Annotated in this window: 49 protein-coding genes and 1 pseudogene (2 of these 50 running past the window's edge); 21 read left to right on the plus strand and 29 right to left on the minus strand. The window is 62.8% G+C overall.

Annotation, left to right across the window (positions count from 1 at the left end):
- Positions 1-355, minus strand: the 5' portion of a protein-coding gene (gene bioB / locus OGL93_RS04620; protein ID WP_263261206.1) for a biotin synthase BioB. The gene continues 704 nt to the left of window position 1, outside the view; only the first 355 of its 1,059 coding nucleotides appear in the window; its start codon is at positions 353-355; its stop codon lies off the left edge, out of view.
- A 249-nt stretch (positions 356-604) separates the two neighbouring features.
- Here bioB and OGL93_RS04625 point away from each other — a divergent pair, with 249 nt between their 5' ends.
- From OGL93_RS04625 to rarD, 5 genes are all read left to right on the plus strand, one after another.
- On the plus strand, positions 605-1,177 hold the full coding sequence (locus OGL93_RS04625) for a ComF family protein (RefSeq protein WP_263261207.1): 573 nt from the start codon (positions 605-607) through the stop codon (positions 1,175-1,177).
- A gap of 52 nt (positions 1,178-1,229) precedes the next feature.
- Entirely contained in the window at positions 1,230-1,994 is a 765-nt protein-coding gene (locus tag OGL93_RS04630; RefSeq protein ID WP_263261208.1) for a TOBE domain-containing protein, read from the plus strand.
- Between the two features lie 91 nt (positions 1,995-2,085).
- A complete protein-coding gene (locus OGL93_RS04635) occupies positions 2,086-3,990 on the plus strand; it encodes a PhoX family phosphatase (protein WP_263261209.1) in 1,905 nt (634 codons plus the stop codon).
- 50 nt (positions 3,991-4,040) lie between these two features.
- Positions 4,041-5,015 (plus strand): serine/threonine protein kinase, encoded by a 975-nt coding sequence (locus tag OGL93_RS04640; protein ID WP_263261210.1) that lies wholly within the window; start codon positions 4,041-4,043, stop codon positions 5,013-5,015.
- Between the two features lie 41 nt (positions 5,016-5,056).
- Positions 5,057-5,944, plus strand: a complete 888-nt coding sequence (rarD, locus tag OGL93_RS04645) for an EamA family transporter RarD (protein WP_263261211.1) — start codon at positions 5,057-5,059, stop codon at positions 5,942-5,944.
- 216 nt (positions 5,945-6,160) lie between these two features.
- On the opposite strand, the gene OGL93_RS04650 is transcribed toward rarD, so the two are convergent.
- Complete coding sequence (locus OGL93_RS04650; protein WP_263261212.1) at positions 6,161-6,679, minus strand: ACT domain-containing protein; 519 nt, start codon at positions 6,677-6,679, stop codon at positions 6,161-6,163.
- A gap of 277 nt (positions 6,680-6,956) precedes the next feature.
- On the opposite strand from OGL93_RS04650, the gene OGL93_RS04655 reads away from it, so the two are divergent.
- Positions 6,957-9,143, plus strand: coding sequence for a malate synthase G (locus OGL93_RS04655; RefSeq protein WP_263261213.1), 2,187 nt, complete (start codon positions 6,957-6,959; stop codon positions 9,141-9,143).
- 137 nt (positions 9,144-9,280) lie between these two features.
- Here the strand turns inward: OGL93_RS04655 and OGL93_RS04660 are convergent, their stop codons facing one another.
- The 3 genes from OGL93_RS04660 to OGL93_RS04670 all read right to left on the minus strand — a co-directional run bounded on the left by OGL93_RS04660 (position 9,281) and on the right by OGL93_RS04670 (position 12,112).
- Entirely contained in the window at positions 9,281-10,621 is a 1,341-nt protein-coding gene (locus OGL93_RS04660) for an OprD family porin (RefSeq protein ID WP_263261214.1), read from the minus strand.
- Positions 10,622-10,927: 306 nt separating this feature from the next.
- Positions 10,928-11,374 (minus strand): response regulator, encoded by a 447-nt coding sequence (locus tag OGL93_RS04665; RefSeq protein ID WP_263261215.1) that lies wholly within the window; start codon positions 11,372-11,374, stop codon positions 10,928-10,930.
- Positions 11,375-11,608: 234 nt separating this feature from the next.
- Positions 11,609-12,112, minus strand: coding sequence for an ATP-dependent zinc protease (locus OGL93_RS04670; protein ID WP_263261216.1), 504 nt, complete (start codon positions 12,110-12,112; stop codon positions 11,609-11,611).
- Between the two features lie 193 nt (positions 12,113-12,305).
- Here OGL93_RS04670 and OGL93_RS04675 point away from each other — a divergent pair, with 193 nt between their 5' ends.
- Complete coding sequence (locus tag OGL93_RS04675) at positions 12,306-13,193, plus strand: acyltransferase (protein ID WP_263261217.1); 888 nt, start codon at positions 12,306-12,308, stop codon at positions 13,191-13,193.
- Positions 13,194-13,202: 9 nt separating this feature from the next.
- On the opposite strand, the gene OGL93_RS04680 is transcribed toward OGL93_RS04675, so the two are convergent.
- Both OGL93_RS04680 and OGL93_RS04685 read right to left on the minus strand, forming a co-directional pair.
- Complete coding sequence (locus OGL93_RS04680; protein ID WP_263261492.1) at positions 13,203-13,763, minus strand: DUF2780 domain-containing protein; 561 nt, start codon at positions 13,761-13,763, stop codon at positions 13,203-13,205.
- A 102-nt stretch (positions 13,764-13,865) separates the two neighbouring features.
- The gene (locus OGL93_RS04685) at positions 13,866-16,292 is read right to left on the minus strand and encodes a glucose/quinate/shikimate family membrane-bound PQQ-dependent dehydrogenase (protein WP_263261218.1); all 2,427 of its coding nucleotides are present in this window, start codon (positions 16,290-16,292) and stop codon (positions 13,866-13,868) included.
- Between the two features lie 349 nt (positions 16,293-16,641).
- Between OGL93_RS04685 and OGL93_RS04690 the strand changes: the two are divergent.
- Together OGL93_RS04690 and OGL93_RS04695 are read left to right on the plus strand one after the other, a co-directional pair.
- Positions 16,642-16,944 (plus strand): annotated as a pseudogene (locus tag OGL93_RS04690) (RHS repeat-associated core domain-containing protein); the annotation flags it as partial.
- Positions 16,945-17,604: 660 nt separating this feature from the next.
- Positions 17,605-18,483: an RHS repeat-associated core domain-containing protein gene (locus OGL93_RS04695; protein ID WP_263261219.1), complete on the plus strand. Its 879-nt coding sequence runs from the start codon at positions 17,605-17,607 to the stop codon at positions 18,481-18,483.
- Positions 18,484-18,614: 131 nt separating this feature from the next.
- On the opposite strand, the gene fdhA is transcribed toward OGL93_RS04695, so the two are convergent.
- The 8 genes from fdhA to OGL93_RS04735 all read right to left on the minus strand — a co-directional run bounded on the left by fdhA (position 18,615) and on the right by OGL93_RS04735 (position 28,853).
- Complete coding sequence (gene fdhA / locus OGL93_RS04700; protein WP_263261220.1) at positions 18,615-19,814, minus strand: formaldehyde dehydrogenase, glutathione-independent; 1,200 nt, start codon at positions 19,812-19,814, stop codon at positions 18,615-18,617.
- A gap of 118 nt (positions 19,815-19,932) precedes the next feature.
- Positions 19,933-20,790, minus strand: coding sequence for a formyltetrahydrofolate deformylase (gene purU, locus OGL93_RS04705; RefSeq protein WP_263261221.1), 858 nt, complete (start codon positions 20,788-20,790; stop codon positions 19,933-19,935).
- A 196-nt stretch (positions 20,791-20,986) separates the two neighbouring features.
- Positions 20,987-21,619, minus strand: coding sequence for a sarcosine oxidase subunit gamma family protein (soxG, locus tag OGL93_RS04710; protein WP_263261222.1), 633 nt, complete (start codon positions 21,617-21,619; stop codon positions 20,987-20,989).
- 27 nt (positions 21,620-21,646) lie between these two features.
- Entirely contained in the window at positions 21,647-24,664 is a 3,018-nt protein-coding gene (locus OGL93_RS04715; RefSeq protein WP_263261223.1) for a sarcosine oxidase subunit alpha, read from the minus strand.
- Positions 24,661-24,990 carry a sarcosine oxidase subunit delta gene (locus OGL93_RS04720; RefSeq protein WP_263261224.1) on the minus strand — a complete coding sequence of 110 codons (330 nt, stop codon included), beginning with the start codon at positions 24,988-24,990 and terminating at the stop codon, positions 24,661-24,663. The genes OGL93_RS04715 and OGL93_RS04720 overlap by 4 nt, the downstream gene beginning before the upstream one ends.
- A gap of 14 nt (positions 24,991-25,004) precedes the next feature.
- The gene (locus OGL93_RS04725; protein ID WP_263261225.1) at positions 25,005-26,255 is read right to left on the minus strand and encodes a sarcosine oxidase subunit beta family protein; all 1,251 of its coding nucleotides are present in this window, start codon (positions 26,253-26,255) and stop codon (positions 25,005-25,007) included.
- A 15-nt stretch (positions 26,256-26,270) separates the two neighbouring features.
- On the minus strand, positions 26,271-27,524 hold the full coding sequence (gene glyA / locus OGL93_RS04730) for a serine hydroxymethyltransferase (protein WP_263261226.1): 1,254 nt from the start codon (positions 27,522-27,524) through the stop codon (positions 26,271-26,273).
- Between the two features lie 129 nt (positions 27,525-27,653).
- Positions 27,654-28,853: an MFS transporter gene (locus tag OGL93_RS04735; protein ID WP_263261227.1), complete on the minus strand. Its 1,200-nt coding sequence runs from the start codon at positions 28,851-28,853 to the stop codon at positions 27,654-27,656.
- A gap of 708 nt (positions 28,854-29,561) precedes the next feature.
- On the opposite strand from OGL93_RS04735, the gene OGL93_RS04740 reads away from it, so the two are divergent.
- Positions 29,562-30,599, plus strand: a complete 1,038-nt coding sequence (locus OGL93_RS04740) for a low specificity L-threonine aldolase (protein ID WP_263261228.1) — start codon at positions 29,562-29,564, stop codon at positions 30,597-30,599.
- 69 nt (positions 30,600-30,668) lie between these two features.
- Here OGL93_RS04740 and OGL93_RS04745 read toward each other — a convergent pair whose 3' ends face one another.
- The 4 genes from OGL93_RS04745 to gbcB form a co-directional block, all read right to left on the minus strand.
- Positions 30,669-32,603 (minus strand): methyl-accepting chemotaxis protein, encoded by a 1,935-nt coding sequence (locus OGL93_RS04745; RefSeq protein ID WP_263261229.1) that lies wholly within the window; start codon positions 32,601-32,603, stop codon positions 30,669-30,671.
- Positions 32,604-32,776: 173 nt separating this feature from the next.
- Positions 32,777-33,079, minus strand: a complete 303-nt coding sequence (locus OGL93_RS04750) for a cell division protein ZapA (RefSeq protein WP_263261230.1) — start codon at positions 33,077-33,079, stop codon at positions 32,777-32,779.
- Positions 33,076-33,306: a hypothetical protein gene (locus OGL93_RS04755; protein ID WP_263261231.1), complete on the minus strand. Its 231-nt coding sequence runs from the start codon at positions 33,304-33,306 to the stop codon at positions 33,076-33,078. Before OGL93_RS04755 ends, OGL93_RS04750 begins: the two co-directional genes overlap by 4 nt.
- 333 nt (positions 33,307-33,639) lie before the next feature.
- Positions 33,640-34,740 carry a glycine-betaine demethylase subunit GbcB gene (gene gbcB, locus OGL93_RS04760; RefSeq protein WP_263261232.1) on the minus strand — a complete coding sequence of 367 codons (1,101 nt, stop codon included), beginning with the start codon at positions 34,738-34,740 and terminating at the stop codon, positions 33,640-33,642.
- A 302-nt stretch (positions 34,741-35,042) separates the two neighbouring features.
- On the opposite strand from gbcB, the gene gbcA reads away from it, so the two are divergent.
- Entirely contained in the window at positions 35,043-36,338 is a 1,296-nt protein-coding gene (gbcA, locus tag OGL93_RS04765) for a glycine-betaine demethylase subunit GbcA (protein ID WP_263261233.1), read from the plus strand.
- Positions 36,339-36,357: 19 nt separating this feature from the next.
- Here the strand turns inward: gbcA and OGL93_RS04770 are convergent, their stop codons facing one another.
- The 7 genes from OGL93_RS04770 to OGL93_RS04800 form a co-directional block, all read right to left on the minus strand.
- Positions 36,358-37,062 (minus strand): RHS repeat-associated core domain-containing protein, encoded by a 705-nt coding sequence (locus OGL93_RS04770; RefSeq protein WP_263261234.1) that lies wholly within the window; start codon positions 37,060-37,062, stop codon positions 36,358-36,360.
- A gap of 122 nt (positions 37,063-37,184) precedes the next feature.
- Entirely contained in the window at positions 37,185-37,955 is a 771-nt protein-coding gene (locus OGL93_RS04775) for an electron transfer flavoprotein subunit beta (RefSeq protein ID WP_263261235.1), read from the minus strand.
- 9 nt (positions 37,956-37,964) lie between these two features.
- Positions 37,965-39,188 (minus strand): electron transfer flavoprotein subunit alpha/FixB family protein, encoded by a 1,224-nt coding sequence (locus tag OGL93_RS04780; RefSeq protein WP_263261236.1) that lies wholly within the window; start codon positions 39,186-39,188, stop codon positions 37,965-37,967.
- Entirely contained in the window at positions 39,185-41,155 is a 1,971-nt protein-coding gene (gene dgcB / locus OGL93_RS04785; protein WP_263261237.1) for a dimethylglycine demethylation protein DgcB, read from the minus strand. Before dgcB ends, OGL93_RS04780 begins: the two co-directional genes overlap by 4 nt.
- 572 nt (positions 41,156-41,727) lie before the next feature.
- A complete protein-coding gene (gene dgcA, locus OGL93_RS04790; protein WP_263261238.1) occupies positions 41,728-43,788 on the minus strand; it encodes a dimethylglycine demethylation protein DgcA in 2,061 nt (686 codons plus the stop codon).
- A 16-nt stretch (positions 43,789-43,804) separates the two neighbouring features.
- Entirely contained in the window at positions 43,805-44,335 is a 531-nt protein-coding gene (locus OGL93_RS04795) for a DUF5943 domain-containing protein (protein WP_263261239.1), read from the minus strand.
- A gap of 84 nt (positions 44,336-44,419) precedes the next feature.
- Entirely contained in the window at positions 44,420-45,409 is a 990-nt protein-coding gene (locus OGL93_RS04800; RefSeq protein ID WP_263261240.1) for a dipeptidase, read from the minus strand.
- Between the two features lie 242 nt (positions 45,410-45,651).
- Between OGL93_RS04800 and OGL93_RS04805 the strand changes: the two genes are divergently transcribed.
- The 3 genes from OGL93_RS04805 to OGL93_RS04815 all read left to right on the plus strand — a co-directional run bounded on the left by OGL93_RS04805 (position 45,652) and on the right by OGL93_RS04815 (position 47,632).
- Entirely contained in the window at positions 45,652-46,080 is a 429-nt protein-coding gene (locus tag OGL93_RS04805; protein WP_263261241.1) for a lysozyme inhibitor LprI family protein, read from the plus strand.
- Between the two features lie 153 nt (positions 46,081-46,233).
- Positions 46,234-46,995 carry a hypothetical protein gene (locus OGL93_RS04810; protein ID WP_263261242.1) on the plus strand — a complete coding sequence of 254 codons (762 nt, stop codon included), beginning with the start codon at positions 46,234-46,236 and terminating at the stop codon, positions 46,993-46,995.
- A gap of 85 nt (positions 46,996-47,080) precedes the next feature.
- Positions 47,081-47,632, plus strand: coding sequence for a hypothetical protein (locus OGL93_RS04815; RefSeq protein WP_263261243.1), 552 nt, complete (start codon positions 47,081-47,083; stop codon positions 47,630-47,632).
- Between the two features lie 6 nt (positions 47,633-47,638).
- Here OGL93_RS04815 and OGL93_RS04820 read toward each other — a convergent pair whose 3' ends face one another.
- The gene (locus OGL93_RS04820) at positions 47,639-48,580 is read right to left on the minus strand and encodes a GlxA family transcriptional regulator (protein WP_263261244.1); all 942 of its coding nucleotides are present in this window, start codon (positions 48,578-48,580) and stop codon (positions 47,639-47,641) included.
- A 163-nt stretch (positions 48,581-48,743) separates the two neighbouring features.
- Between OGL93_RS04820 and choX the strand changes: the two genes are divergently transcribed.
- The 5 genes from choX to OGL93_RS04845 all read left to right on the plus strand — a co-directional run bounded on the left by choX (position 48,744) and on the right by OGL93_RS04845 (position 52,448).
- Positions 48,744-49,682: a choline ABC transporter substrate-binding protein gene (gene choX, locus OGL93_RS04825; protein WP_263261245.1), complete on the plus strand. Its 939-nt coding sequence runs from the start codon at positions 48,744-48,746 to the stop codon at positions 49,680-49,682.
- Between the two features lie 60 nt (positions 49,683-49,742).
- Positions 49,743-50,630, plus strand: a complete 888-nt coding sequence (locus OGL93_RS04830) for a 3-keto-5-aminohexanoate cleavage protein (protein WP_263261246.1) — start codon at positions 49,743-49,745, stop codon at positions 50,628-50,630.
- A 10-nt stretch (positions 50,631-50,640) separates the two neighbouring features.
- Positions 50,641-51,606, plus strand: a complete 966-nt coding sequence (locus OGL93_RS04835; protein ID WP_263261247.1) for an L-carnitine dehydrogenase — start codon at positions 50,641-50,643, stop codon at positions 51,604-51,606.
- Positions 51,602-52,069 (plus strand): thioesterase family protein, encoded by a 468-nt coding sequence (locus OGL93_RS04840; protein ID WP_263261493.1) that lies wholly within the window; start codon positions 51,602-51,604, stop codon positions 52,067-52,069. Before OGL93_RS04835 ends, OGL93_RS04840 begins: the two co-directional genes overlap by 5 nt.
- Positions 52,070-52,193: 124 nt before the next feature.
- A complete protein-coding gene (locus OGL93_RS04845; protein WP_263261494.1) occupies positions 52,194-52,448 on the plus strand; it encodes a hypothetical protein in 255 nt (84 codons plus the stop codon).
- Positions 52,449-52,579: 131 nt separating this feature from the next.
- On the opposite strand, the gene OGL93_RS04850 is transcribed toward OGL93_RS04845, so the two are convergent.
- Positions 52,580-53,683: a GlxA family transcriptional regulator gene (locus OGL93_RS04850; protein ID WP_263261248.1), complete on the minus strand. Its 1,104-nt coding sequence runs from the start codon at positions 53,681-53,683 to the stop codon at positions 52,580-52,582.
- 385 nt (positions 53,684-54,068) lie between these two features.
- Entirely contained in the window at positions 54,069-55,445 is a 1,377-nt protein-coding gene (locus OGL93_RS04855) for an L-serine ammonia-lyase (protein WP_263261249.1), read from the minus strand.
- Between the two features lie 394 nt (positions 55,446-55,839).
- On the opposite strand from OGL93_RS04855, the gene OGL93_RS04860 reads away from it, so the two are divergent.
- Entirely contained in the window at positions 55,840-56,787 is a 948-nt protein-coding gene (locus OGL93_RS04860; protein ID WP_263261250.1) for a choline ABC transporter substrate-binding protein, read from the plus strand.
- 67 nt (positions 56,788-56,854) lie between these two features.
- Positions 56,855-57,386: the 5' portion of a choline ABC transporter permease subunit gene (gene choW, locus OGL93_RS04865; RefSeq protein WP_263261251.1), read on the plus strand. It continues 314 nt past the right edge of the window; 532 of the gene's 846 nt are visible here — the first part of the coding sequence; it begins with the start codon at positions 56,855-56,857; the stop codon falls past the right edge of the window.

Consider the following 57,386-nt stretch of genomic DNA (forward strand, 5'->3'; position numbering starts at 1 on the left):
CATAGGGCATGTCTTTGGCGGACGGATGTTTCCAGGCCGCGCCCATGCAGAAGCGGGTGGAGCCAATGGCTTTGGCACGGGCGGCCTCTTCGATCACCTTTTGCACTTCAAGCAGCTTTTCTTTCTCAAGCCCCGTGTTGTAGTGGCCCGACTGCGGGCAGTACTTGCAGTCCTCGGGGCAGGCACCGGTTTTGATCGAGAGCAGCGTGGACACCTGCACCTGGTTAGGGTCGAAGTGCGCACGGTGGACGCTCATGGCCTGGAACAAGAGGTCGTTGAAGGGCTGGGTGAACAGGGCCTTGACTTCGGCCAGGGTCCAGTCATGACGCAGCGGGCTCTGTAGGCTGGCGCTCATCGGGGGTTCCTTGTTCTATGCTGAGGCAGCCAGGGCGAACGCCCCGGCAATTCACGGTATGAAACAAATGGTCAAGGAAGGCCTATGCGCTGTCAACCATTACGCGACCTCGTGGTCGACATATGCTCAAAATTTAACCAACGCTGCTATTTTTGCGCCGGCCTCGGCGATAACCCCTACCCTTTGTGCAGCGGCTGTGAGGCGGACCTGCCCTGGGCCACCACAACCTGTACACGGTGCGCCCTGCCGTTGGCCTTCGACGGCCCGTTATGCTCGGGCTGCCAAAACTCGCCGCCGCCCTTCGAGCAGACAGAGGCGCCCTGGGCGTATGACTTCCCGCTGGACGCAGCGATCAAGCGCTTCAAACACCGTGGCGACAGGCCCATGGGGCGGTTGCTGGGGGACCGGTTGGGCGCCTGGCTCCTCCACCGCTTCAACGAGGGCCTGCCCCGCCCGCAGCGTATGCTGCCGGTTCCATTGGCGGCACAACGGCTGCGGGTACGTGGCTTCAACCAATCGCAGCTGCTGGCCGAGCGGTTATCCAAAAGCTTCGGTATCACCGTCGCTGACCATGCCGTTGTGCGCATCCGCGATACCCCTTCGCAGCAGCATCTGGACTTGCCCGCGCGCCAACGGAACCTGCGCGGCGCCTTTGGCCTGGCACCCAACGCGAGCGTGCGGGGCCTACACCTGGCGCTGGTGGATGACGTGATGACCACAGGCGCGACGGCGCACGCCATTGCCACACTGTTGCGCCAGGCGGGCGCCCGCCGGGTCGATGTATATTGCCTGGCGCGCACACCGGGCCCGCCGCGGCCTTGACGGGTCGCCAGCAGCGGCGCAAGGTCATGGCTTTGCCCACGTACCGCCGCTCATGCCGCTACCTGCCACCCTCTCCCACTACCTAACTCATCGCCCGCAGCGCATTGCCCTGCTCCAGCATATTGCCGAGCAGGGTTCGATCACCCGCGCGGCCAAGGCCGCGGGGTTGAGCTACAAGGGCGCCTGGGATGCCATCGACGAGCTGAACAACCTCACCGCGCGACCGCTGGTGGAGCGCAGCGTAGGTGGCCGTGGTGGCGGCGGCGCGCGGCTCAGCGCCGAAGGCGAGCGAGTGCTGCGCCTTTACCAGCGGCTGCAAGCGCTGCATACACAGGTGCTCGAAGCCGCCGAAGACAGCGCCGACCTGGACCTGCTCGGCCGCTTGATGCTGCATACCAGCGCGCGCAATCAACTGGCGGGCACGGTGGCCCGGATCGAACGCCAGGGCACCCATGACCACATCTATCTGGACCTAGGCAGCGGCCTGGCGCTGTGCGCTGCTATCACTCCTGAGAGCACCCGGCGCCTGTTATTGGCGCCCGGGGCGACCGTGGTGGCGCTGATGAAAGCCGGCTGGCTGAGCGTTGACCCTGAAGGCAGCCCGGTGGCCGAGCCGGCCAATGCCTTGCCCGCGCAGGTGGAAGCCGTAGACATGGCAACCCCGGGGCCTAGCGAAGTACGCCTGAGCCTGCGGAACGGGCAAAGGCTTTGCGCACTTGTGGATAACTCACGCCTGGCAACGCTTGCCCTACAGCCAGGGCAGGCCGCGATCGTGTGCTTCGATCCAGGCTCGGTGTTGCTAGGTCGGCCCCTGTAACAACGCGAGAGCGTTCCAGCGCGTTCAAAGGTAACAAAAACTTCATGGAGGCTCTTTAACGTGGCTGGCTGAACCGCAGGGAGCCCAGACCATGGAAAACGACCAAAACCACGATCAGCCTACTGACCTCGAACGCTATGCCGGCCTTAGCCGGCGCCGCTTTATCGCCGCTGGTGCCCTGTGTGGCGCCGCCATGTTCCTCGGCGGCGGCATGCTTACCCGCAGCGCCCTTGCCCAAGCCGTGCAAGCCACCAGTACCGGGCTGTTGGGCTTCGATTCGATCCCAGCCGCCACCACCGACACCGTCACACTGCCGCCAGGTTATAAGGCCCAAGTGCTGATCAGCTGGGGCCAGCCGCTGCATGCCGATAGCCCTGCATTCGACCCTAGCGGGCAGGCCGATGCCGACACACACCAACGCCAGTTCGGCGACAACAACGACGGCATGAGCTTCTTCCCCTTCCCGGGCAACCCGGACCGGGCCCTGATGGCGATCAACAACGAATACACCAATTACCGGTACCTGTTCGAACACGGCGGCATGCCCGTCTCCCAGGCCGAAGTGCACAAGGCGCTGGCTAACGAAGGCGTATCGGTGATTGAGGTGCGCCGCCAAGACGGCCAGTGGCGGTTCGTTCAAGGGTCCTCCTACAACCGCCGCATCCACGGCAACAGCCCGCTGCGCTTCAGCGGCCCGGCAGCCGGGAACGCCCTGCTCAAAACTGCAGCCGACCCCAGTGGGCTGCACGTGCTGGGCACGTTCCAGAACTGCGCCAACGGCAAGACGCCGTGGGGCACCTACCTTACCTGCGAAGAAAACTTCACCGACTGCTTCGGTTGCAGTGCCCAGGAGCAGCCGCTCGACGCCGCGCAAAAGCGCTACGGCCTGACCCCGGCCAGCAAAGACATTGGCTGGCACCCTCATGACGAACGCTTCGACGTGACCCGTAACCCCAACGAGCTGAACCGCCATGGCTGGGTGGTCGAAATCGACCCGTTCGACCCACAGTCGGTGCCGGTCAAGCGCACGGCGTTGGGCCGCTTCAAGCATGAGAACGCTGCGGTCAGCCAAACCCGGGACGGCCGTGCGGTGGTCTACATGGGCGACGACGAACGCGGTGAGTTCATTTACAAATTCATCAGCCGTGACCGGATCGACCCGGCCAACCCCAAGGCCAACCGTGACTTGCTCGACCACGGCACCCTGTATGTGGCTCGCTTCGACGCAGGCGACGGCAACCCCGACCACCCCAGGGGCACCGGCGAGTGGGTAGCGCTGGCCCACGGCGAACCGGGATTGACTACCGCTGATGGTTTCGCCAGCCAGGCCGAGGTGCTAGTGCACGCGCGCCTGGCCGCGACTGCACTCAAGGCCACGCGTATGGACCGGCCCGAATGGATAGTGGTTAGCCCGCTGGACGGCCGGGTGTATTGCACCCTCACTAATAACAGCAAGCGCGGTGACGACGGCCAGCCGGTGGGCGGGCCGAACCCCCGGGAAAAGAACGTTTATGGCCAGGTGCTGCGCTGGAACGAACACGCCGACGACCATGGCGCCATGGCGTTCGAATGGGACCTGTTCCTGATCGCCGGCAACCCCGCCAGCCACCCTGAAGGCGCCAAGCGCGGGTCGCCCAACATCACCGCGCAGAACATGTTCAACAGCCCCGACGGGCTCGGCTTCGACGCTGCCGGCCGGCTGTGGATACTGACCGATGGCGACATGAGCAACGCCGGCGACTTCGCCGGCATGGGCAACAACCAGATGCTGGCGGCCAACCCAGCCACCGGCGAGATCCGCCGGTTCATGGTCGGCCCGGTGGGCTGTGAAGTAACCGGTATCGCCTTCGCGCCGGACTACTGCACGCTCTTCGTGGGCATCCAGCACCCGGGCGAAACCGGTGGCTCGACCTTCCCCGAGCACTTGCCGGGCGGCAAGCCACGCTCGTCGGTGATGGCCATCACCCGCGAGGACGGCGGATTGATAGGCGCCTGAGCCGGCGCGTCTGCGCTACCATGTGAAGCCAGGCGCACCCAGGAGCTTGCATGTCCCACCCGTTCGATACACTCACCCCAGATCGGGTACTCGATGCCATCGAAAGCATCGGGTACCTCAGCGACGCCCGCGTGCTGGCCCTCAACAGCTACGAAAACCGGGTGTACCAGGTGGGCATCGAAGACGCCGAGCCGCTGATCGCCAAGTTCTATCGCCCGGGCCGCTGGAGCGATGCCGCGATCCTTGAAGAACACGCCTTTACCGCCGAGCTGGCCGAATGCGAGGTGCCGGTGGTAGCCCCGTTGGTGCGCGATGGCGTGAGCCTGTTCGAGCACCAGGGTTTCCGCTTCGCCTTGTTCCCCCGCCGCGGAGGCCGCGCGCCGGAGCCAGGCAACCTCGACCAGCTGTACCGGCTCGGGCAATTGCTCGGCCGCCTGCATGCGGTCGGTGCCAGCCGGCCCTTCCATGCCCGCGAGGCGCTGACGGTGGATAACTTCGGCAGCGCTTCCCTGGCGACTCTGCTCGATGGCGGCTTCATTCCCGGCAGCCTGCTGCCAGCGTATTCGTCAGTCGCCCGCCACCTGCTGGAAAAAGTCGAGGCCGCGTTCGCCAATACCCGCTTCAACGCCATCCGCCTGCACGGCGACTGCCACCCCGGCAACATGATGTGCCGAGACGAGGTCTTCCACCTGGTGGACCTCGATGACTGCCGCAGCGGCCCCGCCGTGCAGGACCTGTGGATGATGCTGGCGGGCGATCGCCAGGAGAAGCTCGCGCAGTTGGCCGAGCTGATGGATGGCTACAACGAGTTCCACGAATTCAACCCCCGCGAACTGAGCCTGATCGAACCCCTGCGAGCGCTCCGCCTGTTGCACTACAGCGCCTGGCTGGCACGCCGCTGGGATGATCCGGCTTTCCCTCGCAGCTTCCCCTGGTTCGGTAACGAACGCTATTGGGGCGACCAAGTACTGGCCCTGCGCGAACAACTGGCGGCTCTGAATGAAGAGCCGCTGCGGCTGTATTGACCGCACGCACCTTTTGCACCAACCCTTTGCAAGGACATCGCATGCAAACCGCTAACCCGCGGCGCGGGTATGTACTGGGCTTGACCGCCTACGTTATCTGGGGCCTGTTCCCGATCTACTTCAAAATGCTGCACAGCGTGCCGGCCATGGAGATCATCGTCCAGCGCGTGGTGTGGTCAGCGGTGTTCGCGGCCATCACCATTATGCTCTGGAAACACCCGGGGTGGTGGCGCGACCTTGTGGATAACCCCAAGCGGTTCCTGATCCTCATGTGCAGCGGCGCGCTGATCGCGGGTAACTGGCTGGTCTACGTGTGGGCGGTGAACAACGGGCGCATGCTCGAAGCCAGCCTGGGCTATTACATCAACCCCCTGGTGAACGTGTTGCTGGGGATGTTGCTGCTTGGCGAACGGTTGCGGCGCCTGCAATGGCTAGCGGTCGCCCTCGCAGCCATCGGGGTGATGCAGCAGCTGTGGCTAGTGGGCAGCTTGCCCTGGGTTTCCCTGGCACTGGCGTTGAGCTTTGCCTTCTATGGGCTGATCCGCAAACAGGCGCCTGTTCCAGCATTGCCTGGCCTACTGGTGGAAACCTGGCTGCTTTTACCCTTGGCGCTTGGTTGGCTGCTGTTCCACGGCGATGCCGCCACCGCGCAGCCTGCATTCTGGGCAACGCCGGTAGGGCTGCTGCTGGTGGCCGCCGGGCCGGTTACCCTGGTGCCCCTGCTGTGCTTCACGGCCGCCGCGCGCAATCTACCTTATGCCACCCTGGGCTTCTTGCAGTACGTGGCGCCTACGCTGGTGCTGATCCTGGCCGTCACCTTTTACGATGAACAACTGAGCGCCGCCAACCTCACGGCTTTCGGGTTTATCTGGCTCGCCTTGGCGGTTTATAGCCTGGATGTATGGCAGGTACTGCGTCGCAGTCGCTGATCATTTATTGACCACAAGCCTGTAAGCCACGTGCCCCGTGGTTTACAGGCATGTCTCCCAAGGTTATCCACAAGCTGGTCCACGGTGGGTGTGCACAAGCTGCTGAATTTGTTCATTTTTTAAGCAACATGCTGAAGGCCACACCGCTATTGGCCTGTAGCACTAACCCCCCAGCTTATCCACAGGCCCGTGCAAGTTTTCCATGAATAACCTGGGTCAAGGTTCGGGACGTAGCTCCAGGTCTACCATCAGCTCATCCGCCATGGACTCAAGCGTCTCTTGCAGGGCCTCGAGCGATAGCGCTTCGGGGACAGCCAGCTGCGCTTCGGCACGGAACAGCAGCTCGCTGAACATTGGCGCTGGCGATACATCTGTGGATAACCGCTCGACGTTCACGCCCTTTCCAGCCAAAAGGCGGGACAGATCACGCACGATGCCCGGGCGGTCGTTCGCGGTAAGCGTAAGGGTGACCAGCTTCCAGGCTTCCCCTTGAGGCACGGTGCTTTGCTCGACCAGCACGCGAATGCCCTGCTCGCCCAGCCGTTCCAGCGCGCGAACCAGGGCAGGCCGGTGTGCCGCCGGCACCTCCACGCGCAAAATGCCAGCGAACTGCCCGGCCATTCGCGCCATCCGGCTCTCGAGCCAATTGCCATGGTGCTCGGCCACGCAGTTGGCGATGCGTTCCACCTGGCCGGCCTTGTCATGGGCCAATACCGTCAAAACCAGTTGTTCCACGGTGCTTCTCCCCAATCGATGAACCCGTAGTATAGGCAGGCAACGGTGCATCGGTAGCCGGGCGTATGCTGACCGTTCGGACAACAACCTTCAGCCGATACGCCCGCGCGGGTTATGCTGCGTGGCCGGTACGGGGATGCCCCTGCCAGAGCCTGGGCCGTGACCGTTCAGTCTCATTTTCCCTATGGGAACGGCTCATGTAGTATTCCGCGACGAGCACTACATACCACGAACCTCGTCCCAACAACGCCACGCAACGCGCAGAGTGAGGCAAGCAATGACCGATTACGTCAAGGTAGGTGACCTGCAGGTTGCCAAGGTACTGCGAGACTTCGTCAACGATGAAGCCATCCCAGGTAGCGGCATCACCGCCGAGGCGTTCTGGGCCGGGGCCGATCGGCTGATTCACGCGCTGGCGGGGAAAAACCGGGCCTTGCTGGCTCGCCGCGATGAGCTCCAGGCCACCCTCGATGGATGGCACCGTGAACGTCAGGGCCAGCCCCACGATCCGGCCGCCTACAAAGCCTTCCTCAAGCAGATCGGTTACCTGCTCGACGAGCCAGCGGACTTCCATGCGACCACTGCCAACGTAGACGAAGAAATCGCGCGCCTGGCCGGCCCGCAGTTGGTAGTGCCGGTGATGAATGCCCGCTTCGCGCTGAACGCCTCCAACGCCCGCTGGGGCTCGCTATACGATGCTCTCTACGGCACAGACGCGATCAGCGAGGCCCAGGGTGCCGAAAAAGGCAGCGGCTACAACCCGGCACGCGGCGCCAAGGTGATCGCTTTCGCCAAGGCCTTCTTGGACCAGGCAGCCCCCTTGGCGGCGGGCTCCCACGCTGACGCCAGCGCTTATGCGATCAAGGACGGCGCCCTGGCCGTGACGCTTGCAAGCGGTGAGCAGGTAGCTCTGGCAACGCCTGGTCAATTCGCGGGTTTCCAAGGCGAAGCCCAGGCGCCGACGGGGATCCTGCTCAAGCACAACCACCTGCACTTTGAAATCCAGATCGACGCGCACAGTGCCATCGGCCAGACCGACGCCGCAGGTGTCAAAGACGTGCTGGTCGAATCTGCCTTGACCACCATCATGGACTGCGAAGACTCGGTCGCCGCCGTGGACGCTGACGACAAGGTGGTGGTGTACCGCAATTGGCTCGGCCTGATGAAGGGCGACCTGGCTGAACAGGTGAGCAAGCAGGGCAAGGTGTTCACCCGCACCATGAACGCGGATCGCGTGTATACCGCAGCGCAAGGCGGTGAGCTGAGCCTGCACGGCCGCTCGCTGCTGTTCGTGCGCAACGTGGGCCACCTGATGACCATCGACGCGGTGCTGGATCAACACGGCAACGAGGTGCCGGAAGGCATTCTCGACGCACTGTTCACCAGCCTGGCGGCGCTGCACGACCTCAAGGGCAACAGCGCCCGTCGCAACAGCCGCACCGGCTCGGTGTATATCGTCAAGCCCAAGATGCACGGCCCGGACGAGGTCGCCTTCGCCAACGAGCTGTTCGGCCAGGTCGAACAAGTGCTGGGCTTGCCGGCCAATACCCTGAAAATGGGCATCATGGACGAAGAGCGGCGCACTACCGTCAACCTCAAGGCGTGTATCCAAGCGGCCCGTGAGCGCGTGGTGTTTATCAATACGGGCTTCCTGGACCGCACCGGCGATGAAATCCACACCTCGATGGAAGCCGGCGCCATGGTGCGCAAGGCCGAGATGAAAGCGCAGCGCTGGATCGCCGCGTATGAGAACTGGAACGTGGACATCGGCCTGGCCTGCGGCCTGCAAGGGCGCGCGCAGATCGGCAAGGGCATGTGGGCCATGCCGGACCTGATGGCGGCCATGCTGGAACAGAAAATCGCCCACCCCAAGGCCGGCGCCAACACCGCCTGGGTACCCTCGCCTACGGCCGCCACCCTGCATGCACTGCACTACCATCAGGTGGACGTATTCGCTCGCCAGGCCGAGCTGGCCAAGCGCGAGCGCGCGTCGCTGGACGATATCCTGAGCATTCCGCTGGCGCCCAATACGGATTGGTCCGACGACGATATCCGCAACGAGCTGGACAACAACGCCCAGGGCATTCTTGGCTACGTGGTGCGCTGGATCGACCAGGGCGTGGGTTGCTCGAAGGTGCCGGACATCAACGATGTTGGCCTGATGGAAGACCGCGCCACCTTGCGCATTTCCAGCCAGCTGCTGGCGAACTGGCTGCGGCATGGCGTGGTCAGCGAACCGCAGATTGTCGAAAGCCTCAAGCGCATGGCGCCGGTGGTGGATAGGCAGAACGCCAACGACCCGGCCTATCGGCCGATGGCACCGGGCTTCGATAGCAACATTGCCTTCCAGGCTGCCTTGGAACTGGTGCTTGAAGGCGCCAAGCAGCCCAACGGCTACACCGAGCCGGTGTTGCATCGTCGGCGCCGGGAGTTCAAGGCCGCGAATGGGGGGGCAAAACGGTAGTAACGTGCAAAGCCCGCGAACCTGCGATGCCTGAGGTTCGCAGGCTGCCGCCTGCTCTTATGGGGTAGGCGCCTACGGAAACGGGCTGTCAGTTAAAAAAATGGGGCCTTTCGGCCCCATCTTTGTACCTGTAACCCTTACAGCAGCGGCAGGGTGTAGCTCACGATCAGGCGGTTTTGGTCCTGGTCGTAGTCGCCGCTTGCGTTGGTGCGCAAGGTGCCGTTACGCCAGCCCAGGCCCAGGCCCTTGAAGGTGCCGCCCTGAACTACGTAATCCAGCGCGAAGTCGCGTTCCCACTCGGTGTGGCTACCGCTGCTGGCGAGTTCGTAGCCGCTACCTTTGAGGTAGGTGACCGAAGCCGTCAAACCCGGCACGCCAATGGCGCTGAAGTTATAGGCGTATTGGCCAAAGCGGGTCTTCTCACCGGCGCGGGTGAAGTTGTTGATCAAACGGTCGGTGAACAGGTAAACGCTTGCACCATTAGCGCCCTCGGCCGGGGTCAGGTTGCCCTGGTTCAGCTGAACGAAGTTGCTGTCGTCCGATACGCTCTGGTAACCGGCAGTAAAGGCATGGCCACCCAGGTTATAGGTGAAGATCGCGCTCCAAGTGTCGTTGTCGATCTTGCCGGTGCCACCGCTGGTATAACCATTGGTCCTGTAACCCGAGGCCCGACCAGATACCGAATCGTTCGCGCCGTCGGCGTCGGTTTTGAAATAGCGCAGGTCAGTCTTGAAGGACTGGTCCTTGCTGATGGGATAAACGTGCACCAGGCCTGCGAAGTGCTGTTTGTAATAGTCTTCGAGGTTGGCGTAGTAGTACTGCAGAGTCAGCTGGTCGTTGACCAGGTAATCACCGCCGCCGAACCAGAACTCGTTGCTTTCCTGAGCGCCACCGGCCACTGCCAGGCCAGTGCGGTTGGTCGAGGCCCGGCCAACGGCCTGGTACAAGCGGCCGGCGACCAGCTTCAGCTTGTCGATCTCGTTGAAGTTGACCATCGCGCCATCGAAGGTCTGCGGCAGCAGGCGACCGTCGTTCGACACCAGGATCGGCAGCTTCGGCTGCAGGTTGCCAACGCGCAACTCGGTCTTGGAGAAGCGCGCTTTGGCGGTTACGCCTGCGCGGGTCCAAGAGTCATCGGCATCACCGTTCGTTTCGGACGGGATCATGCTGCTGCCTTGATGGCGACCGGCGCCACTGTCCAGCGTCAAGCCGAGCAAGGCCTGGGCATCGAGGCCGAAGCCAACGGTTCCGTCGGTATAGCCCGACTTGTAATCCAGAACGAACCCCTGACCCCATTCGGCCAGCTTGCTCCCGTTACTCGGGGTTTGGTCGCGATAATCGTTATTGAAATAGAAGTTGCGCATGGCCAGAGTGGCCTTGCTGTCTTTGATGAAATCGGCATGGGCCAGTGTCGGCAGGCAAAGGCCAGCGCCGATCACTGCCAGCGTGCTCAGCTTGGCCTTGGTGGTAACGGTCATTTGGTGTGCTCCCCATTGTGTTTCTAATTTTTGCGGGAGCATACATATCAGTAGGGCTGCGAGCTTGCAACGGTCTGTTGCAGCTCGCGCAACAACGGTTGCACTGCCGATAGGCAACTTTTCGTCTCGGCAACGGTCTCAACAAGGCCATCTTACGCCGAGACCGAGAACTCAAGCCTTTGAAACAAAAGGCATTTTTTAGTTAGTCAGCTATGAATCATACTTAGTCACCAGCGGTGCGCCCAGTACAAGCTTATAGCCAAAAAGTATTTAAAAGTTTCGCCTTATTCACAGTTTCTGCTTCGCCTAGCGCCCGATTCCTAACTCACGGCTGGCTAACTGCAATAACCGGGACGGGTCGATAGGCTTGAGCAAGAAGTCCACCACGCTCAGGTGCATGGCTTCGATCGCATCCTTCACTCCCGCGTCGCCGGACATAATGATGATCGGCAGGGCTGCACGTTCCGAGTCTCGCACCTGGCGGATGAGGTCCAGGCCAGATGCAGGCGCCATGCGCAGGTCGGTAATCAACAACCCGAGACTACGGTCGCTCATCAACAGGTCGAAAGCTGCTCGGGCGTTGCTGGCCGTGCACGTGTCGATACCCTGCAGTAAGAGGATCTCAGCCAGCAGCTCACGTGAGTCGGCATCGTCATCCACTACCAACGCCCGCAAGGGTGCCAGCTTGGGCACCTGCAGCAGTTCGTTAAGGGCTTCGCGTTCCTCATTGCTGAGGATATCCGGGTCAACCATGGAGCTCGCCATCCGTCACATGCAAACATACGCGCCGCAGCCAAGGCGGAAGGCTCTCGGCCGGGCGTTCGGCTGCATAAGGTGCAGCATAGGGGCATGGTTGCCAACGGAAAAAACCGATATTTCACAAGAGATACGTTAAACCCTGGCTGCCCCCAGCCAGGGGGCTGCGGCGTCAGGGCGTGATAGGCAAAAATTGAAAAACCCGATACATGGCTGCGCCAGCGGGCGCCCTCAGCACTCCGGTTGGCCGGCCACGTAACGCCGCGCCGGGTTGACCGCCGCGCCGAACTCCCGCAAGCCTTTGGCGCCAATCAACAGGGGGTAGTTGAAGCTGCTGCGGTCGGTGAGGTTCACCTCGATGGTGCGCTTCACTTCACCCAGGCACAGCTCCAGGTCGATCACTGGGCGGTGTGCGACCTCAACGCTTTCTTCTTCGCCGTCATTCTCATCCGCACGGCTTTTGATCCGGCTCATGCGGGAAATCTTGTGCTCGAATACCTTGCCGTCGGCATCGCGTGTGGCCAATTGAAAGCGCACCCAGTCTTCGCCATCGCGGCTAAAGGTTTCGATATTGCGGGCAGACAGCGAGGCGGTCAGTGCGCCGGTGTCCATTTTCGCCTTAAGGGTTTGGCCGATTTCCGGCAATTTGAAATATTCGTAGCGGCCGTAGAGGGTGGGATCTGCCGCCATCACGGGAAGCGACAGCAGCGACAGCAGCGCAAGAACAGCTTTCACGTATTGATTCCTTCTAAGGGGCGCGCAAATTTAGATGCACACGCCCGTATAAGTTCGCTTCAAAGCCTAAGGTAAGGGCTAGCCGCGGGGTGGAAGTTAAAACTTTCGGGAAGTCCCGCTCAGTCGGGTGAATTTGGCGCGGTTCGCGCATGCCCGTATCATTGCGGGCCTCCCAGTGCATACGAGTTTTTCCATGCTTCGCCTGCTCAACGGCTGCCTTACCGCCCTGCTGCTCTTGCTCAATACCCTCGTGCTCATCGGCCCCCTGATTGCCCTGGCGCTGCTCAAGCTGGTGGCGCCGATCGGGCTGCGCGACAGGGCCTCGCGCGGGGTGATGTGGATCGCCGAAACCTGGGCGGAAATCGACAAGGCCATCTTCGCCTTGTGCACCCCAACCCGTTGGGATATCCGCGGATTGGAAGCCTTGCACCTGGATGCCTCTTATCTGGTGGTAAGCAACCATCAGTCCTGGGTAGACATTCCCGCGCTGATCCAGGCCTTCAATCGCCGGGCGCCGTTCTTCAAGTTCTTCCTCAAGAAAGAACTAATCTGGGTACCGCTGCTGGGCCTGGCCTGGTGGGCACTGGACTACCCCTTCATGAAACGCTACAGCAAGGCGTTCCTGGACAAGTACCCGCACCTGCGCGGCAAGGACTTGGAAATCACCCGCAAGGCTTGCGAGCTGTACAAGCGCCAACCGGTCACGGTGGTCAATTACCTGGAAGGCACGCGCTTCACTCAGGCCAAGCATGACGAGCAGGCGTCACCCTTCCGCTACTTGCTCAAGCCCAAGGCGGGCGGCGTGGCCTTCGTGTTGGCGGCCATGGGCGCGCAGCTCAACCAGTTGCTGGACGTGACAGTGGTCTACCCCAGCCGCCGTATTCCAGGGTTCTGGGACTTGCTCTGCGGGCGAGTGCCGAAGGTGATCGTGGACATCCAGGCCCGGCCAATCGACCCCACGCTGATCGAGGGCGATTACGAGAACGACCCCGCGTTTCGTGGGCGGGTGCAGGCCTGGGTGAACCAGCTATGGGCCGATAAAGACGCACGGATCGAGGCATTGCACGCGCGCCACGGTTGAGGCGCTCCTCTACTTTGCCGCTCCCCACACAGACGCCAGGCTCTGCAACGCCGAGCCACTGGCCCCCTGCTGGCCCAGATACTGAAGGATGATAGGCGCGAACTGGGTCACCATGCCGCTGTTCATGCCCAACTGGCTGAAGGCACTGTTCATGTCCTGAGTGGTTTTCACATTGGTCAGCGCGTTGTTCAACGCGCTGGCCTTGTTGCTGTCCGCCTTGCCCATCAACCCACTCAGGCCCACCAGCCCGCCCAGTGCATTGCTGCCCGAGAGCGAATCGAGCCCCGGCACGGATTTGCTCAGCTCGCTGTATTGCGCCTGCGGCAGCTGATTCTTTGCCAGGCCCAGCATGGCGCCAGTGCCACCAATGGCCTGGGTAGGCGTGATGTGCAACTGGCTACCCAAGGTGTTGAGCAAGCCCGCCGCTTGCGGCGCGGCGGCCACGGGCGCGCCCTTCTGGTTGCCATTTTGCAGGGTAGAGGCGGCGTTTACCGCGTCGTTGAGGTTGAACGCCATGGCCTGGCCGGCAGCCAACAAGGTGAAGGAAAAGGCCAGCAGGCTGGGGGACATACGCATCGGGTACCGCTCCAAAAGCAAAAGACCTTCATTGGACGCGGTGAGGGCAAAGGGTTCAAAAAGGGCGACCCATGGGCCGCCCTTGCTTGCCGCTCGCTACTTCTGCCCTGGCAAGGCATACGCCATGACCATATCCCCCCGGTCTGGCGACTGCCGCGCACCGCCCACGGTCAGCAGTACATATTGCTTGCCGGTCCTGGGTGACACGTACGTCATCGGGCCGGATTGGCTGCCCACCGGCAGGCGGGCTTTCCACACTTCGTCACCGGTACGCGAGTCATAGGCGCGCAGGTAAAAGTCCTGGGTGCCCGCGAAGAACAACAGGCCCGACTGGGTTGCCAGGGATGCACCCAAGGTCGGCATGCCGATCGGGATCTGCATATGCATGCGGATGCCCAAGGGGCCGGTGTCCTGAACGGTACCCACCGGCACCTGCCAGACCATCTTCTTGGTTTTCAGGTCGATTGCGCTCATGGTGCCGAACGGCGGCTTCTGGCAGGGGATGCCCGCCGCCGAAAGGAAGCGCTGGCGCATGGCGCCGTATGGCGTGCCCTCTTGAGGCACCACGCCCATCTCGATGCCATTGGCGCTCTTGGGCATGTTTTCACGCTTGATCATGTAGTTGGCCAAACCGAGGCGCATGTCGTTGACGAACATATAGTTCGTGGTCGGGTCCACCGATACGCTGCCCCAGTTCATGCCGCCCAGCGAGCCTGGGAACTGCAAGGCCGGGTCCAGCCCGGGCGGGGTATATACGCCCTCATGGCGCATGCCTTTGAGGCTGATGCGGCAGAGCATCTGGTCGAAGGGCGTGGCGCCCCACATATCGGCTTCAGTGAGGGTCTGGTTGCCGATATTGGGCAATTCCACGGAGAACGGTTGGGTCGGCGAATAGCGCTCGCCTTCCAGCTTGCCCTGCGGCACCGGGCGCTCTTCAACCTTGGCCAGCGGCACGCCGGTTTCGCGGTTGAGCATGAAGATCATGCCTTGCTTGGTGACCTGCACCAGGGCCGGGTCGGTGCCGCCATTGCCGTTGGGGATGTCGTACAGCAGCGGCTGCGCTGGCAGGTCGAAATCCCAGAGGTCGTGGTGGGTGGTCTGGAAGTGCCAGCGCACCTTGCCGGTGGCCACTTCCACAGCCACGATCGACGAGTTGTACTTGTCGTCCTGGGCCGTGCGCTGGCCACCGAAGAAGTCTGGCGTGGCGTTGCCCGTTGGCAGGTACACCAGGCCCAGCTTGGCGTCATAGGCCATGGCAGACCACACGTTCGGGGTGCCTGGGGTGTAGGTCTGGCCAGCCGGTGGGCGCTTGGTGGTGGCTGGGTTACCGGGATCGAATGCCCACACCAGCTCGCCGCTGTGCACGTCGAACGCTCGCACCACACCTGGCGGCTCGCCGGTGGACCAGTTGTCCGCCACGCGGCCACCCACGATCACCACGTTACCGGCCACCAGCGGAGTAGACGTTTGCTGGTAGAAGCCTGGCTTGACCTCGCCCATGTCGACCTTGAGGTCGACCGCGCCGTGGTCGCCGAAGCCTTCGCAGGGCTTGCCCGTGTCGGCATCCAGCGCCACCAGGCGGGCATCGCCGGTGGGCAGGAACAGCCGCTTGCTGCACGCGGCAACGGCGAGCGTGCCAGCCGGGGCATCACCTACCGGGTCGGCCAGCACTGGGGTAGCGGCCGCCGGGTTAGCCGCGGCCTGGGCATCGTCGAAGTAACCCAGGCCTCGGCAACGCTGCCAATTCGGCGCACTGCCTTGCGGGTCGAACTTCCACTTCTGCTCGCCGGTGTCCGCATCCAGCGCGAACACTTTGCCGTAGGCGGTGCAGGCATACACGGTGCTACCTACTTGCAGTGGGGTGTTCTGGTCCTCAGCACCTGCGCCAGTGCTCACCGGGATGTCCCCGGTGTGGAAAGTCCAGGCAACCTGCAACTGGCTGACGTTATCGCGGGTGACCTGATCCAGGGCAGCGAAACGGTTGCCGTGGGTCGTGTTGCCCCAGTGCTCCCAGTTTTTCTGCTCGCTGCCCGGCGCAACCGGTTGCACGGCGGGCGCCGTTTCGGTGGCAACCAGAACGTTTTTCGGCGAGAACATTGCCGCCAGGGTAGCCATTACCCCCACGGCCAGCACTGCGGCCACTGCATAGGCACCGCGACCGCCCGCCTGGCCGGCAGCGCGCCTGAGTACCGGGTAAGCAAGCGCCACCACCAAAGCGATGACCGCGAAGGTCAGCACACGCGAAACCAGCGGCCAGTATTCCCAGCCGGCATCCCACACAGCCCAGATCACCGTCAGCACGAAGGCCGCGCCGTACAACCAGGCACCGCGTGGGTCGCGTTTGGCTATCATCACACCCGCCACTAGCATGGCCAGGCCCATTAACAGAAAGTACCAGCTGCCTCCGAGGGTCACGAGATAAACACCGCCCCCTCCCAGCACAGCGCCAAGCAACGCGATAATCGCGCCCAGCCCGCCTAGCAGCAGCCTCTGCGTGCCGGAGGCACGGTTTATATTGTTCATTTGCCCTTCACCTTCAGGTTTTTTCCACGACAACGAACCCAGCATGAGATGGAGGAGCGCTCCTTCGCTCTTGAAATATCCTGTTAACCAACTGGTTCGTTTTCGAAATATACCAAAAGTGACAGCGAGGCTGCGACAAAGTGGCCTAGGTTGCGGGGAGAAGGACTGTTGCAGAGGAGGTAATAGTTCTCGAAACGCAGATGGCCAGGCATGACCCATCCAAGCGCTTGCAGGGCGTTACGCCTATACCGCCACACCTCGCATGTACGGCTGGCCTAGCAGAATGAACAGGTGGCTGAGAATCCTTGACCCGTTTACGGTTGGGCTTCCTATCCTCGAATAGCCGGCCATGACGCTCCTCCCTACAGACGCTCTCGACAACGCTTTGCTGGCTGCTAGCCGCCGCCAGGGAGAAGCACCCAACAACCGTTACCTGCCATTTGGCGCCCATACCAGCCTGGCCCAGGCACATACTGCCTTTCACGGCCAGTACAACGAACAGCCGCTGGACGGTTATTTGCTCGGTAACGGCTACCGCCTGTACCTGCCCCGATTGATGCGTTTTGCGCAGGCCGATCAGCTCAGCCCTTTCGATAAGGGTGGAGTGAATGCGTATGCGTTTTGCGTAGGTGATCCGGTGAACCGGCAGGATATAGACGGTCGCTCTAGCTTTTTTAAACACGCCAGGCGCCTATTCAAGATAAAAACAAAAATAAAATTTAAACCTGATGCAAAATTCCCGCAATTCATTGGACAGTTTGAAAACCCTAATAACGTCTTGCTGATAAAAAACAAAAAAATAGCAAGAATAGCGCTTGACGAGGAGATAAAAATTGTAAACAAAAACCTGAAAGAGTCCGTCAATTTAGGCAAGTATCAGTTATTTGACGCACATGCAAAATACCTGACCGATCTCGCTACACAGCTTAAAGTAGAACCGTCTTCCTTCAAAAAGCGACTTGAAGATGCTCGATTGAATAAACACGTTGTATGGGCCAGTGCCCGCACCTGAAAGCGAACCTGGCCGCAAAGATTCCGGCCCCAACACGCGCTTCAAGCCGCATAACAACCCATGCGGGCCGTCCACAACTTCTTCGGCAAGCCCGTATCGAACTCACTGTACCCCAGTGGCGCCTAGCGTAAGTTGATAACCTGCATCAGCCCGCTTCCTCGGCCCACGCAGAGAGCGTTGCGCCCAAACCATTTGAGCCTTTGCCGGTAATCGCCTACCTCCGTCACCTAGCAGAGTGAACAGGTGGCTAAGGACCGCCATACTATTTACGGTGTAGCTCTCCATTTTCGGAAGTACCCCATGAAGCGCCTTAACATGGTGCTCCCCAAGCAAGCTTTGCCGGGAGCCAGTCACCACGCACTCCTTAAAACCGACGGCAATGCAACGGTGATAGGCCAGGTGCAACCGCACCGGTCAATGGCTTACATGCCTTTCGGTCATTCCCTAAGCCATGAAGGTGCATCAGCGTTTGGGGGTGAACATCGGGCCGACGGCATTTATATGTTGGGTAACGGACGAAGAGCATACCTTTGCAGCCTGATGCGTTTTGCCATGCCAGATCGCCTCGGCCCGTTCCGCAGCCCTGATCGTCACACTTACGCATATTGCCTCGCAGATCCGATCAATCGCTTGGATCGGAACGGTGACTACTCTTTCTGGAAAATAGCACGACGGATGTGGCGCTCCATCTCTCACTCGAGCCCGAGCGCGGCAGAGACGAGGCCGCCGGTCACGTCGACCGCAAAATTTGTTTCAACGCCTATAACCAAAATTACCAGGCTGGGGAAAGAAGCATTTGCTTGGAAAAACGATCAGGGCCTTCACCTGCTCGCTCATGGAAATCGCAAAGGTGTGGGGATAAGAGGAAAACTTCGCTCCCCCAGTTTTTTAGTGAAAGAAATCCAAGACCGTATCGACGGACAGTTCAGCGCCCTGCATCTCTATAGTTGCAAAGCGGGTATTGGAAACCCAAGCTATCTTCAGCGGTTGGCCAATAAACTCAAAAGGCCCGTATATGGCAGCTCCAACATAGTTTTCACATTCCCAGCGCCTGGATATCTGGAAGAAATTTATAGCGACCTCAGGTTAGATGGAAAAGTGATCAATGAAAGTTTCGACTTACCCGGCTGGAAACTTTCCTATAGCGCAGAGAACTGGAAGCTTTTTTCGCCAAAGTGAGGGCAGGCGCGCTGAAGTAACTCCATTTAGCGCCGCCCGCCTCAAGAATGCCGCCGCAAATCCCAGTCGCGGTAGGCGCTTTGATATAGGGGGCCGACCACCCAACCGGGTTTGGCCCCTCGGCCGGTAAATCAAGCCGCGCTAAACAGCCGATGCGGGTCGATCACAAACTTCTTCGGCACGCCCGCATCGAACTCGCCATACCCTTGTGGTGCCTGGTCCAGGCTGATGACCTGCACCCCCACCACTTCCGCAATATTGATGCGGTCCCACATGATCGCCTGCATCAATTGGCGGTTGTATTTCATCACCGGGGTTTGGCCAGTGTGGAAACTATGGGACTTGGCCCAACCCAGGCCAAAGCGGATGCTCAGGCTGCCGACCTTGGCGGCGGCATCGGTAGCGCCGGGGTCTTCCGTTACGTAGAGCCCGGGGATGCCTATCTTGCCGGCCACCCGGGTGACCTGCATCAGTGAGTTGAGCACCGTGGCCGGTGCTTCGTGTTTGGCGCCGGCATGGCCGTGGCCGCGCGCTTCGAAGCCAACCGCGTCCACGGCGCAATCCACTTCCGGCTCGCCCAGCAGGTTGGCGATCTGTTCGTGCAATGGGGTGTCTTGGGACAGGTCGGCGATCTCGAAACCTTGGGCCTTGGCATGGGCCAGGCGAGTGGGGTTCACGTCACCGACGATCACCACCGCGGCGCCAAGCAAGCGCGCCGAGGCGGCAGCGGCCAGGCCCACGGGGCCGGCGCCGGCCACATACACCGTGCTACCCGGGCCTACGCCCGCGGTGACGGCGCCGTGGTAGCCGGTAGGGAGAATGTCTGACAGGCAAGTCAGGTCGCGGATCTTTTCCATGGCCCGGTCGCGGTCCGGAAGCTTGAGCAGGTTGAAGTCCGCGTAAGGCACCAGTACGTACTCGGCCTGGCCGCCGGTCCAGTCTCCCATGTCCACATAACCATAAGCACCTCCGGCGCGGGCCGGGTTCACCGTCAGGCACACGCCGGTGTGCTGTTCCTTGCACGAGCGGCAACGCCCGCAAGCTACGTTGAAGGGCACCGACACCAGGTCGCCGATGTTCAGGTGCTCCACGTCGCTGCCCTTTTCGATCACCTCGCCGGTGATTTCATGGCCCAGCACCAGGCCGACCTGGGCGGTGGTGCGGCCGCGGACCATGTGCTGGTCCGAGCCGCAGATGTTGGTGGACACCACGCGCAAAATCACCCCGTGCTCGATCTTGCGGCCGCGCGGGTCTTGCATCTTGGGATAGGGAATTGAATGCACCTCGACCTTGCCGGCCCCCAGGTACACCACGCCTCTGTTGTCAGCCATGCTCGTTCACCTCGCTTTATTGTTGTTGTAAGCGGCACGTTTTAAACCGCAAGCGGCGGAAGGCCTTACAACCCGTCGCACCTGTTCGGGGGCCAAGCCCCGCTCCTACAGCTTGTCGCTACAGCACTACCGTCCTGTTGGCGTTGAGAAACACCCGCCGCTCGATGTGGTAACCCACTGCCCGGGCCAGGGTCAGGCATTCGATATCGCGGCCCTTGGCGACTAGGTCTTCGGCGTAATGGGTGTGGTCCACCACTTCTACGCCCTGGGTGATGATCGGGCCTTCGTCCAAGTCGTTGTTGATGTAGTGCGCCGTGGCGCCCACCAGCTTTACGCCCTTGTTGTAGGCCTGGTGATAGGGCTTGGCGCCCTTGAAACCAGGCAATAGCGAGTGGTGGATGTTGATGGCCCATCCGTCCAACCGACGGCACATTTCCGGGGACAGCACCTGCATGTAGCGGGCAAGGATCACCAGCTCGGCGCCGGTCTGCTCGATCACCTCCAGCACTCTGCGCTCCTGCCCGGGCTTGTCGGCGGGGTCCAGCGGGAAGTGGTGGTAAGCGATGCCGTGCCACTGTGCCAGGGGCTCCAGGTCTGGGTGGTTGGACACCACCGCCATTACGTCCATGGGCAATTGGCCGATGCGTTGTCGGTAAAGCAGATCATTGAGGCAGTGATCGGCCTTTGACACCATGATCACCACCTTGGGCCGGTACTGCGGTGGGGTCAGCTCGAAGTTCATATCGAAGCCGTCCACCCGCTCGGCGAGGCCGGCACGGAAGCCCTGCTCGTCGAAGCCTTGCGGCTGGCGGAATTCCACCCGAATGAAAAACCGCGAGGACAAACGATCGTCGAACGAATGGTGCTCGGTGACGTAGCAGCCTTGCTCGAAGAGGTAGCGCGTGACCGCATCCACGGTGCCGAGCCGGCTGGGGCAGTCGGCGGCAAGAATCCAGGTATCAGGGGCGCGGCTCATGGGGTTCTCCTGGGGACATAAAAGGCGGCTATGGCGTTTGGGGGCCCTGTGGGGCCGGGCAAAGCCCGGGAACGAGCTCAACACTAGGTTCGCAGGCTTGCGCCGGCCCCCACAACGCTTATGTGAAGCCGGTCGCCAGCAAGCTTGGCGGCTGCACGCCGATAGGCTGGCCAGGAACCATAGAATCTAGAGGGTCTCATTCCACAATCGCCAACCCATACTCCGCGCTCGCATCCTGCAACCACAGCCACCAATAATCGGCGAAGCTGCGACGGATGACCAACTCCCAGGTGTCTTCGGCCACGCGCCGGATAATCAACTGAGACTTGGCGAACACCGTGCCTACCGCCTTGCCCACCGGGAAGTTGTTCGGGTGCACGTCATAGCTGGTGGATTTCATCAGCAACTCACGCACCTTCGGCCCACTGAGCTCCAGCACCGTTTGCCCACCGCTGACGTTCACGACTTGAATATGCTGGCCAGCCAATTCCTCACGCAGGCGTTGCTCGGCGGCGAACTCTTCGCCGCGAGGGCAAATGAACAGCCATTCGTCTGGGCCCATCCATTGCAGCGTGGCTTCTCCATTGGCCACCACCGTCAGCGCCACCGGCAGCTCCAGGCCAAGGGCCTTGTACACGCCGCCAGCGAAGGCGGCATCGCTGCCGTCGCCGCGCAGGGTCAGGTGCCCTTGCAGTTTTTTCTCCCGCAAGGTCACTCCGGCAGAAGCCCGCCCCTTGCCAACCAGGCTGGGCAGGTCGGCGTGGTGCAGCGGCGACTCGGCCTTCGCCGCTTCCGAAGGGCGCTGCAGGTATACGTTGACTGTGCTCATTTCAAACCCCTTCAAAAAAGACCCTGGTCATACGTTCTGCCGCTCGCCCTTAGGGTCGACGAACACCGAGGCGCAGATTTCCGCTTCGATCGCGCTGCCATCGGCCAGGGGCGCCCAAACTTTCTCGCCCATGCGCTTGAGCCCACCTTTGACTACCGCCATGGCGAATGAGCGGCCCAGGGTGGGGCTCATGTAGCTGGAGGTCACGTGGCCGACCATGCTCATGGGAATGGCTTGCTTAGGGTCGAACACTAACTGGGCGCCTTCGGGCAACACGCGGTTGGGGTCCACCGGCTTGAGGCCAACCAGTTGCTTGCGGTCATCGCGTAGGCAGTCTTCGCGGTTCATGCCGCGCCAGCCGATCCATGAGAACGGCTTGGTACGGCCCACGCACCAGCCCATGTTGAGGTCATCCGGAGTGACCGAGCCGTCGGTGTCCTGGCCAACGATGATGAAGCCCTTCTCGGCCCGCAGCACGTGCATGGTTTCAGTGCCGTAAGGCGTGAGGTTATAGGCCTTGCCGGCCTCGGCGATGGCTTCGAGTACCCCCATGGCGTAGTCCGCCTGGATGTTCACTTCATAGGAAAGCTCACCAGTGAAGGAGATCCGGAAGACCCGTGCCGGCACGCCGGCGACCTTGCCTTCCTGCCAGGTCATGAAGGGGAAGGCGTCCTTGTCCAGGTCGATGTCCGTGACCTGGCTGAGCAGCTTGCGGCTGTTGGGCCCCGAGAGGGTGAGCGTGGCCCAGTGGTCGGTCACCGAGGTGAAATACACCTTCAGTTCCGGCCACTCGGTCTGGTGGTAGATCTCCAGCCACTGCAACACCCGGGCGGCGCCACCGGTAGTGGTGGTCATCAGGAAGTGATTATCCGCCAGGCAGGCGGTCACCCCGTCGTCGAAGACCATGCCGTCTTCCTTGCACATCAGCCCGTAGCGCGCCTTGCCCACGTCCAGTTTGGTCCAGGCGTTGGTGTAGATGCGGTTGAGAAACTCGCGGGCGTCCGGGCCCTGGATGTCGATCTTGCCGAGGGTGGAAGCGTCCAGCAGGCCTACGCTTTCACGCACGGCCTTGCATTCGCGCGCCACGGCCGCGTGCAGGTCTTCGCCGCGCCGCGGGAAGTACCAGGGGCGTTTCCACTGGCCCACGTCTTCGAACTCAGCACCTTGCTTCACGTGCCAGGCATGCAGCGCGGTAAAGCGCACGGCGTCGAACAAGTGGCCGCAGTTACGCCCGGCCACCGCGCCGAAGGTCACGGGTGTGTAGTTGGGGCGGAACATGGTGGTGCCCATCTCGGTGATGGAGATGCCCCGCGAACGGGCGGCGATGGCCAGCCCATTGATGTTGCCCAGCTTGCCCTGATCGGTGCCGAAGCCCAGCGCGGTATAACGCTTGACGTGCTCGACCGATTCGAACCCCTCGCGGGTCGCCAGCTCGATGGCTGCGGCGGTGACGTCGTTCTGCAGGTCCACGAACTGCTTGGGCGCGCGTGCAGTGGCTTTGTCGTGCGGCACTTGGAACAGCGCCAGGGTCGGTTCCTCCTGGCGAGTCACTGCCTGGGGCAACACTCCTTCCACGAACTTGAACCCGGCCTCGGCCGCTGCCCGAGCGCCTCCTTCGAAGCCATCGGCCAGGGTGTCGGCCAGCGCATATACACCGTTGATACCACCTACGCACACGCGCTTTTGTGGCGCCTCGCCGGGCACAAAGCCAAGGATGTCCTCACGCCAGATCGGCTTGCCGCCCAGGTGGGAAGCCAGGTGCACCACCGGGCTGTAGCCACCGGAACTGGCAACCAGGTCGCAATCCAGCCATTCGCCGGGGCTCGTGACCTTCATGGCCTTGGCATTGATGGCCGCGATCCGCGCACTGGTTACCCGGCGCGCCCCCCGGGTTTCGATCACCGCGCTGCTGGTCAACACACGCACACCCTTGGCGCGCGCCTCGTCAACCAGCGCGCCCCGTGGGTTGGGCCGGGCATCGGCGATGGCCACCACTTGCAGGCCGGCATCAAGCCAGTCCAGCGCCGCGCGGTAGGCATGGTCGTTGTTGGTGCTCAGCACCAGTTGCTTGCCCGGTGCCACGCCATAACGGCGCACATAGGTCGACACCGCGCCGGCGAGCATGTTGCCGGGCAGGTCGTTATTGCCATACACCAGCGGCCGTTCGTGGGCGCCGGTGGCGAGCACCACGCGCTTGGCGCGTACCCTGTGCACGCGCTGGCGCACCTGGCCAATAGGCGCGCGCTCGCCCAAGTGGTCGGTGAGGCGTTGATGAATGGTAAGGAAGTTATGGTCGTGGTAGCCGTTGACGGTGGAACGCGGCAGCAGCGTAACGTCCGCCAGCCCGCGCAGTTGCGCCAGCACCTCAGCCACCCATTCGGCGGCAGGCTTGCCGTCGAGAGTGTCGCGGCTGTCGAGCAGGCTGCCGCCGAACTCTTCTTGTTCGTCGGCGAGGATCACCCGCGCTCCACTGCGGGCCGCCGCCAGCGCCGCGGCCAGGCCCGCAGGGCCCGCGCCCACCACCAGCACGTCACAGTGCTGGTTCATGTAGTCGTACGTGTCCGGGTCGTTCTCGGTTGGCGAGCGGCCCAGGCCCGCGGCCTTGCGGATGTACTTTTCGTAGGTCATCCAGAACGACTGCGGGTACATGAACGTCTTGTAGTAGAAGCCTGGCGGCATCAGCTTGCCGCCGACCTTGCCGAGGATGCCCATCAGGTCGTTGTTCACGTTGGGCCAGCCATTAGTGCTGCTGGCCACCAAGCCAGGGTAGAGCGCTTGCTGGGTCGCGCGCACGTTAGGAATCTGCGTGGCCTCGGTGGCGCCGATCTGCAGCACCGCGTTGGGCTCTTCGCTGCCAGCGGCGACGATGCCGCGCGGGCGCGAGTATTTGAAGCTGCGCCCCACCACGTCCACGCCGTTGGCCAGCAAGGCCGAGGCGAGGGTGTCGCCTTCGCAGCCTTCGTAGCGCTGGCCGTTGAAGGTGAAGTGAATGCGCGTGGCGCGGTCGATACGGCCGCCTTTGGACAGGCGATTGACCTGGCTCATACCTTTTCCCCTTGCTCGCGGGCCACCGGCTGGGCCGTGATCGGCTTGCCAGTCACCTGCGGTTTGGCACCGATCGGATAGGTTTCGAAGATTTCGTAGGTCAGGGTGTCGCGGCTCATGTTGAAGTACCGCCGACACCCGGCAGCATGGTTCCACAGCTCATGGTGGATGCCCCGCGGGTTGTCGCGGAAGAACATGTAGTCGCCCCACTGTTCGTCGCTGCACGCGGCAGGGTCGAGCGGGCGTGGAATGTGCGCCTGGCCAGCGACATGAAATTCCTCTTCGGAACGCGCTTCGCCGCAATACGGACAGAAGATGTGCAGCATGGTGGTGTCTCCGGTCAGTGGGCGACGGCGGCAGCGCCGTGTTCGTCGATCAGCGCGCCGTTATGGAAGCGCTCGATGGAAAAGGGCTTGGCCAGCGGGTGCATTTCGCCCTTGGCCAGGCTGGCGGCGAAGACGTTGCCCGAGCCGGGCGTGGCCTTGAAGCCGCCGGTGCCCCAGCCGCAGTTGAAGAACAGGTTCTGCACTGGGGTTTTGCTGATGATCGGGCAAGCGTCCGGGGTGGTGTCGACGATGCCGCCCCACTGGCGGTTCATGCGCACCCGCGACAGCACCGGGAACATCTCCACGATGGCTTGCAAGGTGTGCTCGATCACTGGGTACGAGCCGCGCTGGCCATAGCCCAGCCAGCTGTCGATGCCGGCACCGATCACCAGGTCGCCTTTGTCGGACTGGCTGATGTAGCCGTGCACGGCGTTGCTCATGATCACGCTGTCGATGATTGGCTTCAGTGGCTCGGACACCAGCGCTTGCAGCGGGTGGGACTCGAGCGGCAGGCGGAACCCTGCCAGGCGCGCCATGTGCCCGGAGTTACCGGCAGTGACCACGCCTACGCGCTTGCCGCCGATAAAGCCGCGGTTGGTTTCTACCCCGACCACCACGCCGTTCTCCTTGCGGAAACCGGTAACCTCGGTCTGCTGGATCAGATCCACGCCCAGGGCATCGGCCGCCCGGGCGAAGCCCCAGGCCACGGCGTCGTGGCGGGCAACACCACCGCGGCGCTGCACGGTGGCGCCCATGATCGGGTAGCGGGTGTTCTTCGAGCAGTCCAGGTAAGGGATTTCCTCGGCCACTTGTTGTGCATTGAGCAACTCGCCATCCACACCATTGAGGCGATTGGCGCTCACCCGGCGCTCGGAGTCGCGCAGGTCCTGCAGGGTGTGGCAGAGGTTGTACACGCCACGCTGGGAGAACATCACGTTGTAGTTCAAGTCCTGCGTCAGGCCCTCCCACAGCTTCATCGCGTGCTCGTAGAGGTGCGCGGATTCATCCCACAGGTAGTTCGAGCGCACGATGGTAGTGTTGCGCGCGGTATTGCCGCCGCCGAGCCAGCCTTTCTCCACCACGGCCACGTTAGTGATGCCGTGCTCCTTGGCCAGGTAGTACGCGGTCGCCAGGCCATGGCCGCCGCCACCAACGATGACCACGTCGTACACGGCCTTGGGCGTGGGCGTGCGCCACATGCGCTGCCAGTTTTCGTGATGGCTGAGGGAGTGCTTGAAGAGGCCGAAGCCTGAATAGCGCTGCATGATCGGTGCTCCAGCTCAGCGGTAAACCGGGAATTCGGCGCACAGTGCGCTGACCTGGGCCGCCACGCGGGCCTCTTGGTCGGCGGCGCCGAGGTTGTCGAGAATGTCGCAGATCCACCCAGCCAGCGTCTGGCACTGCTCCACCTTGAAGCCGCGGCTGGTCACCGCCGGGGTGCCGATGCGCAAGCCCGAGGTCACGAACGGCGACTGCGGGTCATTGGGCACGGCGTTCTTGTTCACGGTGATATGGGCGCGACCCAGGGCGGCATCGGCAGCCTTGCCGGTAAGGCCTTGGCGGATGAGGCTGACCAGGAACAGGTGGTTATCGGTGCCGCCGGAGATCACGTCGTAGCCGCGTTCGATAAATACCCCGGCCATGGCCTGGGCGTTATCGATCACCTGCTGCTGGTAGGCCTTGAAGCCAGGCTCCAGCGCCTCCTTGAAGCACACCGCCTTGGCGGCGATCACATGCATCAACGGCCCGCCCTGGCCGCCGGGAAATACCGCGGCGTTGAGTTTCTTTTCCAGCTCCTCGTTGGCCCGCGCCAGGATCAACCCGCCACGCGGCCCGCGCAGGGTCTTGTGGGTGGTAGTGGTGACCACGTCTGCGTAGGGCAGCGGGTTGGGATACAGCCCGGCGGCGACCAAGCCGGCGACGTGGGCCATGTCCACGAACAGGTAGGCGCCGACCTTGTCGGCGATTTCGCGAAAACGTGGGAAGTCGAGGGTTTTCGAATAGGCCGAGAAGCCAGCGATGATCATTTTTGGCTGGCATTCCAGCGCCAGGCGCTCCACTTCGTCGTAATCGATCAGGCCGGTGGCGGTGTCCAGCCCATACTGGACGGCGTTATACAGCTTGCCGGAGAAGCTCACCTTGGCGCCGTGGGTCAAATGGCCGCCGTGGGCCAGACTCATGCCCAGCACGGTGTCGCCCGCTTGCAGCAGGGCCAGGTACACAGCGGCGTTAGCCTGGGAACCCGAGTGCGGTTGCACGTTGGCGTAGTCGGCGCCGAACAGCTGTTTGGCGCGGTCGATGGCCAGTTGCTCTACCTGGTCTACGTATTCGCAGCCGCCGTAGTAACGCTTGCCCGGGTAACCTTCGGCGTACTTGTTGGTCAGGCCGCTGCCCTGCGCTTGCATCACCCGCTTGCTGGTGTAGTTCTCCGAGGCGATCAGCTCGATATGGTCTTCCTGGCGCTGCTCTTCGGCATTCATCGCCGCCAGCAGCGCGTCGTCATATCCCTGAATCTGGTCTTGCTTGCTGAACATCGCGGGTCTCCCAGCGCTGGTGGCGCCTGTTGTAGGGGGCTATGTCAGCGATGGTAGGGCCGGGGCGGGTGGGCCAGATGCCCATGGGCGCCTTGAAAAGCTTCGTTTACGACATGCCGCCTCATTCTCTCAGGAGCGGGCAGATTGTGTTTCTGGCAGCTCTGTCACGTACACCTGGTGGTAAATACGGTAGGCCGCGAATAATGTGACGCTGATCGCCAGCGCCATCAGCATCGACACCATAGGGGGATGTTCGCCTACCATGTAGAGCGCCAAGCCCACCGCTGGCAACACTGCCTGGTTCAGCAACACCATCAGCGAGGACACTCCAGCCAAGCGCTGCGGTGGCACGACGCGAATGCGCAGGTTGCGGCTGAAGTTATTCATGAACACCTTTGCACCAATACTCAATGCGTACAGCGCCAAGAAACCTGCCAGGTAGCCTTGCGATGCGATCATCAGCGCACTGGCCGAAGCGGTGATTACGGCTGCGGCCACGAATAACCGTAAGGAGGCTACGGTGCGCGTGAGGCGCGAGTAAAGCAGCGTAGCCGCCACCCCGCACACGCCCGCGCACATATCGACAAAGGCGAAATACTGGATAGGCAATTGCATGGCGCGATCAATCAAAGCGACTGCACTGGCCTCCACCAGGCCGTCGAAGGCATTGTTGCCGACCGCCAACAAGATCGAACTTAGTAACAGTGGCGTGGCTATGATCAACCTTAGATTGGCACGATACGCCTGATCGGCGCTCGCTGGCTCAATCGGTGGATTCTTCGGAATGCCACTGATGAAGAAGTAACAGGCTCCATTGACAGCGTACATGGCTGCCGTAAGTAGCAATAAATTGATCACCCCAGTGGCATACCCCGCCAGCCCCGCCACAGGACCTATTACCATCGCCAACTGATCAATGCGGCACAGTATGTTGACGTCTCGATCTATATTTTTACTGGCCAGGGCAATCATTTTCTCGTAGGCAATCAAACTTTGCGCATTGCCGATGGCCACCAACCCACTTAATAGACCGCCCAATAAGGTGAGGGTAAGCGGGTCGGGGTCATTCAACAGCACCGCTACCATTATTAGACACCCGCCCAGCTTAACCATATCGGACACCACAGAAACCGGCCGCACTCCCCAACGGTCAATCGATGCGCCCACCAAGGGGGTCACGAGCACCCGAGGCAGCCACGCCATGGCATAGGTCAGGCCGGACATGGCCAGGCTACCCGTAAAGCCGTAGACCATCACAGGCACCAGAAACGCTAACAGGCCATCAGCGGTAAGGACTAGCAGCAGCAGCGCCGATAATGTTCGGCTCATCGGGCAGATGCCGATCTATTACTTGCCTCTCTGGTTAGAACGACCTTGACCTTTTTCCCCGTGGCCGGATCTTCCACCAAAATAGCTTTAGGTGTTTCAAATACTGGCACTGTAGCCATTGCCTGCTTCTGGCGTTCAGCCATCTCTTCCAGATATTCCAGGGAGGCGGGATTTTTTAGCGTTTCGAAAACCGGGTAATTCTTATCTCGCAACGGCCAATCGATTACAACCGGCACCTTGATGATTGTCTCGATTATTTACCGTGTCAAATCACAGATTTCTGTACTAAGTCTATTTAGCGAGGGCCGGGAAATATATTTGTAAAAGTCTGCAGGACATTTCCCTTATATAGGTAGGAAATTTCGGAAATAATAGAATTTTTCTGGAAGCTTCATCAAAAAGGGGAGAAGCCTGTAAAATTTAGCAATACTTCCAATCGCTATTTTCAACGAAACGGTTTGCCCTTATAGGGCCGGTTGCTAGCCCAAGAACAGGTAGCAAGGCCAACGGGCCAAAAATGATGTGGCCAAGCCTGCACTATCCGAGTGAACACCACCGCTGCCATTCGCAGGTTTCGCCAGCGCCTGTCAGCGGCCAGCAACCGCAACGCCACCAGATATCCACGCCTATGCGCGCTGCATCAACGCCCATACCCCTTAGCCACCGCCAAGCGTAAAGTAGCCGGGTCCCTGAATATGGAAACGCCCCATGCACGAGCAAAGCCAACAGTTCGCCAGCGATAACTACTCAGGCGTGTGCCCCGAAGCCTGGGCGGCGATGGAAGCGGCCAACCATGGCCACCAACGCGCCTATGGCGAGGACGAGTGGACCGCCCGCGCCGCGGATTATTTCCGCCGGCTGTTCGAAACAGATTGCGAAGTGTTTTTCGCCTTCAACGGTACCGCGGCCAATTCCCTGGCGCTGTCGGCCCTGTGCCAGAGCTACCACAGCGTGATCTGCTCGGATGTCGCCCACGTGGAGACCGACGAATGCGGCGCGCCGGAGTTTTTCTCCAACGGTTCCAAGCTGCTGACCGCGCGCAGCGAGGCCGGCAAACTCACCCCCGAGGCCATCCGTGAAGTGGCGCTCAAGCGCCAGGACATCCACTACCCCAAGCCACGGGTGGTCACCCTTACCCAGGCCACCGAGGTCGGCACCCTCTATCGCCCCGAAGAGCTGAAGGCGATCAGCGCCACTTGCAAGGAGCTGGGCCTGAGCCTGCACATGGACGGCGCCCGCTTCGCCAATGCCTGCGCCTCCCTGGGTTGCAGCCCGGCGGAGCTGAGCTGGAAGTCCGGCGTGGACGTGTTGTGCTTTGGCGGCACCAAGAACGGCATGGCGGTCGGCGAGGCCATTTTGTTCTTCCGCCATGAACTGGCCGAGGACTTCGACTACCGCTGCAAGCAAGCCGGCCAACTGGCGTCGAAGATGCGCTTCTTGTCGGCCCCCTGGGTCGGGTTACTGGAAAACAATGCCTGGCTGCGACATGCCCAACATGCCAACGCCTGCGCCCGGCTGCTGGCCGAACTGATCGCCGACGTGCCGCAGGTAAGCCTGATGTTCCCGGTGGAGGCGAACGGGGTGTTCCTCAACATGCGGGAGCCGGCCATTGCCGCGCTGCGCGAGCGGGGCTGGCGTTTCTATACCTTCATCGGTGGCGGCGCGCGCTTTATGTGCTCGTGGGACATCGACCAGGCACGGGTTCGCGAACTGGCCGCGGATATCCGCACCGTGGCCAACCTGTAGCAGCCGGTCATCTGGGGGGCTGGCGCCGCCTGGGAACAACATCGCCCCCAGGCTGCGCCCCCACCAGTATCAAAGCTTGAAGCCCCCCATCTGCCGCTTCAGCGCGTCGGCCAGGGCCATCAACGCCTGGCATTGCTCACGGCAATCGCGCACTTCCGCGGCGGTCGAGCGCGCCAGGTCCGAGATGCCTTGTACGTTACGGTTGATCTCCTCGGTGACCGCCGACTGCTCCTCGGTAGCGGTCGCAACCTGATGGTTCACGTCGCTGATGCGCTCCACCTGCCCGCTGATCGCCGCCAGGGACGCGCCCGTACGCTCGCTGGCCGCCACGCCGTTGCCGGTAGCCGCCTGGCCAGCCTGCATCGAGGCCACGGCATTGTCGGCGCCCTGCTTGAGGCGCTGGATCATCGCCTGAATCTCATCGGTCGAGGCTTGGGTACGCTGCGCCAGCGTGCGCACTTCGTCCGCCACCACCGCGAAGCCACGGCCCAGGTCGCCGGCGCGGGCGGCCTCGATGGCGGCATTGAGCGCCAACAGGTTGGTTTGCTCGGAGATGCTGCGGATCACCCCAAGCACTTGGTCGATCGAAGCGACCTCGTTCGCCAGCTGCCCTACTGCATCGGCGGCGACGCCGATGTCATCGCTCATGCGCTGGATGTGTCGAAGCGAGCCCTCCACCACCTGCCCGGCCCGCGAGGCTTCGTCCCGTGCCGCCTGGGATTCGCTCGCTGCGGTACCGGCGTTGTGGGCGATCTCTTGCACGGTGAGGCCCATTTCGTGAACGGCGGTGGCGACCATATCAGTCATTTCCTGCTGGCGGTCCGCGCGGGTGGTAGTGTTTTCGACCACCTGCGTCACCCGGGCCACCGTCTGACCGAGGCGTTCGGTCGTGGTCAGCACTTCGCCAATCAGGTCACGCTGGCTGCCAAGGAAGCGGTTGAAGCCCCGCGCCAGGTCGCCGAGTTCGTCACCGCGTGCCTCGTTCAGGCGGTGGGTCAAGTCCCCGCCGCCGCTACCGATCTGCACCAGCGCCGCCGTCACTTGGCGGATGGGCTTGACCAGGCCACGCGCCAACCACACCACCAACACCAGGCAGAGCAGGGCAATGCCCAAGCCGATCAAGCTGGCGGTAAGTGTCGCTTGCCGCGCCTCGCCGAAAATCTGCGCCTCCGGCACCTCGGCCACCAGGGTCCAGTTCACTTCACGCAAGGGCAGCGCCAGCGCCAGCCAAGGCTCGCCATCGCGGTCGAAACGAGCCTGGGTCAACGCGGTTTTGCCCAGTAACGAGCCGGCTGCCGGGGCGCCGATCTGCTCGGTCAAGGTGCGCTTTCCGCTGAAATGCGCATCCGGGTGCACCTGAATCAGGCCATCCGGCCGCACCAGGTAAACCTTGCCGCGCTCGCCGAAGGCATAGCCGCTCACCAGGGTGGCCAGCTTATCCAGGCTCAGGCCCAGGCCGGCGATACCCAGGGCGCGACCGTTGGCCTCCACCCGTTGGTCGATGAACAACGTCAGCTTGCCGGTGGCGGCATCGGTGTCGATGGCCAGCGTGCGAGGCTTGCCGCTGTCGAGGAAGGAATAGAACCAGCTGTCCTGAGGGTTACCGCGGCTGAGGGTCCGCTCCAACCCTTCCGCGCCGTAATAGTGCCCAGAGGCGGCCGGCGCGATCATGGTCGCGAAAGCTCCTTGCTCAGCCTTCACGCCAGCCAGGTAGCGCACAAACGCATCCGCCTGGGCAGGATCTTCCCCGCCTGCCAGCCAGTCCCTGACCATGGTGTTGTTGCCGAGCGCGCTCGCCGCGCTCAGCGGGCCGGTCAGCAGGCGTTCGATGTCGTTACGGGTGGCTTCGACACTGGCCGGCAAGGCGGTATCGACCAGGTAGGTCTGGGCCAGGCGGTTGATGATTACGGTATACAACCCAACCACGATAAGCAGGCTCGCGATCAACGCGGCGCCCATGCTCAGAATCAATTTCCACTGGATACTGCGTTGCCACAACTGCATGACGGCTCCTCGAGGCATAGTCTGCCAGGCGCCTGCAACCGTCATGCCGGTTGTATACAGTTTGCAGGCCCTGCGGCGCGACACTGTGCCGCGCCTTGCTATGGTGGACCGTAATTGTGAGGGTAGGACTCAATCTCGCGCCGGAGCGTATCAACCAACGGGCAGTCGCCAGCCTACTCCGCTGCCTTACCCACGGTGCGCTCGAGCTGCTCGACCGTCGCGTTCACCTGTTGCTCGTATTCGGCAAGCGCCTCGCGATGTTCGCGCCGGGCTTCGAGCAGTTGTGAACAGATGTTCATCGCGGTCAGCACCAGCAGGCGATCCCCCAGCAGCGTGGGGTGCTTCTTCTTGGTGTCGGCCAGGCTTGCCTTGAGCATCATGGCGGCCTCGAACAGGGTTTGCTCCTGGTCGGCGGGGGCACGCAGGGTGTAATCGCTGCCGAGGATTTCGACCACTCGGGTCGTGCTCTGGCTCATGCGTCAACCGGCTCGGGGCTGACCCGCTCGATCAACGCCTGGATGCGCGCAGCCGTCGCCCCCTGTTGTTCCTCTTGCTCGAGCAGGCTGATCTGCAGGCTGTCGTTTTCATCCCGGGCATGGGCCAGCTCGGCGCTCAGTTTACCGTTCGCCTCGGCCAATCGCCGGTTCTGCTCCAGCAAATCGCCGACCAGCGCTTCCAGTTTGTTCAGGGATGCTTCCAACATGGGGGTACTCGAACCAGGGTGAAGATAGAAAGGGCGCGTACGATAAGAAAAAAGCGCCCGGGTCGCCAGCGCGAGGTGCGTGCCAAACTGAAAAGGTGACTGGCCCGCCGCTACGCATTGGGGCATGGACTGGCAGAAAAGTGTGAGGTTCCCCGCAAACCCAGACACTGGACGGGCGGTCGCCATGCAGCCTTCGCTGCCGATGACGAATCGGCCGGTGCCGAAAGGTTCGCAGGCCGGCGGCCAGTTTCTACAGGTAAACCTCAGCCTTCCATTTAGCCCTGCTCCACCGTAGGCGCCCCGCGGCCTACGGCGCCTCCGGGGGAAACAGCGCTAATACTCGATGCGCACATCCCCCCGCGGCACGCTGCAGCACGCCAGAATGTACCCTTCGGCTTCGTCATCCTCGGTAATGCCACCGTTGTGGTCCATCTCGACCTCGCCGCTGAGCTTGAGCACCTTGCACGTCCCGCAGATGCCCATCCCGCAGGCCTTGGGGATCGTCAGCCCAAGCTTGGCGGCGGCGGCGTGCACGGTTTCGCCGGGGCTTACACGGATGCTCTTGCCGGTATCGACGAACTCCACCTGGTGCAGGTCCGACGCCGGCACCTCCGGGGCCTCGGCGGCTTGCTCGGCCTGTTCTACCGCGTCGGCGCGGGCGTCGGCGGGGGTCGCGCCGAACGACTCCTCATGGTAGCGGCTCATGTCGAAGCCCACCTGCTCCAGCAGCCGCTTCACTGCGGTCATGTAGGGCGTGGGCCCGCAGCAAAACACCTCGCGGTCGAGGAAGTCTGGCGCCATCAGCTCCAGCATTGGCCGGTTCAGGTAGCCTCGATAGCCGGCCCAAGGCTCACCCAGGCCGTGCTTCTCGCAGATGATGTGCAAGGCAAAGTTGGGGATGCGCGCGGCCATCTGCTCCAGCTCGCGCTGATAGATCACATCCTTGGGTGAGCGCGCGCTGTGCACGAAGACCATGTCCACATTGGCGTTGGTGTCATAGAACCAGCGGGCCATGGACATCACCGGAGTGATGCCCACCCCGCCGCTCAGGTACAGCACCTTCTGCGAGGGGTAGTCGATGGCGTTGAACAGCCCCACCGGCCCATGTACCGCCAGCTCCTGGCCTTCGTGCAGGGTCTCGTGCAACCAGTTGGATACCCGGCCACCAGGGACCCGCTTGATGGTGATCGAAAAACTGTAGGGCACCGAAGGTGAGCTGGAGATCGTGTAGGAGCGCATCACCGGCTGGCCGTCGATTTCCAGCTCCAGCGTGACGAACTGCCCCGGCTTGAAGAAAAACATCACTGGCTGGTCGGCCATGAAGCAGAACGTGCGCACGTCCCAGGTTTCCTGGATCACCTTGACGCAGCGCACCACGTGACGACCGTTGGCCCACGTCTGGGTGTTGACCGGGTTGAGGAAGTTGCTGGACATGCTTGTCTCTCCGCAGCCGACCGTCGGCCTCTTGTTCTCGATTCTGCGTGGCGCCACAGGGGGCGTCTTACCTGTTCGCGACATCGGCATGCTTGTGGCGACCAGCCTTGCCAGCGCAGGCTTTGCTGGTCGGGAACGGATCCGGCCATGTCGCCCATGGATAAGGTTCTGCGGCCATTGGCAAGCACACTCCACCGCATATAGAACGCGGCTGCAATGCAAAGCCGCGCCAATCGTGACGCGCGATTTCGCGCAACCTGTAGCCAAAGTGCGCCGGCGCGCCGGCCTTGAGGATTTAAACGATGGACGTCACCCAGAACCTGAGCCTTGGCGACCCCCTGGAACCCGCGCGCAATGCCACCGCCCACATGCTGCAAACCCGGGAGCGTACCTTTTCGCTGCCGCAGCCGTTCTACACGGATGAGCGCCTGTTCGACATCGACATGCAGGAGATCTTCCACAAGGAATGGCTGATCGCCGGGATGACCTGCGAGATCCCGAAGAAGGGCAACTACCTAACCCTGGAGATCGGCAAGAACCCGGTCATCGTGGTGCGCGGCGCGGATAATGCCATCCATGCCTTCCATAACGTATGCCGCCACCGCGGCTCGCGCCTGTGCGCTGGGGAAAAGGGCAAGGTGGCCAAACTGGTGTGCCCCTACCACCAGTGGACCTACGAGCTGGACGGCCGCTTGCTGTTCGCCGGCAGCGAGATGGGCAGCGACTTCGACATGAAGGCCTATGGCCTCAAGCCGGTGGCGGTCAAAAGCGCCGGCGGCTACATCTTTATCAGCCTGGCGCAGAACCCACCCGCCATCGACGAGTTCCTCCAGACGTTGGGCCATTACATGGAGCCCTACGACATGGAGAACACCAAGGTCGCAGTGCAGACCACGCTGCGCGAGAAGGCCAACTGGAAGCTGGTGATCGAGAACAACCGTGAGTGCTACCACTGCACAGGTTCCCATCCGGAGCTGCTCAACACGCTGCTGGAATGGGACGACACCAACGACCCCCGCGCAGACCAAGCCTTCAAGGACCACGTAGCGCAGTCCGCCGCAGCCTGGGAAGCGGAAAACATCCCGTACTTGCACGCCAGCTTTGGCCTGCGCAATCGCATCGTGCGTATGCCGCTGCTCAAGGGCACCGTGTCCATGACCATGGACGGTAAACCTGGCTGCAACAAGTTGATGGGGCGGATCAAGAACCCGGACCTAGGCTCGATGCGCATCCTTCACCTGCCGCATGCCTGGAACCATTGCATGGGGGATCACGTGATCGTGTTCACCGTATGGCCGATCAGCGCCCAGGAAAGCATCGTCACTACCAAATGGCTGGTGCACAAGGATGCGGTAGAGGGCGTGGACTACGACCCCGCCCGCCTGCGCCAGGTGTGGGACGCCACAAACGACCAGGACCGCCGCCTGGCCGAGGAAAACCAGCGCGGGATCAACTCCACCGCCTACCAGCCTGGCCCTTACTCGAAAACCTACGAGTTCGGCGTGGTGAATTTCATCGACTGGTACAGCGAGCGCATGCTGAGCAACCTGGGGGCGGCGCCGGCGCCCTATCTCAAGGGAGTCGCCACCGCCGACTGACAGCGGCTCGGGCAAGCACCTACCGGCGTGCCAATATCCGCCCCTCCATGCCGGACGGCCCCGCTCTCACACCGGGGCCTAGCGGCCCGCCGAACAAACGGCCCAGTACTCTATAGGGGCCAGCCTCAATCATGGCTGGCACACTGACCGACAGGCGCAACGCCGCGGCAGTCACCGCCAGGCCGACCCCCGCCCAAGCGAGCGGGGTAGCCACGGGAGACTCCGGTGAGCGGGCGTTGATACTCAACGAAGCGATCGAAACAGCCGCCCCCATGATCGAGGCGAACGCTGCCCAGCGCATGGCGGGCTTTATCTGCTTGGCACTGGTGCTGCCAATGGTGCCTACGTGCATGAATAACGTTGACACACTGCTCACCAAGCCTGCGATCGCGATGGCGCTGAAGGCCTCACCGTCGGGATCACGGCGGTTTACCGGCTCGGCAGCGCAGTATGCGTAGCTATTCAGGCCGCCCTTATCGAATGGGCTGTATAGGTCAGGGCGCAGAAAACGGCCCATTTCGGTTGAATAGCTTCGGTAACCGTTACCCAATGCGTAGTGACCCGTACCCGGCTCGCGCCACTGGCCATTGAACGCAACGCGGCCGCGCGCGTGCCGATGGCTCGCGGCGCCGAATGGGCGGTAGTTGATGTGACGGATCACAGGGGTGCGACGCACGGCCAGCACGCTGTGGGCCCGGTCGGTGGCAAACAAAGAATAGGTCATGGCCTTTCCCGGCAGTTTGCCGTCACCTTAGGCGAACCCCCTTAGGTAGCCTAGCTAGCAGTTTGATGGGGTACTCGCGGAAAACCCCAGCCCGGTGAGGCGCTCGGCTATGGCTGCGGACACTACCGCACCACCCCCTCCTCCACCAGCAACTTGAGAATCGCCTCCGCGCCCACTTGCGCGCTCACCCCCTTGAGCACCTGCCCACCGCCGCCGCTAGCCTTGGCCGTGGCGGCTTTCATGCGATCGGCGCCGCTTTTGGCCTTGATCACCTTCAGCCGTTTGGGGCGAGGCTTGGCGGGTTGCAGGGCATTGCCGTCGAGCAACTCGTCGAAGGCCACTTCAACGTCATGAGGCAATAACTCACCTCGCTGGGCGGGGCCGTATGCGCTCTGCCTGGCTTTGGGCCCAGCGCTGTCCACGGTGGCGAGCATGGGCAGGCGCACATTCAAGCGGCGCCTTTGCCCCCTTGGCAGGGCCTGGAGCACTTGGGCCACGCCGTTCTCGATGCGCTCCACTTCGGCAAGGCCTACGACCACCGGCCAACCCAGGCGCTCGCCCAGCAGGTACGGCAACATCCCAGAGCCCTCACCGGTTTCGGCCTGCGTACCGGTCAGCACCAGCTGAGCCCCGGCGTCGCGCAAGTAGTCCACCAGCCCGGGCAAAGCGTCCGCCCCCGCTGGTTGCTCCAGCACATGCAACTGCGCCAGGCCCATGCCCAGGTAATCGCGCAGGGCTGGCTCGGCGACGTCGCCGGCGTGCAGCACCTGCAAGTTATCGCCAGCCAGGCGCAGGCCCAGCTCGACCGCGCGAGCGTCCTGTTCGGCGCGGCGGGCCCTTCCTGAGGTGGGATGGGCACCGATCGACACCAGGCTTACCACTTTGCTGTTCATTGACCTACCTCAGGCTGCGTTACGTTTTGCACCGTGGCGCCATGCGGCGACCGCGTCGATCAGGGCATTCAACAACTCGGCGCTGTCGCCGATCACCGCCAGGTCCGCGCGCTTGATCATGTCGCAGGCGGGGTCCAGGTTGACCGCGATGACCTTGTCGCAGGCACCTATGCCTTGCAGGTGCTGGATTGCGCCGGAAATACCGATAGCCACGTACACCCGCGCGGTGACCCAGGTGCCGCTGGCCCCCACTTGGCGGTCGCGGGTCATGAAGCCGTCATCCACGGCCACCCGGGAGGCCCCCTCGGTAGCGCCCAAGGCAACAGCCGCCTGATGGAACAGGGCCCAATCCTTCACGCCGTTGCCTCCGGAGAGGATGAACTCCGCTTCGGCCATGGGGATAGCAGCGGGGTCCACCGCGACGGCGCCGCGGTCTTCTATCCGCGCCAGGGTGCGAGCCACCGAGGCTTCGAGGCTGAACGGCAGCGCTTCATGGCGGGTTTCGTCCACGGGTTCGGCGCATTCGGCGGCGGCCAGTATCAGCCTTGGCAGCGGCTGCGCAACGTCCTGCTGGCCTGCGCCAGCGCGGCCCCTGCACAGGCCATCCTTGACGTGCCAGACGCGCGTTGCCGGGCGCTCCTCCAGGCGGGCAGCCAGCCGCCGGCCCAACTCGGCGCCGCCGTCGCGGCTGTCCGGGAACAGCCAGTGGCGCGGGCGCAGTTGGCTTTCCAGCGCCTGCAAGCCTTGAATGCGCTGCTCGGGCACATAGCCCAGGTATTCGTGGCCGCCCAGCACCAGCAGCCGGTCTACCCCGGCGGTATCGAAACCGGTTTCCTTGTGCTCGCCGAACACCACCGCCAGCACAGCACCCTCGCTACCCGCCAACTGATGCGCAAGGCCGAGCAGGTCGCGGTCATGGCTGCTCAGGCGGCCGCCAACCATGTCGGGCACCACGGCCACATAAAACGCCGGCGCTGGCACCCGGTGCAGCGGCCGCTGCACTTCGGCCGCCGCTACCAGACGCTTGACGTTACCGCCCTGTTCGGCGCCGCTGCGGTCGATCCGGCGGATGCCGTTGGGCCCGGTAAAGCCCACCGCGTGCGGGTTCTTGCGCACCACCCCAGAAGGCCCGGCCCAGCTTGCCTGGCAGGTCTGCAGCGCGCTGTGCAAGGGGTGCAGGCGGTTGCGAGCGATCCACTCGGTGCGGGGGTCCCTGCGTATCACGTCGCTCATTCGTTCACCTCTGCCGTTTCACGCGGCGCTCGCTGCGCTTGCTTTGCGGGTTCGGCCGGTGCTTCGATCAGCGCCTCAGCCACCAACTCGGCGATGTCCTTGATGGCCGGCCGCGGCGCCACCACCCCTTCGAGCATCGCGGTGCATTGCGGGCAGCCTACGGCCACCAGCTCGGCACCGGTTTCGCGGATGTCGTTCATGCGCATGTCGGGGATTCGTTGCTGGCCAGGAATGTCCGTGATCGGCGCACCACCACCGCCACCGCAGCAGCGCGAACGAAAGCCTGAGCGCTGCATTTCCTTCACCTCGATGCCCAGCCCGCGCAGCACCTGCCGCGGCGCTTCGTATTCGCCGTTGTAGCGGCCCAGGTAGCAGGGGTCGTGGTAGGTCACGCTACCGCCGCGGTGCGTGCCCACGTTCAGTTGCTGCGCGGCCATCAGCTCGGCGATGTAGGTGCTGTGGTGCAGCACTTGGTAATTCCCGCCTAGGGCGCCGTACTCGTTCTTCAGCACATGGAAGCTGTGCGGGTCGCAGGTCACGATGCGCTTGAAGCGGTACTGCCCCAGGGTGTGGATATTGCGCCGCGCCAGTTGCTGGAAGGTCGCTTCGTCACCCAGCCGGCGCGCCACGTCGCCGCTGTCGCGCTCTTCCAGGCCAAGTACGGCGAAGTCGACCTTCGCGGCCTTCAGCACTTTGACGAACGCGCGCAGGGTCCGTTGGTTGCGCATGTCGAAGGCGCCGTCGCCGACCCAGAACAGCACCTCGGCCTGCTTCACCTCGGCGAGCAGCGGAAGGTCCAGGTCAGCCGCCCAGTTCAGCCGGCCACCGGGAGCGAAGCCTCCCGGGTTGTCCGTGGCGATCAGGTTCTCCAGCACCTCCGCGCCTTTGTTTGGCGTGGCGCCTTTTTCCAGGGTGAGGTGGCGGCGCATGTCGACGATGGCGTCCACGTGCTCGATCATCATCGGGCACTCTTCCACACAAGCGCGGCAGGTGGTGCAGGCCCAAAGGGTGTCCGCATCCACCAGGCCGTTAACGATCGGTTGATGGGCGTTACCGCCGTGCTCGCCGAGGGGCTTGCCCTTGCCGTCCGGGGTTGGATAGGGGCTGCCGGCGAAGCGGGCATCGGTACCGCCCGCCAAGCCAATGACCATGTCCTGGATGAGTTTCTTGGGGTTCAGCGGCTGGCCGGCGGCGAACGCTGGGCACATCGCTTCGCATTTGCCGCACTGCACACAGGCATCGAAGCCAAGCAGCTGGTTCCAGGTGAAATCCTTGGGTTTCTCCACGCCCAGCGGTGCCCGGCGGTCGGCCAGGTCCAGCGCCTTGAGGCCCGTAGAGCGCCCGCCGCCAAACCGTTCGGCGCGGCGGTGCCAGGCCAGGTGCAAGGCACCTGCGAACGCATGCTTGAGCGGACCGCCCCAGGTCATGCCCAGGAACAGCTCGCTTACTCCCCACAGCACGCCTAGCGCCAGTATTGCAGCCAGCACCCAACCGCCGAAGTCCGCCGGGAGCACTCCGGCCACCGGCAAGGTAGCGATGAAAAAACTCCCGGCGAATGCCAGCAGGCTTTTTGGCAGGCGCATCCAGGGGCCTTTGGACAAACGCGCCGGAGGATTGAGCCGGCGCTTGTACACGAACAAGGCACCGCAGAACATCACCCCGGTCGCCACCAGCAAGGCATAACCCAGCACGCGGTTGTGCAGGCCAAAACCGTGCACCGCGATCGCCAACGCCGCTGACAGGGCAAAGCCGCCTGCCGTGGCCACGTGGGTGTTGGACATGTATTTATCCCGCGCAACCACATGGTGCAGGTCCACCAGGTAACGGCGCGGCATCGCCAGCAAGCCGCCAAGCAGGTCGACCTTAGCCGGCCGCCCCTGCCGCCAAAGGGCCACGCGGCGGGCAGCACCCAGCAGGGTCAGGGCGATGGCCGCGAACAGCAGAACGGGGAGGAGGGTGTTCAACATGGCACAAAGGCCTCCGGTTGAGCTAAGGCGCAAGCGATACCTGTAGAAGCTGGCGATAGCCTGCGAACGGTTCACCGCGAAAACCGTGTTGGTACGGTTCGCAGGCTATCGCCAGCTCCCACAGAACCCCGCATTCCAAGGCAGCGGTATTAAAAGTCCTTGCATAGGCGCAGGGCGTACGGTTCGCAGGCTATCGCCAGCTCCCACAGAACCCCGCTTTCCACGGCAGCGGTATTAAAAGTCCTTGCACAGGCGCAGGGCGTACGGTTCGCAGGCTATCGCCTGCCCCCACAGAACCCCGCTTTCCCAGGCAGCGGTATTAAAAGCCTTGCATAGGCCCAGGGCGTACGGTTCGCAGGCTATCGCCTGCCCCCCACAGAACCCCGCTTTCCACGACAGCGGTATTAAAAGTCCTTGCACAGGCGCAAGGCGTACGGTTCGCAGGCTATCGCCAGCTCCCACAGAACCCCGCTTTCCCAGGCAGCGGTATTAAAAGCCTTGCATAGGCGCAGGGCGTACGGTTCGCAGGCTATCGCCAGCTCCTACAGAACCCGCATTCCAAGGCAGCGATGTTAAAAGTCCTTGCATAGGCGCAGGGCGTCGTACAGGGCCGCATGCACGTTGCGTTGGGCCACGCAGTCACCGATACGGAACAGTAGGTAGCCGTCGCCGGGCTGGCTGAGCGCAGGCTGCGGCTCGATGGCGAACAAGGCTTCCACATCGACCTGGCCCTTGTTGCGCGAGCCCTCCTTGAGCGCGTAGTACAGGGCTTCGTCGGGCCGCACGCCGTTCTCGATCACTACCTGGTCCACCACACGTTCTTCCTTGGCGCCGGTGTATTCATTTTCCAGCAGGGCGATGAGCTTGTCCCCTTCGCGGTAAACCTTTTCCAGCATCAGGTCGCCGGTCATGATCACTTCCTTGGGGTACAGGCTGCGGTAGTACGTGGGGAAGGTCGTCCCGCCCATGGCCACGCCGGGCTTGATGTCATCGGTGACGATCTCCACCTGGCTGCCCTTGTCGGCGAGAAAGTCCGCCGCGCTCATGCCGGTGAACTCGCAGATGGTGTCGTACACCAGCACGTTCTTGCCGGGCGCGACCTTGCCGTCGAGCACGTCCCAGCTGCTCACCACCAGCCCCTCGGCGGCGCCCCAGTGTTCGTTCTGTTCCAGGAAGGGGTGACCGCCATTGGCCAACACGATCACATCGGGGCGCAGGTCCATGATGGTGTCCACGTCGGCGGCGGTGCCCAGGCGCAGGTCCACGTTCAGGCGCGCCAGTTCCAGTTGGAACCAGCGGGTAATGCCCGCGATCTGGTCACGCTGCGGTGCCTTGGCGGCAATGGTTATCTGCCCGCCGATCTGCTCTTTTTTCTCGAACAGGGTCACGTCATGGCCGCGCTCGGCCGATACCCGCGCCGCCTCCATGCCGGCCGGGCCTGCGCCGATGACCACCACCTTGCGCCGGGGGCCGGTGCTTTTCTCGATGATGTGCGGCACGCCCATGTATTCACGCGAGGTGGCAGCATTCTGGATGCAGAGCACGTCCAGCCCTTGATACTGGCGGTCGATGCAGTAGTTGGCGCCCACGCACTGCTTGATCTGGTCCACCTGGCCCATCTTGATCTTGGCGATCAGGTGCGGGTCGGCGATGTGGGCCCGGGTCATGCCGACCATGTCCACGTAGCCGCCTTCGAGAATGCGCGTGGCCTGGTTCGGGTCCTTGATGTTCTGCGCGTGCAGCACCGGCGCCTTGACCACTTCCTTGATGCCCGCCGCCAGGTGCAGAAAGGGCTCCGGCGGGTAGCTCATGTTCGGGATCACGTTGGCCAGGGTGTTGTGGGTGTCGCAGCCAGAGCCCACCACGCCGAAGAAGTCCACCATGCCGGTAGCGTCGTAGTAGGCGGCAATCTGTTTCATGTCTTCGTGGCTGAGGCCATCGGGGTGGAATTCGTCCCCACAGATGCGCAAGCCCACGCAGAAGTCGTCGCCCACTTCGGCGCGCACGGCCTTGAGCACCTCCAGGCCGAAGCGCATGCGGTTTTCGAAACTGCCGCCCCATTCGTCGGTCCGCTTGTTGACCCGTGGGCTCCAGAACTGGTCGATCATGTGCTGGTGCACGGCACTCAGCTCCACGCCATCCAGGCCGCCTTCCTTGGCCCGGCGCGCGGCTTGCGCGTAATTGCCAATGACCCGCTGAATTTCCTCCGGCTCGATGGTCTTGCAGGTAGCCCGGTGCACCGGCTCGCGGATGCCCGACGGCGACATCAGGGTCGGCCAGTGCTCGCCGTCCCAGCGCGAGCGGCGGCCCATGTGGGTAATCTGGATCATGATCTTGGCGCCGTGCTTGTGCATGGCGTCCGCGAGGTTCTGGAAGTGCGGGATGATCCGGTCGGTGGAGAGGTTGACCGACTTCCACCAGCCCTGGGGGCTGTCGATGGCCACGGTCGAGGAGCCGCCGCAGATGGCCAGGCCGATCCCGCCCTTGGCTTTCTCTTCGTAATACTTCACGTAACGTTCGGTGGTCATGCCGCCATCGGTGGCATACACCTCCGCGTGCGCGGTGCTGAGCACCCGGTTGCGGATCGTTAGGTTGCCGATGCGGATCGGCTGGAACATCGCTTCGAAAGCCATCTCACGGTCCTCGGCTTTACAACGGTTTGACGACGAACAGGCCGTCGTCGTGGCCCTCTTCGGAGCCTCCGTAGACTTGCTCTGCAACGGTGCGAACAGTGCTGCCGCGGGCGGCGAGAATCTGGTCCATGGCGCCAGCGAACCAGCCGGTGAACATGTAATCGACTTTGCGCCCGACCTTGCCGTACACGTACACGAAGCACGAGTGTTCCAGCTTCACGCTGGCGGTGCCTTGCTCCAGATCGATGTCCTGGATCTTGAACAGGCCCCAGCCGCGCTGGCTCAAGCGCTTCATGTAATGCTCGAACACCGCCACGCCTTCCAGGCCATGGCACTGCGCTTCCTTCTCGCACCAATGCCAAGCGGACTTGTAGCCGGCCTTGTAGAGAACCTGGGCATAGGCGTCGGCGCCCAACACCTCCTCGATGCCCATGTGATTGTTCACGAAGAAATGCCGCGGCACGTACAGCATCGGCAGCGAATCGCTGGTCCAGACGCCAGTTTCGCTATCGACTTCAATTGGCAATTCAGGGGCGTGTTTGGCCATGGAACTCAGCTCCAATCAGAAAGGGTCTATCGCTGTAGGGGGGGAACGGCCGCTACTGGCCTGCCCAGGCTGCAATGCCGATCACTACTCGCCCCAGACGTCGGCAAGCACGTTGAGCCAGTTCTCGCCCATGATCTTGCGCACCACCCGTTCGCTATGGCCGCGTTTGAGCAGCGTTTCGGTGAGGTTGGGGAATTCGCCCACGGTGCGGATGCCCAGCGGGTTGATGATCTTGCCGAAGTTGGTCAGGCGGCGGGCATAGCCCTTGTCGTGGGTGAGGTACTCGAAGAAGTCCTGGCCATGGCCCTGGGTGAAGTCTGTGCCGATGCCGATAGCGTCCTCGCCAACGATGTTCATCACGTACTCGATAGCCTCGGCGTAGTCGTCGATGGTCGAGTCGATGCCTTTGGCCAGAAACGGGGCGAACATGGTGACGCCGACGAAACCGCCGTGGTCGGCGATGAACTTCAGCTCCGCGTCGGACTTGTTGCGCGGGTGTTCCTTGAGCCCCAGTGGCAGACAGTGGGAATAGGTGACAGGCTTCTTGGATTCAAGAATGACTTCTTCGGAGGTTTTCGAGCCCACGTGGGAGAGGTCGCACATGATCCCGACCCGGTTCATTTCAGCGACCACCTCGCGGCCGAAGCCGGACAACCCACCGTCACGCTCGTAGCAGCCAGTGCCCACCAGGTTCTGCGTGTTGTAGCACAGCTGCACGATACCCACGCCCAGCTGCTTGAACAGCTCCACGTAGCCGAGCTGGTCTTCGAAGGCATGAGCGTTCTGGAAACCGAACAGGATGCCGGTCTTGCCCTGTTCCTTGGCGCGGCGGATATCCGCAGTGGTGCGCACCGGCATCACCAGGTCGCTGTTCTCGCGAATGAGCTTCTGGCTGGCGGCGATGTTGTCGCAGGTAGCCTTGAAGCCCTCCCATACCGACACCGTGCAATTGGCAGCGGTCAGGCCGCCCTTGCGCATGTCTTCGAACAGCTCGCGGTTCCACTTGGCGATGATCAGCCCGTCTATGACGATACTGTCGGCGTGCAATTCGGCCGGGCTCGAAGCTGGGCTCATCAGGCGATCCCCTTGTCAGCGGTACGCCGAATCGTTTGTCGGCGCTTTGGGGCCAGCATATGCCCCCGCGCAGGCGCGCCCGGATGCAAAAACGACAGGGGAATTGCCGAAAGCGTCAAAGCTGCCTCGCCCGCCGACAGCGGCGTGCCCGGCCAAGATGAAATCCACGGGTGCTGCTGTTCATCCGGCGGGCCATGGGCCAGAATTCGTGGATCTTTTGCGCACGGACCTGGGGGCGTGTAATGAAATCGTGGTTATGGATACTGGCGTTCGTCGCCGCAGGTGCACAGGCAGCCGACGAAGATGGCCCTACCCCTTGCGATAATGTGGAAACCAGCCAGCAGAGCCTGGATTGCTCGGTCTACAACCGGAAAACCGCCGAGGGCGAACTCAACGACGCCTATAACGGCCTCAACGCCCGCGTTACCGCGCAATACGGCGACCAGCCGGCCGTGCTCAAGGATTACCTGGCCAAGGTCAAGGCCGCGCAAGACCTGTGGCACAAACTGCGCGATGCCGACTGCGCGGTGGAAGTGCTCGAAGCCGACAAGGACGGTAATTCCAGCCAGACTGCGCTCAACGACTGCATGGCTCAGCGCAGCGACGAGCGTAGCGAATACCTGCAAACCATCGGCACCCAAGGCGAAGAGAACGACGCCCCGGACCAATGACCGGCCGTGCCTTTCCGGCGCCACCCTGAGGGGTGGCCCGGAACCGCTTGCCGGTTATCGCCCTTATCCATTCCCGCCATAGTGCCTCCCGGCTTCTCCCAAGCCGGTACCTCACCAGGGCCACCTGGCCCGTTCGCACTAGGAATGGAACCTATGTCTACCAAAGACAAACCTGACGCCGCACCGGAAGCATTCGTGAAACAACTGTCGATGCCCAAATCGCCCGTGGAGCAGGCGATCGATGCTCTCAAGAACGAGGGCGAAGAGCGCGTGCTGCTGATCGGCAACACCCTCTGCATCTTTGCCGAGAATGTTCCAGCCAGCGTTGCCGAAGACGTGGCCGCGAGCATGCGGCTGATCGGCCTGTCGTCCGAAAAAGCCTTCGACAAGGAAACCCAGCAGCGTGAGTGGTACAACCATTACACCCATGGCCTGGCCAAATTAGGCTGGACCATGACCGGCGCAGCCCATGCCGAGGAAGCCATGGACCAGGAAAAATCCACCTTGGCGGAGGTTGCGATCAGCATCATCAGCCGCGACCTTGGCGCCAAGCACCGAATGGCTCGGTGCCTGGGGCGCAGTTTCCAGGCCATGACCCACGCTCCCGCCGCGCAACGCCTGTTCGAGCGCAGTACTATCAGCACCACGGGCAAGTCCAGCACCTTCCAGGCTGTGGATTGTGAAATGAGCCCGCAGGGCCTGCCCATCATGCACATGAAGAGCTTTCAGATCGCGTATGACCGTGCCGTCTCTACAGGCGACGCAATCACCCGTGAGTTTGAAAAATCCTCCACTCGCGTTTATCGCGCATCGCAGCAAGGCACCTTCAGCATTCGCCAGTTCCAGATCCTGCGCGATGCGGTAACTCGCAAACTGGCTTCCCAGGCAGACGACATCCTCGACCTGTCGATCTGATCCCCCTTGCCCAGGCGCCGACTGCCGGACCCGTCGACGCCTGCGGCGATAAACCGCGCGCATTCATGCCTACTTAGAGAACGCGATGAGCGACAGCTTTTATGAGGACATGCTGGGCACCTTACGCGTGGCAGCCCTGTTCGCCCACCGGCATCACCATCCCGAAAAAGCACCGCTGCCCTGGCTGGCTGCCTTTATCGCTCGCCTACAAGCATTCGGCTGGGTCACCCTTGAACATCGCCAGACCCAGCACCTCTATACCCCCGCCCAAAGCGTGTGGATAAACGTATTCAGCGGGCAACTTCCCCTGGCCCAACCGCCTAATACGCGATTCAAGACGTTAGTCAGGCATGTGATCGACGCCCGATCGGATGGCCGCCGCCCGTTACCCCGCTCGGCGGGCGATGACAATGGGTCCACGCACTTGCTCACGGAGCTACGAATCCCTGACGCCGGGCCACCAACGCTGCGCCTGGTGCAACTCGCGGGCGCCCCGGACCCGCAAGCGCCCAAGACCCGGCTGCCAGTGGCGCGAACCTGTTGGGAGGCCACCCTGCACACCGGCCGCTTCGAAGAGCAACGCGCGCAGCTGATGCAGGAACTGCTCGACCATGAACAGGCGATCGAGCACCTCTGACAGCCCTCACGACCGGTTCAACCGATCTTCCCTGGGCGGCTTGCCAAACCTGCCCCTGTAGCGCCGGGCGAAATAGGATGGCAGCTCGAACCCACAGGCAATGCTCACTTCAGTCACGCTCATGTCAGTTTGCAGCAGCAGCTGGCGTGCCTTGTCCAAGCGCAAGGCCAGGTAAAAGTTGCCCGGGGTGGCCTGCAAGTGGACACGAAACAATCGCTCCAGTTGGCGCCGGGTCACTTGTACCGTCTGTGCCAGCGCATCGGTGCTCAACGGTACTTCGGTGTGCTGCTCCATGGTGCCTATGACCTGCACCAGCTTCTTGTTGCGCGTACCGTAGCGTGACGCCACCGCCATCCGCTGATGATCCTGCCGAGGGCGGATACGCCCGAGCACGAACTGCTCCGACACCTTGATCGCCAGCTCGCTGCCGTGGGCCTGGCCGATCAGGTCCAGCATCAGGTCGATCGACGCCGTGCCACCGGCGCAGGTGATGCGGCGCTGGTCGATCTCGAACAATTCCTGGGTAATGTCCAGCGCGGGCCAACGCTCCTTGAAGGCGCCGGCTGCCTCCCAGTGCAGCGCCACTCTCGCCTGGCTCAGCAACCCTGCTTCGGCCAACAAGAACGCCCCTGTGTCGATGCCCCCCAGGATGCCGCCTTCGTGAGCGACCCGCCGAAGCCAGGCGCCCAACGCCGGGCTGAAGGCTTTCAAGGGCTCGAAGCCGGCAACCACGAACACCCGTGCGCCCGCTGCGAGGGCAGCCAGGCCGGCATCGGCATTGACCGACATGCCATTGCTGGCGAGCACCGCACCGCCGTCCAGGCTGAGCACCTGCCAGCGGTACAGCCCAGGCCGGAAGCGGTTAGCCACACGCAGCGGCTCGATCGCGCTGATAAACCCGAGCGCGGAAAAGCCAGGCAGTAACAGGAAATGGAACACCTCGGGCATAGGTCGGCTCCTTGGGGCGCTTCGTTAATAGCGCGGCGGTCGCCTGGGTGCAAGTGCCAGTCGCCACAGTGCGCGTGCCGCTGCCGTGGCGCGGGTAACCTGATTCTCAGGGCGCACTCAGACGCCCGTTCCCTATAAATGCCCTGCCAGAGGAACTACCGCCATGAAGAGGTTGATCCGCTGCTGTTTGCTGTTGCTTAGCACCACTACCCTCCCCCTGGTTCAAGCCGCGGACACCGCCAGCTGTAAAAGCGTGCGCCTAGGCGTGGTAAACTGGACCGACGTGATCGCAACCAGCAGCCTGGCCCAGGTATTGCTGGACGGCCTGGGTTATGACACCCACCAGACCAGCGCCTCGCAGCAGATCATTTTTGCCGGCATTCGCGATCAGCGGCTGGACCTGTTCCTGGGGTACTGGAACCCCTTGATGACCGCCACGCTTACGCCCTTCGTGGATAACAAACAGGTACGAGTGCTGCCCGCCCCGAGCCTGGCCGACGCTCGGGCCACACTCGCCGTGCCCACTTACCTGGCTGATCAGGGCCTGAAAACCTTCAGCGACATCGCCCGCTTCAAGCAGCAACTGGGTGGCAAGATCTACGGCATCGAGCCCGGCTCCGGCGCCAACACCCAGATCAAGCAGATGATCGCCAGCAATCGCTTTAACCTGGGCGACTTCCAGCTGGTCGAGTCCAGCGAGGCTGGCATGCTCTCGGCGGTCAGCCGGGCAGTCAAGCGCAACGAAGCCGTGGTGTTCTTCGGCTGGGCACCGCACCCGATGAACGTAAACCTCAAGATGACTTACCTGAACGGTAGCGAAGACGCCTTGGGCCCCAACGAGGGCCAGGCCACCGTCTGGACTGTCACGGCGCCAGACTACGCCAGCCGTTGCCCCAACGTGGACCGCCTGTTGAGCAACCTGACCTTCAGCGCCACCGACGAGAGCCGGATGATGCAGCCGATCCTCGATCACAAGGACCCGCTCGACGCTGCGCGCCAGTGGCTCAAAGACCATCCGCAGGATCGCAGCCGATGGCTCGAAGGGGTAACCACCTTCGACGGCAAGCCTGCCGATGCCAACCTGCGCCTGACTTCCAACTGACCTCAACCTCACCCAGCGCCGCCTGCGGCGCGCGGGCAAGCTCGCCCAAAGGAAACCTTCATGAACCATGATGTGATCATCACCTGCGCGCTTACCGGGGCCGGCGACACCACCAGCAAAAGCCCATTCGTGCCCATCACCCCCAAGCAAATCGCCGAGGCCGCCGTAGAAGCCGCCAAAGCTGGCGCGACCGTGGTGCACTGCCATGTGCGTGACCCACGGACCGGCCGCTTCAGCCGGGATGTGGCCCTGTACCGGGAAGTGATGGAGCGCATTCGGGAGGCGGACGTAGACATCATCGTCAACCTCACCGCGGGCATGGGCGGCGACTTGGAGATCGGCCCGGGCGAACGCCCCACCGAGTTCGGCCCGCACACCGACTTGGTCGGCCCATTGGCCCGCCTGGCGCATGTCGAGGCGCTGCTGCCAGAGATCTGCACCCTCGATTGCGGCACGCTCAACTTCGGCGATGGCAACACCATTTATGTCTCCACCCCCGATCAACTGCGCACCGGCGCGCGGCGAATCACCGAGCTGGGAGTAAAGGCCGAGCTGGAGATCTTCGACACTGGCCACCTGTGGTTCGCCAAGCAGATGATCGCCGAAGGGCTGCTGCACGACCCCCTGTTCCAACTGTGCCTGGGCATTCCCTGGGGCGCGCCGGCGGACACCACCACCATGAAAGCCATGGTGGACAACCTGCCCGCGAGCGCCACCTGGGCCGCGTTCGGCATCGGCCGCATGCAAATGCCCATGGCGGCCCAAGCCGTGCTATTGGGCGGCAACGTCCGGGTCGGGCTGGAAGACAACCTGTGGCTGGAAAAGGGCTCGCTCGCTACCAATGGTCAACTGGTGGAGCGGGTGAGCGAGATCCTCACGCGGCTAGGCGCGCGGGTGCTAACCCCAGCCGAGGGCCGCGCCAAAATGAACCTGACTCGTCGTCGTTGAGGAGCCTGCCATGATTTATCCGAGTGAAATCAAAACGTTCGCCGCCCTAGGTGGCGGCGTGATCGGCAGCGGTTGGGTAGCCCGCGCGCTGGCCCATGGGCTGGACGTGGTCGCCTGGGACCCCGCCCCCAACGCCGAAGCCAACCTGCGCCAGCGCGTGGCCAACGCCTGGCCGGCCTTGGAAAAACAAGGGCTGGCCGCGGGCGCCAGCCCTGAACGGCTGCAGGTGGTGGGCAACCTCGAAACCTGCGTGGCCGGCGCGGACTTCATCCAGGAAAGCGCGCCCGAGCGTCTGGAACTCAAGCTCGAGTTGCACGCCGCTATCAGCGCAGCCGCCCGGCCCGAGGCGCTCATTGCCTCGAGTACCTCGGGCCTGCTCCCCAGCGAGTTCTACGCGAGCGCCGCACACCCCGAGCGCTGCCTGGTGGGCCATCCGTTCAACCCGGTTTACCTGCTGCCGCTGGTGGAGGTGGTCGGAGGCCAACACACCGCACCCGAAGCTATCGAGGCGGCGAAGGCGGTGTATCGTCAATTGGGCATGCGCCCGCTGCACGTACGCAAGGAAGTGCCAGGGTTCATCGCCGACCGCTTGCTCGAAGCGCTCTGGCGAGAGGCGCTGCACCTGGTCAACGACGGCGTGGCCAGCACCGGGGAAATCGACGACGCGATCCGCTTCGGCGCAGGGCTGCGCTGGTCGTTCATGGGCACTTTCCTGACCTATACCCTGGCCGGGGGCGACGCCGGCATGCGGCACTTCATGCAGCAGTTCGGCCCAGCCCTGCAACTCCCTTGGACCTACCTGCCCGCCCCGCCGCTGACCGACCGGCTGATCGACGACGTGGTAGCCGGGACCGCCGCGCAATTGGGGAAGCACAGCATCGCCTCGCTGGAGCGCTATCGCGACGACGCCCTGCTCGGTGTGCTGGCCGCTGTGCGCCAAGCCAAACACGACCACGGGATTGGCACCGATGATTGAGTCGTTGATCACCTACCGAGGCGAAGTGCTCCCGCAGTGGACCGATTACAACGGTCATTTGCGCGACGCCTTCTACCTGTTGATTTTCAGCTACGCCACTGACGGCTTTATGGACCTGATCGGCCTCGATACTGCCGGGCGCGAGGCCAGCGGCCACTCGTTGTTCACCCTGGAATGCCATCTGAATTTTCTTCACGAGGCTAAACAAGGCGAGGCGTTCGAGGTGCGCACGCAGCTGCTCGGCCATGATCACAAGCGCCTGCACCTGTACCACAGCCTGCACCGGGCTGATGCTGGAACGGAGCTGGCCGCCAATGAACAGATGCTGTTGCATGTGGCGGTGGCCGGGCCCAAGTCGACGCCGTTCGGCGAAGGGACAGCACAGTGCCTCGCAACGGTCGCTCAACGCCAGAAGGACATGGCGCCGCCGCGCTGGGCCGGCCGGGTGATCGCCCTGCCTTGAGCAGGAAGCGATGTTCGAAAACGACCTGTTCATGCCCACCGCTGCCATCGCCACGGGCAGCTATTGCCGGCTTGAGGCGGCTTCACCAGAATCGGTGCAAGCCCGCCTCAAAGGACACCACCACATGATGCACGCCGACTTGATCGACCAGGATGACCTGCTGAGCCAACTGCGCGCACTGGGCTTCGAAATGCCCGCTGGCGCTAATGCCGAACAAGCCTGCGAATGCGCGGTGCGCGGTTTGGATGCTACCCGCGCCCGAGCGCTGCGCGGGCTGGTGGAACAGCTGCTCAGCGGGAGTGCGACCCTCCTGCCGACCGTGCGCCAGGCTATCGACAAGAACTTGCTACCGGCCCTGGCACGGTTTGGGCGCCCGTAGCAGCACGGCTTGTCGGTGACCGGGCCCGTTGCCGGGCGCCCGTAACGTCACGACTTGCCGACAACCGGGCCCGTTACCAGGCGCCCGCTGCCGAGCGCAGACAGAACCTGGCGCCTACCGTGGTGTATGGCCTACACCCTCACACTGGCAAAGGTCGACTCATTGCGCGCTTGCCCAAGCGCGGCCAATGGCCCGGACAACGGCGCCAGCACCATCGCTTGCGGAATCGGCAACATGGCCACTTGCTGCGCAGTGTTGGACCCCACACGCTCGTCGCGCGGCGGAATGCCGAAGTACTCCCGGTAGCATTTGGAAAAGTGCGGCGTGGACACAAATCCGCACACCGAGGCGACCTCGATGATCGACATCGGGGTTTGCTTGAGCAGCTGCCGGGCGCGAATGAGCCTCAGCTTTAGGTAGTAGCGCGACGGAGAGCAGTGCAGGTACTTCTGGAACAGCCGCTCCAGCTGCCGGCGCGATACGGCCACGTAGACCGCCAGCTCGTCGAGGTCGATCGGCTCTTCGAGGTTGGCCTCCATCAGCGCGACGATCTCCTGCAACTTAGGCTGGTTGGTGCCCAGCATGTGCTTGAGCGGCACGCGTTGATGATCCTGCTCGTTGCGAATGCGCTCGTACACGAACATTTCCGAGATAGCCGCGGACAGCTCGCGACCATGATCGCGGCTGATCAGGTGCAGCATCATGTCCAGCGGTGCGGTGCCGCCGGAGCTGGTGAAGCGGTTACGGTCCAGGGTAAACAAGCGCGTACTCATGGTCGCCCGGGGGAAGGCCTCCTGCATCGCCGCCAGGCACTCCCAGTGCACGCTGCAATCGAAACCGTCCAACAAGCCGGCGCAGGCCAACGCCCAGCTGCCCGTACATACCGCGCCCAGGCGGCGTGATTGCCGCGCTTGGCTCTGTAACCAGGCCACGTGTTCGCGGGTCACCGTGCGCTGAATACCCACCCCGCCACACACGATCACCGTGTCCATGGGTGGTGCCTTATGCATCGCGGCATCCGGGGTGATCTGCAAGCCGTCGCTGGCCCAAACCTGGCCGCCGTCGGCGCTGAGGGTCGTCCAGCGGTAAAGTTCGCGCCCAGACAACTGGTTGGCCATACGCAATGGCTCGACCGCGGAAGCGAGAGAAATCAGCGTGAAATTATCCAGCAGCAGAAAGCCGATGGACTGAGGCGTGCGGTTCTGGGGTTGGGCCCCGGAGTTGGACGACGTCATCGCGGTATCTCCTCTGAATCAGCGCAAGGTAGGCCCCAGGCAGCGGGCTCTTTTTTTAGAAAACAAGGGAGCAATTGCCATGCCGGAAATTGAATGCACATTCAATAAAACCGGAAAACGACGTCGCAAACAGTCTGGAATCGGCATTCGGCGAGAGTGGCTTTAATTGCCGCCCTTGGCTGCGGCCCGCGGCGGGTGGGCAGTTCGGTAGCAGCCACTGTGCAAAACCAGGACCATCGCCGCCCCGGTTGTCACCGGCGGCCGCAGTAGCCCTAGAGCGCAGGAACCAGGGGAAGGCGTACCGCGGGTAAAGGCGGCCGGGGCGTGCCCGCGCGCCAAAAGGCAGCAGGCAAGGCTGGCCTGGGCGAAAAGCGCGCAGCGGGGCTCAGCATTCGATGGCGCTGACCGCCAGCCCGCCGCGTGAGGTTTCCTTGTACTTGGCGTGCATATCCGCTCCGGTGTCGCGCATGGTGCGGATCACCCTGTCCAGGGAAATGAAGTGGCTGCCGTCACCACGCAAAGCCATTTGCGCGGCGTTGATCGCCTTGACGGCCGCGATGGCATTGCGTTCGATGCAGGGCACTTGAACCAGCCCTCCCACCGGGTCGCAGGTCAGCCCCAGGTTATGCTCGAGGCCAATCTCGGCGGCATTTTCCAGCTGCGCCGGGGTGGCACCAAGCAGTTCGGCCAGGCCTGCCGCGGCCATGGCGCAGGCAGAGCCCACCTCGCCCTGACAGCCGACCTCGGCCCCCGAGATAGAGGCGTTTTTCTTGCACAAGATGCCCACCGCAGCCGCCGCGAGGAAGAAATCCACCACATCGTTGTCGCTCGGCTGCTCACTGAACTTCATGTAGTAGTGCAGCACCGCCGGAATGATGCCCGCAGCGCCATTGGTGGGGGCCGTGACCATACGGCCGCCGGCGGCGTTCTCTTCGTTCACCGCCAGCGCAAAGAGGTTCACCCACTCCATGGCCGTAAGCGTTGAGCCGATCACGTTCGGTTTGCCCGCTTCCAATAGGCTGTTGTGCAACCGCGCCGCTCGCCGGCGCACGTTCAGGCCACCTGGCAACACACCTTCCTGGGCCAGGCCCTGTTGCACACAGGCCTGCATCGCCTGCCATAGCTCTAACAGGCCGGCACGGATCGCTGCTTCACTGCGCCAGGCTTTTTCGTTTTCCAGCATCAATTGCGACACCCGCAAGCCATGCCGCTCGCAGAGCTCAAGCAACTGCACGGCGCTGTCAAATTCGTAAGGCAGCGCGGTGGTATCGCCATCCAGTTTGCCGGAGGCCGCCTGCGCGGCATCTACCACGAAGCCGCCGCCGACCGAGTAGTAAGTCTCTTCCAGAAGCACCTGCTCCGCGCCTTCGGCTACCAGGGTCATCGCATTGGGGTGATAGGGCAGGTTCTCGTCCAGCAGGCGCATGTCCCGGGCCCAGTCGAAGGGCACCCGGGCTTGGCCGCCCAGCAGCAGCTCGCCGGTTTCCTTGAGGCGCGCCACCGTAGGCCCGATCCCTTGCGGGTTTACCGTGTCTGGCCAGGCACCGGTTAGGCCCATGATCACCGCGTTATCACTGCCATGGCCCACACCTGTTGCAGACAGCGAGCCATACAGCCGCACTTCTATTCGCTTCACGTCGGCAAGCAGCCGCTGCTCGCCCAGGCGCTCGGCAAACAGCGCGGCGGCGCGCATGGGGCCGACCGTGTGTGAGCTGGATGGCCCGATGCCGATCTTGAACAGGTCGAACACGCTGATTGCCATTGCCGCCAAACCTCCGTAGGGGCGCGCGCGGCGCCGGTTGACGCGCTCGCCAAGCTGGGAAAGCGGCGCGTTTCTGGCACCTATCATGGGCTTTTGCACAGGTGCGGAGCGTCTGCAACCGACCCGCCCTTGCTCGCCAGCGCCGGCCCCGGGCTGGTCGCTTTCCCCCTGATTCCGCGGGCAGGCCGGGCTTGTAGGGGGCACCGATGCTAGATACGACCTCACTGGCACTGGATACGACCCTCCCTGTACTGGAAGCGACCCACCCAGTAGGCGTTTACCCGGCGCTGTTGGATGATCGAAAGCGTCCCGTTTGCACGGCGTGCCGCCTCGGCCAAGCGCAGGGGGCTATAAACGGCATCGACCGCAAAGAAAACACCAAGGAGTCCACCCGATGAGAGTTGCACCATCGCTATTGCTGGCCGCCGTGTTGTGTCTACCGTTAGCCGCCCAGGCCGCGGACCCGGCGCAATGCGCCACCGTCAACTTCTCGGATGTAGGCTGGACCGACATTACCGTCACCACCGCCACCACCAGCGCGGTGCTGCAATCGCTGGGCTACACCACTAAAACCACGATGATCTCGGTGCCGGTGACCTACAAGTCACTGGCCGATGGCAAGAACATGGATGTGTTCCTCGGCAACTGGATGCCGACCATGGAGAACGACATCAAGCCGTACCGTGACGCTGGCACGGTGGAAAGCCTGCGCGCCAACCTGGAAAACGCCAAGTACACCCTGGCGGTGCCTCAGGACCTGTGGGACCAGGGCCTGAAGGATTTCGCCGACCTGCCCAAATTCAAGGACAAGCTCGAGGGCAAGATCTACGGCATCGAGCCGGGCAACGATGGCAACCGGCTGATCCAGTCGATGATCGATAAAAACGCCTTCGGCCTGAAAGATGCAGGCTTCAAGCTGGTGGAATCCAGCGAGGCCGGCATGCTCGCCCAGGTAGACCGTGCGCAAAAGCGCCATGGCGGCATCGTGTTCCTCGGTTGGGAACCGCACCCGATGAATACGCGCTTCAAAATCAAGTACCTGACCGGCGGGGACGACTACTTCGGCCCTAACTTCGGCCAGGCGACCATCTACACCAATACCCGCAAAGGGTATGCGCAGGAATGCCCCAACGTAGGGCAGTTGCTGAAAAACCTGTCGTTCACACTGAACATGGAAAGCGCGCTGATGGGCAACGTGCTGGACGACAAAATGAAGCCAGACGCCGCCGCCAAGGCCTGGCTCAAGAAGAACCCGCAGGTGCTCGAAACCTGGCTCGCGGGCGTTACCACCCTTGACGGCAAGCCTGGGCTGGAAGCGGCCAAGGCCAAACTGACGCAATAACTGCCGAAGCCCCGTCGGGGTAGCCCGACGGGAACCGCAATCACTCTTCGCAGGTGGACGCCGAACCATGCTGACAGACCATAAACTTCCGCTAGGCGAATATATCGCCGCCTTCGTCGACTGGCTGACCCAGCACGGCGCCAGCGTATTCGACTGGATCGCCTCGACCCTCGAAGCGATGATCCACGGCCTGACGGCCGCCTTGACCTGGTTCCCACCGCTGGCCTTGATCGTCATCTTCGCCGGCCTTGCGTACTTCATTCAGCGTAAGGTCAGCCTGGCGATCTTCGTTGCGCTGTCGTTCCTGCTCATCCTCAATCTCGGGTATTGGCAGGAAACCATGGAAACCCTGGCGCAAGTGACCTTCGCCACCGTGGTGTGCGTGGCCGTCGGCGTGCCGCTGGGGATCATCGCCGCGCACAACCCGCTGTTCTATACCCTGATGCGCCCGGTGCTGGACCTGATGCAGACCGTGCCGACCTTCGTGTACCTGATCCCCACCCTGACCCTGTTCGGCCTGGGCGTGGTGCCTGGGTTGATCTCCACCGTGGTGTTCGCCATCGCTGCGCCCATCCGCCTCACGTACCTGGGCATTTGCG

The sequence above is a fragment of the Pseudomonas sp. RIT-PI-S genome (assembly GCF_025642975.1).
Classification (GTDB): Bacteria; Pseudomonadota; Gammaproteobacteria; order Pseudomonadales; family Pseudomonadaceae; genus Aquipseudomonas.

What these genes read in the sequence shown, in the direction of transcription:
- OGL93_RS04630 (WP_263261208.1), top strand. Translation starts at nt 1,230, where the DNA reads ATGCCGCTACCTGCCACCCTCTCCCACTACCTAACTCATCGCCCGCAG.
- OGL93_RS04635 (WP_263261209.1), top strand. Translation starts at nt 2,086, where the DNA reads ATGGAAAACGACCAAAACCACGATCAGCCTACTGACCTCGAACGCTAT.
- OGL93_RS04640 (WP_263261210.1), top strand. Translation starts at nt 4,041, where the DNA reads ATGTCCCACCCGTTCGATACACTCACCCCAGATCGGGTACTCGATGCC.
- rarD (WP_263261211.1), top strand. Translation starts at nt 5,057, where the DNA reads ATGCAAACCGCTAACCCGCGGCGCGGGTATGTACTGGGCTTGACCGCC.
- OGL93_RS04655 (WP_263261213.1), top strand. Translation starts at nt 6,957, where the DNA reads ATGACCGATTACGTCAAGGTAGGTGACCTGCAGGTTGCCAAGGTACTG.
- OGL93_RS04660 (WP_263261214.1), bottom strand. Translation starts at nt 10,621, where the DNA reads ATGACCGTTACCACCAAGGCCAAGCTGAGCACGCTGGCAGTGATCGGC.
- OGL93_RS04665 (WP_263261215.1), bottom strand. Translation starts at nt 11,374, where the DNA reads ATGGTTGACCCGGATATCCTCAGCAATGAGGAACGCGAAGCCCTTAAC.
- OGL93_RS04675 (WP_263261217.1), top strand. Translation starts at nt 12,306, where the DNA reads ATGCTTCGCCTGCTCAACGGCTGCCTTACCGCCCTGCTGCTCTTGCTC.
- OGL93_RS04680 (WP_263261492.1), bottom strand. Translation starts at nt 13,763, where the DNA reads ATGTCCCCCAGCCTGCTGGCCTTTTCCTTCACCTTGTTGGCTGCCGGC.
- OGL93_RS04685 (WP_263261218.1), bottom strand. Translation starts at nt 16,292, where the DNA reads ATGAACAATATAAACCGTGCCTCCGGCACGCAGAGGCTGCTGCTAGGC.
- OGL93_RS04695 (WP_263261219.1), top strand. Translation starts at nt 17,605, where the DNA reads ATGAAGCGCCTTAACATGGTGCTCCCCAAGCAAGCTTTGCCGGGAGCC.
- fdhA (WP_263261220.1), bottom strand. Translation starts at nt 19,814, where the DNA reads ATGGCTGACAACAGAGGCGTGGTGTACCTGGGGGCCGGCAAGGTCGAG.
- purU (WP_263261221.1), bottom strand. Translation starts at nt 20,790, where the DNA reads ATGAGCCGCGCCCCTGATACCTGGATTCTTGCCGCCGACTGCCCCAGC.
- soxG (WP_263261222.1), bottom strand. Translation starts at nt 21,619, where the DNA reads ATGAGCACAGTCAACGTATACCTGCAGCGCCCTTCGGAAGCGGCGAAG.
- OGL93_RS04715 (WP_263261223.1), bottom strand. Translation starts at nt 24,664, where the DNA reads ATGAGCCAGGTCAATCGCCTGTCCAAAGGCGGCCGTATCGACCGCGCC.
- OGL93_RS04720 (WP_263261224.1), bottom strand. Translation starts at nt 24,990, where the DNA reads ATGCTGCACATCTTCTGTCCGTATTGCGGCGAAGCGCGTTCCGAAGAG.
- OGL93_RS04725 (WP_263261225.1), bottom strand. Translation starts at nt 26,255, where the DNA reads ATGCAGCGCTATTCAGGCTTCGGCCTCTTCAAGCACTCCCTCAGCCAT.
- glyA (WP_263261226.1), bottom strand. Translation starts at nt 27,524, where the DNA reads ATGTTCAGCAAGCAAGACCAGATTCAGGGATATGACGACGCGCTGCTG.
- OGL93_RS04735 (WP_263261227.1), bottom strand. Translation starts at nt 28,853, where the DNA reads ATGAGCCGAACATTATCGGCGCTGCTGCTGCTAGTCCTTACCGCTGAT.
- OGL93_RS04740 (WP_263261228.1), top strand. Translation starts at nt 29,562, where the DNA reads ATGCACGAGCAAAGCCAACAGTTCGCCAGCGATAACTACTCAGGCGTG.
- OGL93_RS04745 (WP_263261229.1), bottom strand. Translation starts at nt 32,603, where the DNA reads ATGCAGTTGTGGCAACGCAGTATCCAGTGGAAATTGATTCTGAGCATG.
- OGL93_RS04750 (WP_263261230.1), bottom strand. Translation starts at nt 33,079, where the DNA reads ATGAGCCAGAGCACGACCCGAGTGGTCGAAATCCTCGGCAGCGATTAC.
- OGL93_RS04755 (WP_263261231.1), bottom strand. Translation starts at nt 33,306, where the DNA reads ATGTTGGAAGCATCCCTGAACAAACTGGAAGCGCTGGTCGGCGATTTG.
- gbcB (WP_263261232.1), bottom strand. Translation starts at nt 34,740, where the DNA reads ATGTCCAGCAACTTCCTCAACCCGGTCAACACCCAGACGTGGGCCAAC.
- gbcA (WP_263261233.1), top strand. Translation starts at nt 35,043, where the DNA reads ATGGACGTCACCCAGAACCTGAGCCTTGGCGACCCCCTGGAACCCGCG.
- OGL93_RS04770 (WP_263261234.1), bottom strand. Translation starts at nt 37,062, where the DNA reads ATGACCTATTCTTTGTTTGCCACCGACCGGGCCCACAGCGTGCTGGCC.
- OGL93_RS04775 (WP_263261235.1), bottom strand. Translation starts at nt 37,955, where the DNA reads ATGAACAGCAAAGTGGTAAGCCTGGTGTCGATCGGTGCCCATCCCACC.
- OGL93_RS04780 (WP_263261236.1), bottom strand. Translation starts at nt 39,188, where the DNA reads ATGAGCGACGTGATACGCAGGGACCCCCGCACCGAGTGGATCGCTCGC.
- dgcB (WP_263261237.1), bottom strand. Translation starts at nt 41,155, where the DNA reads ATGTTGAACACCCTCCTCCCCGTTCTGCTGTTCGCGGCCATCGCCCTG.
- dgcA (WP_263261238.1), bottom strand. Translation starts at nt 43,788, where the DNA reads ATGGCTTTCGAAGCGATGTTCCAGCCGATCCGCATCGGCAACCTAACG.
- OGL93_RS04795 (WP_263261239.1), bottom strand. Translation starts at nt 44,335, where the DNA reads ATGGCCAAACACGCCCCTGAATTGCCAATTGAAGTCGATAGCGAAACT.
- OGL93_RS04800 (WP_263261240.1), bottom strand. Translation starts at nt 45,409, where the DNA reads ATGAGCCCAGCTTCGAGCCCGGCCGAATTGCACGCCGACAGTATCGTC.
- OGL93_RS04805 (WP_263261241.1), top strand. Translation starts at nt 45,652, where the DNA reads ATGAAATCGTGGTTATGGATACTGGCGTTCGTCGCCGCAGGTGCACAG.
- OGL93_RS04810 (WP_263261242.1), top strand. Translation starts at nt 46,234, where the DNA reads ATGTCTACCAAAGACAAACCTGACGCCGCACCGGAAGCATTCGTGAAA.
- OGL93_RS04815 (WP_263261243.1), top strand. Translation starts at nt 47,081, where the DNA reads ATGAGCGACAGCTTTTATGAGGACATGCTGGGCACCTTACGCGTGGCA.
- OGL93_RS04820 (WP_263261244.1), bottom strand. Translation starts at nt 48,580, where the DNA reads ATGCCCGAGGTGTTCCATTTCCTGTTACTGCCTGGCTTTTCCGCGCTC.
- choX (WP_263261245.1), top strand. Translation starts at nt 48,744, where the DNA reads ATGAAGAGGTTGATCCGCTGCTGTTTGCTGTTGCTTAGCACCACTACC.
- OGL93_RS04830 (WP_263261246.1), top strand. Translation starts at nt 49,743, where the DNA reads ATGAACCATGATGTGATCATCACCTGCGCGCTTACCGGGGCCGGCGAC.
- OGL93_RS04835 (WP_263261247.1), top strand. Translation starts at nt 50,641, where the DNA reads ATGATTTATCCGAGTGAAATCAAAACGTTCGCCGCCCTAGGTGGCGGC.
- OGL93_RS04845 (WP_263261494.1), top strand. Translation starts at nt 52,194, where the DNA reads ATGATGCACGCCGACTTGATCGACCAGGATGACCTGCTGAGCCAACTG.
- OGL93_RS04850 (WP_263261248.1), bottom strand. Translation starts at nt 53,683, where the DNA reads ATGACGTCGTCCAACTCCGGGGCCCAACCCCAGAACCGCACGCCTCAG.
- OGL93_RS04855 (WP_263261249.1), bottom strand. Translation starts at nt 55,445, where the DNA reads ATGGCAATCAGCGTGTTCGACCTGTTCAAGATCGGCATCGGGCCATCC.
- OGL93_RS04860 (WP_263261250.1), top strand. Translation starts at nt 55,840, where the DNA reads ATGAGAGTTGCACCATCGCTATTGCTGGCCGCCGTGTTGTGTCTACCG.